This window comes from Blastocatellia bacterium, from assembly GCA_025054955.1.
Classification (GTDB): Bacteria; Acidobacteriota; Blastocatellia; order HR10; family J050; genus JANWZE01.
Map to the genome: position 1 here is coordinate 1 of JANWZE010000137.1, position 44,589 is coordinate 44,589.

Here is a 44,589-nt window from a genome sequence, read left to right on the forward strand (position 1 = left end):
ACCACATTGCCGCGCACCGTCTTGAGCACGCATGGCGGATTGTTCGGATCAGTCGTGCACTCATTGGTGAACAACCGAATCGCGCCAACCTGCGACCCAATGTCCAATCCGGTGAACCGCACCAGCATGAAGATCGAATCACCCGGCGCGATGGTGATCTCTGGCGCCGGCACTGCCGGATTCGGATTCAACGGGAACTCCAGCGGCGGAATGATGCCGTCCAGGTCCCAACCAAGCACCGTGAATGACAGGTTGGTGACATCGGGTCGGCGGCCACCTTCGTTGATGACCAGTGGCTGATCGCCCGAATTCAGCACTTGCACCAGACCGTTCTCAGTCGTCGTGCCACCGATGACGACATCCGGGAACGGTAGGTCGAAGTTGAAGTCAGGCGGCGTGCCCAGCGGCTGCACGAAGATGCACTGCGGCCCAACGATGCCGTTGCCGGTCAGAACCGCGCGGCAGGCTGCCGGGTTCCTGGCATTGGACTCAATCACGGCCACCGCGGTTTGCGGACCGAGCTCGCGCGCTTCGAATCGGAGCGTGACATTCGCACACTGACCAGGCGCAATCGGACCTGGCAGCGGGCCAACCACGGTGAACCGCGGATTGTCAATCCTGATCGCGGTAACGTTCAACGGACGGTCGCCATCGTTGCAGATGGTCAGCGTACGGTCAGCCGTGTTGCTGCCGCCCGTGATGCAATCGCGCGCCAGCACATCGCCGAAGTTGATGTTGGCTGTCGGCACGCGGCAGAGCGCGTCAACGAAGCATTCGCCACGCACGCCAATCTGGCCGCAGTTGACCGGGCCGCACACCGTGCTCGCCGTGATGCTGATGACACCGGTCTGAACACCGCTTGCGCCACCAGCGCAGGAGAACCGGATTGTCACGAGCAAGTCTTCGCCCGGAGCGACGGTCACCGGACCGACCGGCTGAACCACCGTGAAGGCCGGGTTGTTCGACGTGACCGCGCTGACTGTCAACGGCACATTGCCTGTGTTGCTGAGAATCACTGTCTGATCAGCCGCGCCTGGCGACAGCACTTCGCCAAAGTCAAGCGACCTGCCGCTCAACGCGCAACCACCTTCAGCGCAGAAGCCGGTCAGGCTAACTGATCCAAGCCCTGCGGCTGGGCCGCACTCACTGGTCGAATCAAACGTTAGTGTGCCTGTGACAGCGCCTCGCGTTGTGCAGCGGAACCGCACGGTCACAGTAACGCTTCCACCGACCGGCACAGGTGCTGGCAGCGTCGGGCTGACCACGGTGAACGCAGGATTGTTCGAGTTGATCGCTGTTAAGTTGAACGGCGTGTTGCCGGTGTTGGTCACCGTGAACGTCCGATCAGCGCTCTGGCCGACGCACACGGTGCCAAAGTCAATCGCGCGCGGCGCCACATCACCTGTCGTCTGCAAGCAGACGCCTGTGACGCTCACTGACGCGCAGACCACCGGACCGCATACCGTTGTGGTTGTGATGTTGATCGTGCCGCTTTGCGGGCCGGGCGCTGTACATCTGAAGCGCACCGTCACATCAGCGCTTTCACCTGCCGAGATCGTGATCGGCAGCGCCGGACCCACAATGACGAAGGCCGGGTTGGTCGAAGCCACGGCGGTGATCGTCAGATCGCGGCTGCCCGTGTTTCTAATCGTGAAGCTACGGTCGGCGCTCTGACCCACGCAGACATTGCCGAAGCTCAACGTGCTGGGCGCCACGGCGCAGGTGATGGCAACGCAGAAGCCCCTCAGGGTGACTGTTCCCAGACTCACAGGCCCGCAGGCGCTCGTGGTCTGGAAGCTCACCACGCCGCCTTGTGCGCCGCCCGTCGCGCAGGAGAAGCGCACGGTCACAGCCACGTTGCCACCCACCGGCACGTTAACCGGCAGCGCCGGACTGACTACGGCAAACGGACCTGTGACATTGATGGCGTTGATGGTGAATGGCGTGTTACCAAGGTTGCTCACCACAAACGTGCGATCCGCGCTCTGACCCACGCAGACATCGCCATAATCAAGGGTACGCGGAGCCACGTCACCGGCCACTTGCAAGCACGTGCCAGTCAAGCTGACGGAGCCGAGGCTGACTGAGGTGCAGACGCTAGTTGCATCGAACGCCAGCGTGCCCGTCTGCATGCCGGGGCTTGTGCAGGTCAACCGCACGGTCACGGTCGCGCTGCCGCCGACGGCAATGGTGATCGGCAATGCCGGGCTGACAATCGTGAACGCCGGATTGTTCGACACAATCGCGTTGACCCTGAACGGCGTGTTGCCAGTATTGCTAATGACGAACGTCCGCTCTGCGCTCTGACCCACGCACACAGCGCCGAAATCAATCGCTCGCGGAGTGATATCGCCTGTGGCCTGGATGCACGTGCCGGTCAATGCGACCGTGCCAAGCGCCACAGGACCGCATGCACTGCTGGTCGTGAAGCTGACCGTCGCATTCTGCACGCCGGCAGACGTGCAAGTCAATCGCACAGTGAAGTCTTGCGAGCCACCCGCCGGGATGGTCACCGGCAGCGCCGGACTCACCAACGAGTACGCGCCACCGATGCTGACAGCGGTAATGGTGAACGAACCATTGCCCGTGTTGGTTACCGTGAACGATCGGTCAGCGCTCGAGCCGACGCACACTTCGCCAAACGCGATGGTGCGCGGACTGACGTCACCGGTGATACTGATGCACGTTCCGCTCAGACTCACCGTGCCAAGCGCCACGGGACCACATGCGCTGGTTGCGCTGAAGCTCACCGTGCCGGACTGCGCACCGGCTGAGGTGCAATTCAGTCGAACGGTGATGGTCACGCTGCCGCCGACGGCGACATTGACCGGCAGCGCCGGACTCACCACGGCAAACGGACCGGTCACGCTCACTGAATTGATCGTGAATGGCGTCGTGCCCGTGTTGCTCACCACGAACGTGCGATCCGCGCTCTGGCCGACGCACACCGCGCCGAAGTCGAGCGCCCGCGGATTCACATCACCGGTAGCCACAACGCAGTTGCCCGTGAGACTGACCGGACTGAGCGCAACAGCGCCGCACGCGCTGGAAGCATCGAACGCGAGCGTCCCCGCTTGCACGCCGGGGCTTGTGCATCTGAGCCGCACGGTGACGGTCACGCTGCCACCCACCGGCACGGTCGCCGGCAACGTTGGGCTCACGATGCTGTACGATGGGTTATTGGAAGTAATCGAGTTGATGGTGAAGGCCAGATTGCCCGTGTTGGTCACGGTGAATGTACGATCGGCGCTTTGACCCACACACACATCGCCGAAGTTCAGCGTGGTCGGACTCACTGCGCCGCTGGCCACCTGGCACGTACCACTGACGCTGACCGGAGCAACAGCCACAGGACCGCACGGACCGGTCGCGCTGGTCGAGATTGTGCCGGTTTGCGCGCCCGCGGTAGTGCACGTGAACCGCACGGTCACCACTAGTCCAGTCGCGCCTTCGGGCACATCTGCCGGCAACGCCGGACTTACAATTGTGAACGCCGGGTTATTCGACGTGATGCTCGTGACCCTGAATGGCCGATTGCCAACACTGCGAATCGCGAACGTGCGGTCAGCGCTCTGTCCCACGCACACAGTGCCGAAGTCCAGACTGGTCGGAACGACCTCGCTGGCTGAGTTGATACAAACGGCCTTGGCTCTCACAGTGCCCACATCAACAGGCCCGCAGATACTGGAGACACCCAGCGAAATCGTCGCATCAATCACGCCCGGACTGGTGCAGGTGAGCCGTATGGTCACAGTCACGCTGCCGCCTGCCGGCACATTGATGGGCAGCGCCGGACCCACCACCGAAATTGCCGGGCTGTTGGATGTGATGGTGTTAATCGTGAATGGACGGTTACCTGTGTTATTGACCACGAACGTCCGGTCGGCCGTCTGACCCACGCAGACATCACCAATGTTAATCAGCGCCGGGTCCACATTACCGCTGACCGTCACACAGAAGCCAGTCAGGCTCACTGATGCCACAGACACAGGCCCGCACACACTGGAGGCCGACAGCGCCACTGTACCGCTTTGGGCGCCAGGCGACGTACATCTCATACGAACGGTGATCGTCGCGCTTGCGCCCGGCGCAATCGTCACCGGCAGCGCCGTGACAATTGTAAACGCACCACCAACAGTGCCACTGTCAATCGTGACCGGAGTATTGCCGGTATTGGTCACTGTGAAGGTCCGATCAGCGCTTTGACCCACGCAGACATCGCCAAAGTCGAGACTGGTCGGGGCCACTGTTACAGACGCTCGCAAGCATGTGCCAGAGACACTGACTGTGCCCAGATCAAGCGGGCAGTTCGCTGCGTTGCTCGTGGTGAACCTGATCGTGCCCGATTGCGGGCCAGGCGCCGTGCAATTGAACGTAACTGTGAAATTCACCGCACGCCCCACCTCGACGGTAACCGGACCAGACGGTGTGACGGTGAATGCCGGATTATTCGATGTCACCGTGTTGATGGTGAAGTCGCGCGCGCCCGGATTCGGCACATTACGCACGCGGAATACGCGCGTCGCGCTCTGACCCACGCAGACATCACCAAAATCGAGACTGGTCGGCGCCACCGACGGCGTGATATTCACACAGAAGCCGCTGACAGCAACCGGCGCACACAGCGGCGTAGCCGTACAACTGCTGGCCGGGTCAGTCACAATGTTAATCACGCCGCTTTGCGGTCCGCCATCGGCGCAGTTGAATCGCACTCTGGCAGTCATGCTCTGACCAGGCGCCAGCGTTCGCGGCAGCGGGACACTGGTCGAGACAACGGTGAACGCCGGATTATTGGAAACCAGTTGGGTGACGGTGAATGAACCGTTCCCTGTACTGCGAATAGTAATCGTGCGTTCAGCATTCTGTCCGACGCACACATCGCCGAAGTCTATGGAGGCAGGACTCACTTCGCAGACTGGTCGGACGCACTCAACACGTGATGGTATCCTGGCGCGAATAATTTCATCCAGAATGACCTTGGTCTCAAATCGGCAGACGCCCGGCGCCGATGGACATGGACAGCACCAGGTGACGTTGAACACAAAGGTCCCACCCGTCAACGGATTGACGAACTGCACGGGCGGATCAATCATGAACGTCGCTGGGCTGCAATCGCGATCCACTTCCAATGTTAACGGCACAGGCAGATCAAACCCGCGAACCGCGCGCAGGATGACATCCTTCAGCGCGACGTTACCGCTGGGCGGGCACACAATGGGCGCGCCGGTTGGAATATCAATCGTGCCGTTGCCATCGCAATCAATCGGCCCTTTGGCGCGCGTGTTGGTCGCTTCGGCGATCCGACGCAGCGCCGCAGTGACCTGAGCTGGTGGCGTAGAACCGCCATCCACCGCAATACCGACCACTTTAATGCCGCGCTGATTCAATGCGGCCATCGTGTCGGCAAAGCTTGGCCCCGGATAGGGGCAGGTGCCCGGGTCGCCAGCTTCGTGGAAAGTAGCGTCGGTGATCAATACAATGATCTTCTCCACATCCACGTCGCGCATGAAATTGGCCTGCTGGTCCGGATCAATGTTGGCGCGACGTCGGCCGCACGGCTCAAATTGGCCAGCGCCCGTCGCTGCCTGGAATAATGCTGGCAATTGTGATTCGGGCAAGTCACCGCCGCCACGCGGTCTGACGTTTCTGAAAGCATTGATCAAGCGTGTCCGTGTGGATGTGTCCACAGGCGTCAGATCAATCTCACGACGATAGGCATAATCGAGTAATTCGCCGAATGGCTGAATTGGATAATCAATGAATGTGCCCAGACCGAGACGAATGTTGCCGCTCCGCAAGGCTAATAAATCATCAACGAATCGGTCGCTTGATTGGAGGAACTGAGTCAAATTATTGCTGAAGCTGTTGCTAGAATCTACCAGCAGATAAATATCGAGCGGACGGAACACCGTCGGGACAATCGTAATTCTGATTGGCACGGTCCGGCATTCACCTTCCGGAACCTGGATGTCGTATTCCAGCGGATCAATCGCCGTAATGGGACTGTCGGCGCTGGGCGAATCTTCTGGGCCAGTTAAGAGCAAGGAGAGGCCTTCTTGCTTCAGGACCACCACATCCATGCGATTGTCCTTATCCAGATAACCGGCCACGGCGTAGACGGGTTGGCCATCAATTGGGTTAACAACCTCGTTCATCGAGCCCTGACGAGCGCCATGATAGATAGCCACTTGCTCAGCGGCTGTGCGCACGGCGATCAGGTCAGCAACTCGGTCATTGTCAATATCGGCGACGGCCAGTCGGTTAGCCGCTGCGTTGAGCCGTTCACGCACGCCCCACTGACCGGCTTCATTGGCACTATATATAAGGACATGGCGCGTGGCGCTATCGAGCACGGCCACATCAGTTCGCGCATCGCCGTTAAAGTCACCGACGACGCTGTCGAGCAACTCGGTCTCCAGTGGCAGAGTCTTGGCTCGCTCAAACGGCGCTGAGCTATTGCCAAACAACACCGCCATCTGCTCCTGGCCAGCGACAAAAATATCCACGTATGAGTCTGCATCAAAGTAGCCGACCTCCAACCGTGAAACGGCTTCTTGGAAAGGCACGGCCAGTTGGTTGGGCGAGAGTTCCAGTGTGCGCCCCTGACCAAGATCGCTCCAGATGAGCAACTGCGTTCCGCCTTGGTTACTGACGGCAGTCACCACTTCGACGCCCACGTCGCCCATGAAATCCTTCACCACCACTTGGCTCGGTATGCCACTTAGAACGACGCGCTGAGCTTGTGGCAATCCGCCTTTGCCATCACCCACTAAAATGAGCAATGAAGGAGATTGAGCATCGGCTATGACAATATCAACATGGCCATCCCCAGTCACGTCACCAGCCGCTAACGCGCTGGGCCGGGCCTCCAGGCTAAACGACGTCGGAGCGCCAAATGTGCCTCTTGCTTGGCCGGCACGAACACTGAGCACGCTGTTGGCATGAGCTACAATCAGCTCCGAGCGACCATCTGCATTGAGGTCGGCTAGCACAGCGGCTACCGGTTCGCTAGTCAGCGCTCCCGTCGGTGTTGCCACGTCAACAGTTCTTTTTATGGTTTGTTGTTGTGGAAGCGATTTCGCCTCTGGTGAACCGGTCCAGACACGGCTCAAAGCCAAACCGGTACGATGAAAGAGGCGATGCACCCAGTCAGCACGTACCACCTGCAACCCGGCCAAACTGAGTGCGGCAATCATTGATACTACACCTAACAATGCATACTTACTGCGCAGACGTTTCATGACGCCCTCCTTACGTATTTTCCTGCTTTACGGCTGGTGCAACTGCTCAAACAATAAGACAGAGATAATGGGAAACACTCTGTTCCTTCTGCATACACATGGGAAGAGATACAACACGGCAATTCAGAGGCAACATCTGGATTGAAGCTGTGGCCTGACAGCTTCACAATTGATTTCCCCCTCAGCAAAATGAGGTCTACCTCCTTGTAGCTTTTTAGCGATACCCCCTAACCACGGAAGCCGCATTCTAACATAAGTGATTTTTTTTGTAAATCAATTTTTACGGCCACGTTAAAACTAAAGAACCGGTTAGACTGTCTTGCAAATAATCAGTGTACCTACCACGCATTGATCGCTACTTGGATTGATCAAATATGGTGCCGAAGGGGGGACTCGAACCCCCACGGGTTGCCCCACACGCCCCTCAAACGTGCGTGTCTACCAGTTCCACCACTTCGGCACTCTTTCTTGCCTCCTCAGTGGAGCCAGCAGCGAACATCAAGTGCTGGCCGTCACAGTTTCGCCATCCGCAATTACTGCTTGGGAGCGGATGATGCCGGCGGGGTAGATGGAGCCGGCGCCGACTCCGGCTTCGCAGTCTCAGGCGGAGCCGCTGGTTTCGATTCTGTCGGTGCCGTCTGCTGCGCGTCCGGAGTTGCTGCTGGCGATGGCGTTGTCGGCGGTGTAGCTGATGTCGGCGCTGATTGTTCAACAGGCACGGTGGCTCCACCCTGAATTACCGATTGTGGACCAAACACGCCTGGCAAGGAGAGGATCAAGGCCAATAAGATCATGATGCCTGCCGTCACCCAGGTCGTCCAGCCCAATACATTTTGCGCGCCGCGTGGCCCGAAGGCTGTCTGAGTAGCGCCGCCGCCGAACAGCGCCGCTGCGTCAGCTTTCCCCGGTTGAAGCAGCACCGCTGTGATTAACACGAGGCATGTCAAAACATAAACAATCAATATCGCATAAATCCACCACATGCTCTTTATGACTCCATGTAATGTACAATCTGGGCAAAACTGGAGGCCTCCAAACTGGCGCCGCCCACGAGCGCACCATCAATGTCAGGTTGTTGCATCAATGCCCTAATGTTATCCGGCTTCACGCTGCCTCCATACAGAATGCATACTTGCTCAGCCACCGTCTCACTGCCCTGTTCGCTCAAGCGTCGTCGAATGAATCTGTGCATAGCTTGTGCGATTTCCGGCGTGGCTGTTTTACCTGTTCCGATAGCCCAAACTGGCTCATAGGCCAGTATCATACGGGAGAGGTCATGGGCTGTCAACCCGCTCAACCCTTCACTGAGTTGTGTCTGTACGACGGTGTGCTCCTGACCCGCTTCGCGTTGTTGCAATGTTTCACCCACACAGAGAATCGGGCGTAGACCGGCATCAAGCGCAGCCCGAATTTTATCGCGAATTAGCCCGTTTGTATCGCCGTAATACTGTCGCCGCTCGGAGTGGCCGATGATCACGTACCGGCAACCGACATCACGAAGCATGATGGCGCTGATTTCACCCGTGCGCGCAGCGAATCCGGGTTGATCGCATACGTCCTGCGCAGCGACGCCGATGTTGGACCCTTCCAGCCGGTCGGCTACAGCCTTCAGCGCAGTGAACGGCGGCGCCACAGCGATGTCACAATGCTGAACTTGCGCAACCAGCGGCTTGAGCGCCAAGACCGTTTCAACAGCCTCATGCACCAGCTTGTACATTTTCCAATTGCCGACGATGATCGGTTTTCGCATCGGTGTGAACCTCCCTGCTGATGATTAAGGCGTCTTGGCGGGCTTGTGGGGATCGCTGAAGCGCGGATCGCGAATGAATTCCCAATCAGTCAGGCTATGGAGAAAACTGAGAACGTCAGCGCGTTCTTCCGGCGTCAGTTCAAAGCCCCGGACGAAGCCGCTCTTATAGGGATTCTCACTGCCTACGCCTGCATAAGGGCCGTCGTGAATCGTGCGTCCGCCGGCGGCATAGTGATCGAGCACTTCATCGAGCGTGGCAATACTGCCATCGTGCATGTAGGGCGCTGTGAGTGCAATGTTGCGGAGCGTTGGCGCTTTGAATCGGCCCATGTCTTGGGGTCGGCCCGTGAATTCATAGAGGCCAGTATTGTCGGGCGGATAGGCGCCTTGTCCGTCAATGTTATAGAGGCCGTTGTTGTGATACTCGATCTGACGAGAGAACAAGCCCGAATAATCCAACACGCTGCTGAAGTTCAAACCGTTGTGACAATGAAAACATTCAAGCCGTTCGCTGAAGAATAACGCTTCGCCGCGCTTGACCGATTCCGATACGGCCGATGGATCGCCGCCATAACGATAACGATCATAGGGGGAACGTCCCGAAATCAACGTGCGTTGAAACGCCGCTAGTGCTTTGGTGATGTTGCTTACAGTAAAGGGATCGGCATCGGCAGGAAAGGCGGCAGGAAAAAGCCGCTGGTAGCGGGCATCCGCGCGAAGTCGCGCGAGCACCTCAGCCTCGCGGCCTGCCAATCCCAACTCGATAGGATTTTCGTTGAACATGGGCACCAGCGCCTGCCGCTCCAGTGTGCGCAAGTTGGGATTGGCCCAGGTGAGCACGGGGCTATACGCGACGTTGACCAAGCTCATGCTGTTGCGCGGATGGCGTTGACCGGTGGCGCCGATGGCCACCGGTTGCCCATCGGTGAAGGCTAGCTCCTGCTGGTGACAAGAGGCGCACGAAAACGCGCCAGTGACCGACAGCCGTCGCTCATAAAACAGATGACGGCCCAGCTCAACTTTCTCTTGCGTCATCGGGTTATCAGCAGGAACGCGCGGCAGGGGAAATCCTGGAGGCAGGTTCCACTGATACGGTGTCCCACCTGACTGAGCCGCCGGATAAGCGCGGCCACCGGTGACGGTCACACTGAGACACGCAACAGCCAATAATACAAGAAGCGTCAATTTGAGTCTTGGACGGTTCATAACATCCTCACGAACGCGGCACCGGTTCAACGCGGAAGAGCGTTTGACCAGACGAGGCGACGCCGCGGAATGGCAATCCTAGATTATGAAAGATTCGCGCGCAATCCGTATCGTTAGGTGATGATTCGCACAAGGCGGCGCCCGATTGATTGACGTCCACATTAACACCGTCCAGCAACGCCTTCAAATCAGCCACGATTAGGTGACTGTCTGGATCGAAATCGAGCAGCGTAATTTCCGGCCGATTCGGATTGGCGCAGCGGGTGGGGACGGTCAATGCTGTATCATTGGGCGTGCAGTTGGTGCTGCCGAGATGCACAGCAGCGCCACGCGGCAAGCCGGTTGTGCGCATATCCAAGCGTAGGAATTTGTAACCAACATTCCACACCCAGAACATCGAGCTGATATTGAGCGGCGAAGGCTGCGTCAGTGGGTCTCGATGATTGCGCTCGAACGGCACGCCAACGGTGAACTGAATGCCGCGATAGTGGCCAGCCGGCACGTGTCCGGTCACGATGTCACGAAGCTCCGGCGTTCCATTCAGGCAAGGTCCTGCGCCGTTCTCGAAATCCAACAACGCTAGATGCTCCAGTTGCCACATCTCATCCTGATCTAACTGCACAGGCACAGCGTTGTTCATGCCATCAAGCAGGCGGATGTTATGCACGTAAAAACGGAAATCGCTCGGCGTAATTGTGGACCGGGTTATGCCGATATTCGAGTAACTTGCACCACAGGCAAAGGGTTCGTTGCCGACGACAACTCGAAACCGAATCGTCACGGGTCTGATTTCCTGTGACTGGCTGGAAATCGGCAGCAATGCCGCCGCTGAGGTGAGCACGAGCACCCATACGAGCAATCTGACTTGCATGTGCCACATAATACCTCCACACACTACAACTGTGACTTAAACTGCTCAACGCGGATGAGCGACGCCTGCGTGATAATCTCAAACGAAGCTGTCACGTCACCGTCTTCATTGAGCACTTCGATCTGTCCTTGGCCGCTGTATTTGGTGCCGGTAATGTCGAGCGTGATGATCTCGCGTATCTTCAGAATGCCTTGAAACCTGCCTTTCCCATTCGACAGCAGTTTGAAGTAAGTCAGCGCAAATTGGTTATAGGAAATAGGCGTCCATTCGCCGTGTGCCGGCGTCGCCGTCTGCGGCAAACCAGGCGGCATAATATCGGATTGGACTAAACTGCCCTCGTTGGTCATGGTTATCAACGCATAAAACAGAGGCGGTAGCTCCGTGCCCGGTGGGCCGCTGGTCGGCAAAATAGAGACAATCCAGGAACCATCTGGCAAACCGCCATGCGCCGGCCGGCTGCTGGAACGAGACCACACCACAGAGATGAAAGCGATCAGCAGGGCCGTCACAGTCATCCCCCAATGAAACCATTTCCTCTTCGTGTTCATAAGACTTCCTTGCCAACTACTGAACGACACAACGAGATGGCGGCGCCACTGATGCAGCGTAGGTCCCGTGTCGTATTGGCTGTTACTTCTCTGTCAATGCAGCGACGCCGGGCAACTGATCACCTGCCAGAAATTCCAGGGTCGCGCCGCCGCCAGTGGAAATATGACTCATCCGATGGGCTACACCAGCCTGATGCACAGCAGCGACAGAATCACCGCCGCCAATGATGCTGATAGCCGAACAATCAGCCACAGCATGGGCAATCGCCACGGTCCCACGATCAAAGGGCGGGCGCTCAAAAATGCCCATCGGCCCATTCCAGACAATCATGGCAGCCTGGGCGATGTGAGTTTTGTATCGCTCCACCGTCTGCGGGCCAATGTCCACGCCAGCCAATCCAGCAGGAATGCGATCGGTCACCACCTGTGGTTGACTGGACTGATCATTCAAATCAACGACTACGTGATCGCTGGGCAATTCCAATGCCACATGGAGAGCGGCTGCCTCGTCCATGAGTTGTTGGGTGAATGTCAGCTTGTCATCTTCGACCCGCGAAGCGCCAACATCCATACCTTTTTGCTTGAGAAATGTGTAGGCCATGGCTCCACCGATCAAAATCGCATCGGCTCGTTTGAGCAAATTCCTAATGACAGGGATCTTGTCGGAGACTTTCGCGCCGCCCAAGATGACGACGAATGGATGTGGCGGATTCAGCGTTTGAGTCAGATAGTCCAATTCTCTTTGCATGAGCAAGCCGGCAGCCGACTTGGCGACGAATCGGGTGATGCCCACCGTCGAGGCGTGGGCGCGGTGAGCTGTGCCGAACGCATCGTTGACGTAGATGTCAGCCAATGCGGCCAGTTGCCGGGAGAAAGCTTCGTCGTTGGCTTCTTCTTCTGGGTAGAATCGCAAGTTTTCCAGCAAGAGCACCTCGCCCGCCTTCAGCGAGTTGACCAACGCTTGGACATCCTCACCGATGCAATCAGGCACAAACCTCACCGTTTGACCGAGCAGCTCTGAAAGCGCGCGGGCGACCGGCTCCAGCGAATAGGCCATATTGCGTTGGCCTTTGGGTCGGCCTAGATGCGATGCCAGAATCAATCGCGCGCCCTCTGCCAGCGCATACCGGATGGTGGGCAAGGCTGCTTCGATCCGTGAGGCGTCCGTCACCTGGCCGTCTTTGATTGGCACGTTGAAATCAACGCGCATGAACACACGTTGATTGCGGAGATGGAGGTCCTTAATTGATAACTTAGCCATACGTGGTACTCCGTGGTGCACCGTGGTCAGATCAGTGGTCAGGTATAGTGGTCAGTGGGCAGCATGGAGGATCATTCCAATCTCATGCACCTGTTGGCTGTCCACTGCTGCTACAGGCCCTTAGCAGCAATGTACTTGATCAAATCGCGCACGCGACAACTATAGCCCCACTCATTGTCGTACCACGCCAGTACCTTGACCATATTCCCGCCGATCACTTTGGTGTACTCGGCATCCACGATAGACGAATGTGAATTGCGACGAAAATCGCTCGAGACAAGCGGCGCTTCTTCAAACGCCAGGATGCCGCGCAGCTCTTCATTGGCCGCGTTCTTGAGTGCGCGATTGACTTCTTCGGTGGTCGTCTCTTTTTCCAACTCGCAGACGACGTCCACCAGCGAGACGTTCGGCGTCGGGACGCGCACAGCGATACCGTCAAACTTGCCTTTCAATTCGGGCAGCACAAGGGCGACCGCTTTGGCTGCGCCCGTTGACGTAGGAATCATGGAGAGCGCCGCCGCGCGGGCGCGTCGCAGGTCTTTGTGCGGGAAGTCGAGGATCACTTGATCGTTGGTGTATGAGTGAATGGTCGTCATCTGGGCTTTGCGGATACCGAAATGTTGGTGCAGCACCTTGGCCACCGGCGCCAGGCAATTCGTTGTGCACGAAGCATTGGAGATGACGTGATGGATAGCCGGATCATAAGCGTGTTCATTGACGCCGAGCACAATGGTGATGTCTTCGTTCTTCGCCGGCGCGCTGATGATGACTTTCTTGACCGGACCGCGCAGATGAGCGGCGGCTTTTTCTTTATCAGTGAACCGACCTGTAGATTCAACGACAATCTCGGCGCCAACCTCTTCCCAGGGAATCTTGGCCGGGTCTTTTTCGGAAAAGACGCGGAACTCATCGCCGTTGACTTTGATGGTCGTATCGGTGGCGGAAATCTCGTGTTCCAGATTGCCTAGAATCGAATCGTACTTGAGCAAATGGGCCAGTGTTTTGGTATCGGTTAAATCATTGACGGCGACGAAATCGAAGTCGCTGTCGCCGAGCGCCGCGCGAAAGACATTGCGTCCAATGCGACCAAATCCGTTAATGCCGACCTTTATTGCCATTGGATGAGTCCTCCTTGTCGAGAATATTTGGGAGCGGGCATTATACTCACACTAGGTCTTGAATGTCTACCAAACCGACCACACGACCAAGCTCGTTCAACACCGGTAACGCGTTGACGTGCCGCTCAGCCATCAGCGCCGTGGCGTCGCGCACGAGCGTGCCGCAACTGACCCAGAGCCCGCCCCGCGTCATCACCTGTTGAACGGGTCGCTCGCCGATGAACGGGTCTTTGGCCCAACACCGACGGAAGTCGCCGTCGGTAAACACGCCCAACAATCGTCCCTCAGCATCCACGACGCAAGCCAGTCCACCGCGCGCGCGACTGAGCTGTGCCACGACCTCCCGCACCGGTGTAGAGGGCTCCACACAAGGACATCGTTCACCCGTGCGCATGACATCCTCAACGCGACTCAGTTGACGACCCAACGAGCCGGCCGGATGGAGTCGTCCGAAATCTTCTTCGGTAAAGCCTCGCGCTTTCAACACGGTCAGCGCCAGCGCATCGCCCATTGCCAACAGCGCCGTTGTCGAACTGGATGGCGCCAGCCGCAATGGACACGCTTCTTCGACAACGCCGATGTCCAACACAACATCACTGGCTCTGGCCAGATTGGAATCACGGCGCCCAGTGATAGCAATGCGGATGACTTCTCGTTGCCGAAGATGAGGAACCAGCCGGATCAACTCTTCTGTCTCACCAGTGTTGGAAAAGAGCAAGGCAACATCGCCTGGCGAAACCATGCCCAGGTCACCGTGCATCGCTTCAGCCGGATGAAGAAAGATGCTGGGCGTTCCCGTTGAAGCAAACGTCGCGGCGATTTTCTGCGCAATCAGCCCTGCTTTTCCCATGCCCGATGTGACGATGCGTCCCCGGCAGGCCAGAATCCGTTCAACGGCGACGTTGAATGAATGGTCGAGCCGTTGGGCCAGTTGTGTCAGGGCCTGCGCCTCCAGTTGAATGACCTGGCGTCCCCACGAGAGCACGTCAGCCTCGTTTTGTGATTTGATAGGAATTTGCATTTGCGATCTCACTTCAGCCGTCACCTGCGTCATGGGCTGCCATGTTAGCATTTTGGCGCGCGCATCGTCAAAGATGGGAAAACCGGTTACAATGCCAGACCGCACGGATATTGACGGATATTGCTTGGAGGAGTATGACTCAGATGGAGCGAATTGCGATTATCGGTGGCACCGGCGATCAGGGATTTGGTTTAGCCTTGCGGTGGGCGCGCGCCGGCTATCCCATTATCATTGGCTCGCGCGACCATGGGCGGGCGCAAGCGGCGGCTCAGCAGGTGACATCCATACTCGGACCGGAAGTCTGCGTCGAAGGCATGATGAACGCTGAAGCTGTGAAAGCGACGTCGTTGATCGTGCTGACTGTGCCGTTTGCCGCGCAGCTTGGGATTCTGAAAAGCATCAAGGAGAGCTTCAAACCCGGTGATGTGCTCATTGATGTGACCGTGCCGTTGGAAGCGGCTGTTGGTGGCCGCGCCACTCGTTTGCTTGGCGTGTGGGCTGGTTCGGCAGCCGAGCAGGCAGCTCAAGCCGTTCCCCAGGGCGTTGATGTCGTTTCGGCCTTCCATCATGTCGCTGCTCAGACGTTGCAGGCATTAGACCGGCCGATTGAGTGCGACGTGATCGTTTGCGGCAACAGCGCGGCGGCCAAGGAGCGGGTCCGCCCACTGGTCGAAGTGATCAAAGAGTGTCGCTATGTGGACGGCGGGCGGCTGGAGAACTCACGCATCGTCGAAGCGATCACGGCCCTGTTGGTGGGCATGAACATTCGCTACAAAACGCATCATGCAGGCATCCGTGTGACAGGCCTCTGATACCAGGCCGAGTGAAGATCGCACATTCCCTGCTCAGTCAGTTCAAGTTCGCCATGCTTTTTGGCTCGATGAACGTGGTCTTGTGATCCGCAGTTGGTATGAGCGTCACGCCGCTGCCTCACGTAATGCTCACGTTGCTCAACACTGCGCTCATTGCCGAACGCTGTGATCGCCCGTATAATGAAGGTCTGATGTAACCAAATTCTTAGGAACCGGGCGTCGAAGCCGCGCGTGCACGCGATGGCGCGGCATGCTGCCATAATCAGGGATGAGTGAAACCAAGATGATGACGCGACGACACATTCTGCTGCTCATGCTCATAGTGGTTGTCGGCTCATGGCCGACTGCGGTTGGTTCCGGCCAACATGGTGATGATCCGGGTCAAACAGAAATCGCCAGCATCAGCGCGCCAGAACTGCTCAATGGGCCAGACGCTCTGGAACCGACGCTGGCCATCGTCGGAGGCTGGCTCATTGATGGAACGGGGCGTATTCCCTATGCGGACGCGGTGGTGCTGATTGCCGGTGACAAAATCGTTGCCGTCGGACCACGCGCGCGCCTGAGCATTCCCCCACAGGTTGAGATCATTGATGCGCGTGGCAAAACGATTTTGCCGGGCATCATTGACGCACACAATCATCTGGAAGGCATCGGACTGGGAGATGATGACCGTGAACTGGTCAATACGCCAGAGAAACTCAAGCAAGCGATCCTGCAAAATGCTCAGTTGGATTTACAGTCAGGCGTGACCACCATCCGCGATATGGGATCGAGTAATCTGGTGCTGCAAATGCGCCAGCAGATTGAAGCGGTTGGTCCACGCTTATTTGCTGCCGGCCAACAACTGATCAAAAAGAGCAGTGATGCGCCAGCGTTAGCCAATTGCGTGGAGTTTGACGGCGTTCGGGAGGCCCGAAGCCGCACGCGCGAGTTGATCGCCAAAGGCGTGGACCTGATCAAAGTTCGGCTGGTAGCCCAGCGTCCGTTGCCAACGCTCGAAGAATTGAAAGCGATCATTAGAACGGCGCGCGAGGCCAACCTGAAAGTGGCTGTTCACACGGATGTGCCGCACGAGCAGGCCGTGCGACTCGCCATTGACGCAGGAGCCGATTCATTGGAGCACAGCGCCGTGCTGCGCGCTAACAATGATCTGCTGCTGCGGCAGATGGCGCGCCAAAACATGATCCTTGTGCCAACCCTGTTCCAACTTCAAGCGCAGCAGCTTGACCCGTTGATGCGCAGCGATGACGAGCTGATCGAGTCGCCGTTGGCGGAACTGTTGCCCGCTGAGTGGTTGTCGGCGCTCAAACAGCGCGCTGCCGTGTGGCGCAAGAATATGGAAGATTGGCGCACAATCAGGCAGTATGACCCGCAGCGGGCATTACGCGACGCATTCAATGCCGTGGTGCGCGCTCACTCCATTGGCGTGAAGATGGCATTGGGTCCTGATACTGGCTCTGATTTGGTGCCACACGGGCGCATCTATCGTGACATTGAGTTTTACATCAGCGCAGGATTGCCGGTCATGGATGTCATTCAAATGTATACCAAGAACGGCGCGGAGGTGTTAGGGAAAGAGAAAATCCTAGGAACCATTGAACCGGGAAAACTGGCTGACATTATCCTGCTCGATAGCGATGCAACCAGCCTGCACAGTGATCCGGCGTTTGATCGTCGCGCGTTTCGTCGCGTCAGCGTCGTCATCAAAAATGGAAAAGTGGTCAAAAATCTCAGCGCCTCCACCACTGAGCTTGGCACACGCTAGGGAGCGGACGCGATGAAACATAAGGTTACGCTCATCCCCGGCGAAGGCATCGGGCCGGAAGTGGCGGCGGCGATGGTCAGGGTGGTCGAAGCCACCGGCGTGCAGATCGAATGGGAGGAATTCATCGCCGGCGTCGAAGCGGCCAATCGGTTCGGCGACCCGCTGCCCAGTCACATTGTTCAATCCATCAAACTCAATCGCGTGGCTATCAAAGGGCCGGTCACAACGCCTGTGGCCGGCGGCTACACCAGCGTGAATGTGCGGCTGCGCAAAGAGCTTGACCTCTATGCCAGCGTTCGTCCCATTCGTAACCTGCCGGGCGTCCAGACGAAGTTTGAAAACGTAGACCTCATCGTCATTCGTGAAAACACCGAGGACCTTTATTCCGGCTTGGAGCACATCGTCGTGCCGGGCGTGGTCGAATCGTTGAAAATCATCACCGAAAAGGCTTCCACGCGCATCGCCCGTTATGCCTTCGAGTTGGCTCGGCGTGAAGGGCGCAAGAAAGTCACCGCTGTTCACAAAGCCAACATCATGAAACTCTCCGACGGCCTCTTCCTCGATTGTTTTCATCGCGTCTCGCGTGAATTTCCTGACATTGACGCCGATGACAAGATCGTTGATAACGCCTGCATGCAACTGGTGATGAATCCCCAACAGTTTGATGTGCTGCTGCTGGAGAATCTTTATGGCGACATCATCTCGGACTTGGCGGCGGGACTGGTTGGCGGTCTTGGCGTGACGCCTGGGGCCAACATCGGCACAGACGTGGCTGTGTTTGAAGCCGTACACGGCACGGCGCCGGATATTGCCGGCAAGAACCTAGCCAATCCCACGGCGCTCATTCTCTCAGCCATTATGATGCTCCAGCACCTGAATGAACGCGAGGCGGCTGACCGCATCCGACAAGCGCTCGAACGGGTGCTCTCGCGCGGCGAGGTCCGCACACGCGATCTCGGCGGTCACGCCACAACCACCGAATACACCAACGCAATCATCAACGAACTGTGATGACAGAGCCGGCCTACACCGCAGAGCACGCGCAGCTCTATCCGTCCGAATACTTGCGAGGCATTGAGCTGTTTAACGCCGGTCACTACTACGAATGCCATGAGGTGCTGGAAGACATCTGGGTAACCGCCTGCGGTCAGGAGAAACTCTTTTATCAAGGACTGATCATGGCAGCCGTCGCCTTGTATGATTACGAAGTTGAACGATTCGGCGCCGCCCGCACCATGCACCGCAAAGCCAAAGAGCGCCTGGCTCAACTGCCTGATCAATTCATGTCGTTGGACGTGAAAGCGTTCATTGAACAACTGGACGCGTTTTTCGCCTTCACCGTCGAAGAAGCCCGCGCTGGTCGGCATCGCCCGCCCCGGCAGCCGAGGATTCAGTTATGCCAGCTTTAGAAAAAAAGCGCCGGCTGGCCAATCACTGGCTCATACCTGCGCTGGGAGTCTGTCTGCTGGTAGGATGGCTGCCGCGCTTGCCTGCTATCTCCCGGACGATGCAAACAACGTTCACCGATGTTACAGCCGAAACTGGCCTGGCCGACAACGGGAACGTCGAAGGCGCTGCCTGGGGTGACTTCGATCATGACGGCGATCTTGACCTGTTCACCTGCCATCACCTGACCGTCCCGCCGGCAGGCGACAGCGTGCTCTATCAAAACAATGGCAATGGCAGATTCAACTTGCTGTTTCGCATGCAGAGCCTGATGGGGCGCGCGGCGCAACGCAATAATTCAACGGGCAAAAACGACGATCATTCGCCGGCGTGGGGCGATTTTGATAACGACGGCGATCTGGACCTCTACATCTCTCGCGGCAACGGTCAGCCGGATAGCCTTCTGCGTAACGATGGGCCACGCGGATTCATTGATGTTGCCGAAACGGCTGGTGTCGCCGATCCGGGCGGGCGTGGTCGAACGGCGACATGGGTAGACGTAGACAATGACGGCTTTCTCGACTTGTTTATCACCAACCATGCAACATCGAATCGGCTTTACCGCAATCGTGGCGACGGTACGTTTGTTGACATGACCGCGCATGCTGGACTCAGCGGGTCACGCTCGGACCGAAAAGCGACTGTGTGGGCTGATTACAATCAAGATGGCTGGATGGATGTATTCATCACCGAAACGCGCGACCCACGTGATAGGAATTTTGATCCGCCGCTCAACCGCCTGTATCGCAATGAGGGTGGTTTCACGTTCACCGATGTCACCGCAGCGGTAAAGCTGCCTCTGACCGGTTATAGTCAGGGCGCCGCCTGGGGCGATTATGACAATGATGGCGATCTTGATCTGTTTGTCGTCAATGAACAATCCCCGCATTCACTCTACGAAAACAATGGCGATGGCACATTCACCGACGTCGCCCTCCGCGCCGGCGTCGCTGAGCAGCGAGCCGCGCGCGCCGCTCTCTGGGGCGATTATGATAACGACGGCGACCTGGATCTCTACCTCAGCTTGTCTTCACACGCTCCACGGCTCTACCGCAACAATGGCGATGGCACATTCACTGATGTTGCAGCGTTGGCCGGGCTGTCAATGGAAAACTCCAGCATACAATGGGGCGCCGCCTGGGGCGATTACAACAATGACGGTTTCCTCGACCTGTTCCTGACCGATCAGCGCATCAGCGGTGGCCGCTACAGTCATCTGCTCTACCGCAACAACGGAAACCAGAACCACTGGCTGACGCTCAAACTGGTTGGCACGCGCAGCAACCGCGATGGCGTCGGCGCGACCGTCACACTGATGGCCGGCGGCCTGACGCAATTCCGCGAACAAAATGGCGGCTCGCACCTACTCTCGCAAAACAGCTCGATCATTCATTTCGGACTTGGTTCAACACACACAGTTGATTGGCTGATCATCCGCTGGCCGAGTGGACTCAGGCAACACCTGAGGGCAGTAGCTGCCGACCAAATACTGACGATCACAGAACCAGCCAATTAGTCCGAACGAGCGCAGGTCTACTCACCTGCTACGTGGCGGTTCGACCTTCAATCACCGAACCGGTCAACTAGAACGATTTTCAGTTTGCGTTTAGCTGGGGCCCCACATCTTGCAGACTAATGCATGCTGGAACCGTGCGTTCCCAGGGTAAACTCATTCGCAAACCGCTCTAAGCTTGTGGAGTTTGGATAGAACGCGGATGCGGCGGCTGCGGCGGATTTTCGCCGATTGATCCGCGTTGATCAGCCCAATCCGTGTCATCCGTGTTCCATGAATGGCATTCACTCAGTGGAGTTGGATAGAACGCGGATGCGGCGGCTGCGGCGGATTTTCGCCGATTGATCCGCGTTGATCAGCCCAATCCGTGTCATCCGTGTTCCATCAGCTTGCGATTTTCAATTGCATTTAGCCTGGTTGCCCCGCATCTTGTTGCGAGCCGATGCACGCTGCAAGCGCGCCCTAGGGTAAACTCATTCACAAATCGCTCATGAGGGAAAGACCACGTTCTTCATATCTTCATCAAGTGCCTCCGACTCAATTCACGCGTGAGCGATTTGTCACTTCAAGGGCACATAAAACGCCCCATCTTCTCGTCTTTGCAGTAGGCATGCCCGATCAATGCTGATGAGAGTTTTGACTTGAGCCATTCTACCTCTCTTTTCCGGCCTCAGTAGTCACACCATCTGTTGTGATCTCCCCAAACTCCTACCTGACACCCATCACAGGCGTTTGCGGTAATGATAAAACGCCGTGACGCCTAACTGACGCACGCCCGGCGTCCTCTCCAGGACTGGCTCGACGAGACGATTGAGCACAAAGAGCTGGTCAGGCACAAACGAGAAGAGAAAAATCCTCACCGTCTCAGCGACGCGCTCGAACCCACGCGCCTGAAGTGCCCGCGCCATCTCGCGTCTGCCGATGAACCGCTCATACGGATCGCCAGGGGTTTTGTACCGCGCGAAGACCCTATCCAGCCCGCGCATCCGAACCCACGCACGTTTGAGCCAACTGTGAAACCCCGCGCGTGTCGGCGTGGAAAGAACAAGATGACCACCGGGCCGCAGCACGCGATGGGCTTCTTGTAAGAACTCAGGCCAGTTTGGCAAATGCTCCACCATCTCAAGCGATGTGACGACATCGAACGAGCTTGCCGGAAACGGAAGCGTGCAGGCCTCAGCTTGAAGGAATCGCGTTGGTGCGTCATTGGCGCTGGCCAGGTGCTCACCGAAGCTGACGAACTCCCACCCAATGTCAATGGCGACGACACGCGCCCGCTTACTAAAATGGTGCTGAAGATAGATCGCCGACTCGCCCGGCCCGCAACCGACATCGAGTACGTCGCGCGCCGTCACGTCCCTCAGTAGCTCCAACACGGTCTCAATTCGCCGACGTCGAATGTGGCGAATCGCCGCGCGGCGAAATCCGAACTCGTCAGTAAAATAGTAGCGGTAGGCGAGATTCTCTTTGACTTCCTCAGGCGGAGGTAACCGTAATTCGGACAGGACGGCGAGCGGGATCGAGCCTCCTGTGCCCTGGGCAGGCTTGCTACCGCTTGCGCTCTTGATCTGGTCTGCCAAGTTGACCTCACTATCAGACGACAGTTTCCATCGCCGCATCCCATAAGACAGGACGTCCCAAGCGATGCGACAGATTGGCCATGTGCACGGCCACCGCGATGAGTTTTTCCACCCGGCTTTCCGTCAGCCACTTGAACCCCGGCTTTTCCCAGGACAACAGTGTACCGAAGTCAACGGTAACGCCAGTCAGCAGCCCTTCCGGCATCTGCGAGTCTTCAATTAGCGACAGGGAAAATGCTAACAACTCTTCCCCCCGGCGCTCCGCGTCTCTGATATTGTTGATCTCCGCATACCGAGTGACTGCTGAAACAAGTAATGGCTCGGCTTCCAACGACCATGCGTATACGTAGAAGTTTTTTCCTACATGGTATCTCGTGAGCCCGGTCACTTCTGTCACGCCGGTGCTCTCATCCTCTCTCGGATCACGCGCACGCACCCTGTCCAAAAAGAAAATCTGTGGCTCGTTCAGTGCGATCTTCGGATAGAGCCCATCAGGCCACGCCTCGCCTTGGTTGCTTGCTGCATGCATTCTATCAAAGCTCGAGGGAGGCACGTCTCTAGCCTCTTCGCCTCTTGCGCATCCTCCACCCTGTGGAAACACCAACGCTTCAACGATGGAGCCGGGCACGACCAACCCTTTTCCTTTCAGCACTGAGGCTATCCGAATCGTCATAATTCGGGAGTGGTCTGTGCGATACATAAGCGGCGAGCTTCTGACTTTAATCCCAGCCGCTTCCCGTGTGGCGACCACCTCACCGATGGCAACAACCGGCACATCAATGACCATAGAGTTCGCCGTGTCATGAACCCACCAGGCCCAATTTCTTAAACGGTACTCTCTCTCTCGGGCTGACAGATTCACGGTGAGTAACAGAATCACGCCAGTACAAAATGCACATCTGAGCTTGATATGACCCATACTGTTGTTCGTAATCATAGGGCACTCTTCTTCTTATTCGGTGCCAGCAGAGGTGATTGTCGCAGACGCTCCCACACCTGTCGGTCCGCCTCAGTCTTCGGTTCTGTAGCTAATATCGCCCTGAACCCATTCCGCACTTCTGCTACATTTAGGTCTTCCAGCAATTCAATGACGTGTAGACGCAGATCAAAACTTTCACGATCGTCCTGAACCATTCTTAGGAACGGCGCTAGCGAAATCGGTCTCCTCTTGTTCTCCTTTATATAGTCAAAAAAGCCGAGCAAAATTTGTGCTCGAACACCGCCGTCACGATCGGGATCGGTCACTATCTCGATTAATTCCCCGACTTCATTGTGCCTCAGCCAATTGATGACACTCTCCTTTTTGCCCGTTTTCGAGTTATGGCGATCAGCGGTGAAGAATAAAGCCGCATCAAACGCCAACGCAAATTGTGTGGATTTATCACGAACTATTCCAAAGCTAAACTTAAGTGCTCTTGATCTCGACGATAAGGGTCCCTGATATGGCTGATCTCAATGCACCGTTTAACAGCTCTTATCTCGGAGCCATCGGCGTTGATGGGTAGGGAAGCAGCATAGCCCCAAAGGCTCCTTTCTCCATAGTGTTCCTTTAATCCTGCCCACTCGACCCAGGTGTCATCATAGTTAATACTAAACAGGAAAAAAATCGTTGCCCTATTAAGGGGGACCTCTGGATACCTCTCCTTGCGCTCAAAGGGAAATCGCGGGAGTTCGCCTGTTTCGCGATATTTTTCGAAAAGTTGCCGGTTAGTTACACCGGGAGGGAGGTTCCCGTAATCAATGATAGATGGAATCACTATGGCCTCCAACTCAGTTCCAGGTGGTACCCAACTCGTGCCCTTCAGCGTTTCTTCAACACGGATGCGTAAGAATCGGATGCCACTGACACGTGAAGTATTCTGAGAATAAATCTGAACCCATTGCGCTGCACAAAAATCAACTGCCTGGCCAATTATGATAACCGGCATCGTGTTGCACAAATACAGCCCAACCCTGTTTGTTTTCCATTGATACCAATCTTGTTGTGCACCAAATTCCGGCGGCGTCAGGATTAGGCTCAGTGCTACAATGACAGACGTTCTTAGGTTCTTTTGTGTCATATCTCGATAGCCTCCTCCTCTCCTCTTAAAATAACCACTTTGATGGTCTGTGGCGAGCGTAAGCTCACGGGCGATTCCTGCAGAATCCCAGCTGCGTAATGATTTTGATCTGGTGTTATTCACGAGACCGCTTCTACTCACTTCTGGGAAATCTCAGGGGAAATATTCTGGTCTACAAGCGGAGACTACATCCCTGCTCTGCTCAGATGGATGGTCTTCAATTGCGTGAAAAATTCTTTGGCTGCCTGTCCCTGCTCACGGGAATAAGAACTGGACTCCTTCATCCCACCGAACGGAGCTTGCGGTTCGACTCCGGCCGTTTCCCCGTTCACCCGAACCAAGCCGGCTTCGACACGCTCGGCAAACTCCAGGGCTGCATTCAGGTCCTTGGTGAACAGGGCTGCGCTCAAGCCGTACCGAACCGAGTTGGCTACAGCCAAAGCTTCCTCAAATGTCTGCACTGAGATGAGGGAAAGTACAGGACCAAAGATCTCCTCTTGAGCGATCTGCATCTCCGGTCGTACATCCACAAAGACGGTCGGCTCAACGTAGTATCCATGCCGATAGCGTTCTCCCTGGGGAATCCGGCCACCTAGCGCCAACTTCGCTCCCTCTTTTTTCCCTAGCTCCACATAGCCCAAGACCTTCTCCCGCTGCGCTTCTGAAATCAACGGCCCTATGTCAGTAGATGGATCTGTCCCTGGGCCAATCACCAACCGCGCGCACCGATCAAGAATGCGCTCGCGGAGTTCGTCGTAAACGGATTCCATCACGATCGCCCGACTGGTGGAGGTACAGCGTTCTCCGGCTCCCCGCATCGCGCCGCTGACAATCAGTTCAGTGGCCTGGGCCAGGTCAGCATCGTCCAGAACAATGGCGGGGTTTTTCCCACCCATTTCGAGTTGATACTTGACGTTCCGGTCCAGAGCAAGCCGGGCAATCATCTTTCCGGTGCTGACCGAGCCCGTGAAGGTAATGGCGTTGATCCCACCGTGCTCAACCAGAGCTTGCCCGGCCACCGATCCCAGGCCCTGAACTAGGTTCAAGACCCCCGCCGGAACGCCCGCCTGGGCCAAGAGCTCTACAATCAACGCCGCCGTCAACGGTGACAATTCTGAGGGTTTAAACACCACTGTGTTTCCATAGATGAGGGCAGGAGCAATCTTCCAGCACGGAATCGCCACCGGGAAATTCCACGGCGTGATGACCGCGACGACTCCCAAGGGAACGCGCGTCGTATACATGAGCGATCGTGCATTCGCCGATGGAATCACTTCACCTATATCCAACAGTCCTGCTCCGGCATAGTAACGCAGGATTAACACTCCGCGCGCGACTTCGGCCCGCGACTCAGCAAGCGCCTTCCCCTCTTCGCGGGTCAGCGCTCTGGCAACCTCCTCCAGGCGTGACTCCAGCAGGTTGGCAGCTCTGCTTAGTATGGCTGCGCGCTCGATCGAGGAAAGCGAACGCCACGCTGGGAAGGCCTGGCGAGCGGTGTTGACAGCTTCGTCCACGTCCTCTCTATCGGAGCTGGGAAACTCGCCGATAAGATCGCCCGTGTCCGCCGGATTGACGTTTTGAAATCGAGATCGAGAGTGGGATGGCTTCCAGGTCCCACCGATGAAGTTCTCCTTTAAATATTCGCGTTCCATCGAATCCCTCCACCAAACATTGCTCGGAATGCCTTTAGAGTAGCGGAAAAAGATGGTCTACGGCTGGGAGTGCAGGCCCTTAACCAGTCTATGTCGGTACCAAACTGGCCTTTGTCAGCAATCACTCCCAGGGACGCTAAACACATACGCTACATGTTTCATCCCTCTATCTTCATCCCGGCTGTCAACCCCCCATCAATGACAAAAATGGCACCCGTGACGAAATCAGACTCGGGCGAAGCGAGATAAAGAGCGCAGTAGGCGACATCGTCGGGGCGACCAAGCCGTTTCAGTGGCAATGCCTGTTGGAGCCGCTCCCGCAACTTTGGCCGCTCTTCAAAGGCCGTCCTGGTTGTTTCCGTCTCGATTGTCCCCGGACAGATCACATTGGCGCGAATCCCCTGACCACCGTATTGCACAGCCATTAACCGCGTCAATGCGATAACGCCACCTTTAGCAGCCGTGTAAGCTGCCAGATGCACGCCAAAGAGGGCGTTGACCGAAGCGATATTCACGATTGATCCCCATCCACCTGCCGCCATAGGAGGAATGGCGTATTTCGAGCAAAGATAGACGCTGCGAAGACAGGCATCGAGCGTGTCGTCCCAAATCGCCTCACTAACCTCCAGGAGAACACCATCTCCTGCCCAGCGCGCTGCATTATTGACTAAAATATCCAGTCTTCCGTACCGGGAAACAGTGGTCCGAACAAGAGCTTCGACCTCATCAGCCTGGCTCACATCACAGCGGACGAACGATGCCTCGCCGCCTGCTGATCTAATACGGGTAGCGACTTCCTCTCCCAACTCAGCACGAATATCGCAGAGGGCAACCCTCGCTCCTTCTCCAGCAAAAAGTTCGGCGATGGCGCGACCAATGCCAGCGGCGGCTCCGGTCACAATCGCGACTTTATCCTTCAGTCTCATGTTGGGCATCTCCGTCTCTTTCAGAGCACCGATGGCGGAGGCACTTTTAGCCCTCAATTCCGAGAATCGTCAATGCATCACGTTGAACGATCCCTTGCAGGGCTTCCTCCGGCACTCTCGGTAAACTAGTCCCTTCGACAAGACGATTTATCGAAAGCAATCCATCAATTGTCTCCTGTGGCGTGGCAAAAGGAAAATCGGATCCAAACAGCAGTTTGTCGAGGACACAATATTCGTTAGCCAAAACGAGCGCATTGTAAAACTGCCAAGGGCGATAGCAGAGCGCTGAGATGTCGGCGAAGATGTTCGGCTGCTTCCGGATGAGCACCGTCGTTTCCTCGATCCATGGATGTCCCAAATGAGCGATGACGATCTTCAAATCTGGATACTCAAGGGCTACATCTTCGAGCAGCACGGGAGAGGCAATCTTTAAGGGGGCGACGCGCAAGAAGGTTGTCCCTTGATGAATCATGAGGGGCAGGTGCTTCCTCTGGCAGTATTCGTAGATTGGCTGCATCCGCTTATCCATCGGGTGGACGTTCTGATAAATCGGCCCCAGCTTCACCCCACGCAGGTTCAGCTCTTCCACGCTGTGTTGTAGGATATCAAGATACCCTGGTTCGCTGGGGTCAACTGAAGCAAAGCCAATAAGCTTTTCTGGATGTTCCCGCACATAGGCCGCAACGAACTCGTTTGGAACTAGGATGCCCGAATGTTTGGCCCTCAAGCCAAAGACGATAGCTTTATCCACAGGTCCCATCGCGGTCCAGTGATCTTCGGGCCTGATGTCAAAATTCACGGGCGAGGTTTTCGCCCTCGAAGAATCGGCTATGAACTCATCCGACAGGTGCTCACGTAACCACACGTGGCTGTGGCAATCAACAATCATGGTGCGCCTCCTCTAAGAGTAACCATTCTCATCCTTGGTGGCGTGCGCGGAGCACATAGGCGATTCCCAAGGAAATAAGCGACAGATGAACTGATCATCTGAATGGCTCATCAGTGAATCAGTTGATCTGCCCAGACTCCCCATCGTTCATCATGGTCGCAAGCATAAACTCCGCATTATTCGCCACAGATTCTTTCTAAAAGGTCCACGCGTTCAATAAAATACCTCAACCTTCAACCGATCTCCAGTACCTGGTAGAAAGACCTCATCCTGACTGAATTTTGTCCACTCTCGTCCATTGACCTCCACGCGCCGGATCGCTGTGCGGCCAGGATGTGGAAGGCGAATGACGATCTCGGCTGCCGCAGATCTTTGCGGGGGGATGACCTCGACAGCGATATGATCTCGTTCGACCTGCGAATGGATCGAAAAGCTTACACTACCAAAATAGGTAGGGGCATCCCTCACCTCAATGCGCTTGCCCTCATCAAGCCATCGCCGCGGGATCAACGGAGCCAGTATCAACCGGCCCGTTGGCTTTTGGTCCTGATCTCTCTCTTCGGAGATAAGCATCTTACGAAGCAGTTGCAGCACTATCCCTGCTCCCGCCGAAAGAGGCTCAGAAGCAGTGGTAGCTGCATCGGCATGCAAATAGGAACCGCCGTATATCCCCCAGCGCCATTGCTTATCCAGATAGGTGTTCTCTAGAAACAGATTACTCACCCTCAGGGGGAAGACCCCGGCAACCTCCGGCGAGGAGAAAGTGTCTCTGGACATCCCATGGGCCAGCATCCCATAAAACGCCGCCAGAAATTTCTCTCGCTGCTGCGCTTCCAGCAATGTCAAAGCGTAGCCAAATCCATAGATGTGATCTAGGCCGCGATAAAACCGCGCCAGCCCGTTCATCACTCCGCCTCTCTGTTCTAAATAGTCGGTGATCCACCGTGCCCTTTCTTCCCCGCTTGGGAAAATCCCGGTCTCCAAAAAGAGCGGAGCGAATAAGCTCCAATAATTCCCCAAGTCGTCTTCGAGCAAAAACGGATAGGATGTCTCGCGCGCTTTATAGCCTGGCTTGTTCGCATCACCAATTTCTAAAGCCATCGGGAGAAATGGCGGGTGAATACTGCGATCCAGAATCCGATCGCACACAGCCAAGATTGTTGCCCGATACTCGGCAGCATCATCCAAATATTTTTTTGCTAGCTCTTCCATCCCGACTTCTTGGAACACCAATCCCGTCTCCTGAAGACCGCGCCAACACGTGGCGTTTGAGTAAATGCTATAAGCTGGTGTCCTGATATCACCGCCATAGGCATGCTTTGGCAAAAGCCCGGTAGTAAGCTCATTCCGCCCTTCGTTCTCGCGCCTCGCCCTCATCGTCCATTCGGCACTCTCCTTCAATTGGGGCGTGATCTTCCACAACCACTGTCGGTCACCGGAGAAACGAAACACCTCAAGAGCATACCAGGGAGCAAGCCCGTTTCGATATTGGTGGTGATAGTTCGACTTGTCCATGAGGTCGGCGCTCAGCATGATCTCCGCATAACGCTTGCTCTCCTCTTGGAAGCCGTACTGCGCCAGTGCTACCAGTGGCCAGCCTTCTTCGATGCCGAAATAATCCTCATACCAATAAGCACCATACTTGAGCTTCTCACCATCAAGAAGGATGATGAGGGCTTGGGCTAGCAGGTTCTTGTAGAGCTGGTTCAACCTGCCTTCCGGTAGGTGCAGCTTCATCCCCTTAGCCAGCTCACTCTCCCAGTAAGCGGTGAACTTGGCGAACGACCGATCGAAATTCATACCTATAAGCTTTCGGGAATCACGCTCAGGGGCTGTCACAGAAGGCAGAAAGAGGTGGAACTTAATCCTACCCTTCGCGGCAACTTGTAGCGGGAAGGAAAGCACATTCTCCCACCGAGTGCCCTTCCACTGTCCGGACCGATCAGTATAGAGCACAATGTGCCCCTGTGCATTGCGCACCGTGTTGGTCGCTGGATCAAAGGAGTAGCCTGTCTCCATCGGATCGAAATTAAGAGGATGGGCTGGGACGTCGCCGTGACGCCTGGTCCCATTTCTGGCGCTCATCCGCCGTCCAAGGATCACCGAGACTTCGCTCATGACTTGTCGCCGATGATCATTGATAACTTCTATCTGCACCATAGTCCCATAGGCATCGTCATCTGGGATGGTGACGAACGCCCGCGCAATAAATTGCAGCCCTCCCTTCCGGTAACTGGTGATGACGCCGGGAAGATACCCATTCACATATTCCTTATGGATGGCCGCTGGTCTGCTGCCAAAGAGTTCTCCATCGGGGCCGCAGGCTAATGCGAACCATCGGTCAATGAGGAGGTCTACACCTTGACCCGATCCAATCCCCCTCGCTGAAGTCCCATGAATCCAGCCGGCTTTGTCTTGATTCTCTACCATCACTAGCGTTCCGTTCCACAACACTATAGTCTCTACTTCATCGCCCTTTCTGCCTATAGCCGTCTTATGAAAGTTCAGCGGAAGTAACAAGCTGGCCGTCGTCTCGAAGCTCGGCTCATCTTCTTCCCCGAGCAATCGCTTGAACAGTTCATCTTCAGGTGATCCATACACCCGTTGAAAGTATGTCTTGGCTTCGTCGTCGAGGTAAACCTCTACCCCATGGGCGTTCCCAACACGCACCCTCACACCTGTTGTGGACAAGGGAGTAAATTTGTAGGCAAGTTTACGGCCGAGGCGCTCAACACTGAACTTCTTGATCGGTCTCCACGCCTGACCGTCCCACCATTCAGGTGGAGTCCAACGGCTGAGTTCCTCTTGAACTGAGAGCGACGGGGCGACGGGAGTTGATGAGTGTCGGTCAATCACGATCCTGTTGAGCATCACTGAATGTGGCCAGTTGAGTATGACGTTGTCCCTTGTAGAAACCTCAGCACGAAACCGCGTGGAAGCTAAATTCACCGTCGGTTCCTCAGCCGTGCTCTCCGGGTGAACCTGTCGGCCAATTTTGACGATGGCCTGACTGGAACTTTGACTGGCCAGCGGGGGCGATTTCGATGCTTCATGCCAGGCTTCAAGCTCCCTCACAATGCACCACCGTTCCCAGTTCCCGGTTGACTCCACGGCTTTCACTAACACCCTTAGCTTCGAAGTCACGACGACGGGGAAACGATAGCTCCAGACAACATACCCGCTTTGTTGGTAATGGGCAAACGCCCGCTCGAAAGAGTAATCAACCGTAATATGACTGTGAAGAGGCAGCCAATTCTTGCCATCCCAATATTGAAGTTGCTGACCATCATCGGTTGGTTGATACCTCCTCCCATGAAGCGAGGCATACATCACGCGAGCCCGATTTACCTGAACAGGAGAGTCCCACTCGAGCCCGAAGTCCACCGGTGAACCGAAACTGGGTTGACCAATGACAGCGAATGATTTCTGGTCACCATTGGCCAAAGCCGGTGGAAGGTCTCGTGTTGCTGGCATCCAACTTCTGGGCCGGGGAGTAGTGGGTTGCTGGTAATGGCTCTTTGAGTGAACGGCTGAAAGCCGATAACCAGTGATCTCCGCGCTGGCCCCAAGACTGATGGCGAAGCCCAGAAGTCCGACCAAACAGAGCCAAGCTCTCCTGATTGCGTTGAGCACTATTGACCTCCTTGGTTTCTCACGCGATGAATAAACTCAGCCAGGACCCGAAGCACATCCGGTCGATCATCGAGAAACTTGTGACGAAGCGGCTTGGTCAGCGGATAAGTCCTGGACTTCCCTGGTCGAAGCTGCTGCCATTCCTCCAGCGTGACACGCCAGTCTCCAATGCGATAACCGTAGTAATCAATATGACGAATTCCTAGTTTCATAGCTTCCTCTGTCACGCGTATGATCTCTTGGCCCGTTGGGCGCGTAAGGGGCTCGCGCTTAGCCACATCCACATCAGAAGCCCAAAACGTGTAAACGATCTTCTTGTGTGGGCCAACCTGACGGCGGGTCTCGCTGAGTAGGTTTTCTGTCACCGCCAGCGCTTGCTCTAAGGCCTGGGGTTTATCCCAGGCAAAAGCGGGATAGACGCCAACGGCATCGAAAGGTTGAACAACGCGCCCGAAATGAACGCCGACGACATCGCGCAGACTAATTGGTCGAGTGGCATCCGAAGACGGCCAACTGAATGTTCCGAGCGCCCGCTGTTCATCCTCAATGTAGACCTCATGAGCTGGATCCGGATCAACTTCTCGTATGAACCGCATGGTCTCGCTGGCCCATTCAGTCAACCATTGCGTCCGGGCTTCAACCCAGTCATCCCAGATGCGCTCATTGAGGATTTTCCTGGGAGGCTCAATCTCATTCCACTTGCGGTAATCTTCGGGATGTCCGTCGGAACGCGTATGGCCCCAAGCTCGATTAAGGTTGTGCAAGCTCCCGTACTTTTGCTTGAGCCACCGTCTGAACTCCGCTTTGTCGTAGTCAGAGTAGCTGACAAAGTCGCCGGCCACGGCTTCTCCGCTCCTGATTGGACCAACCTCAGACACCGGACCTATCCCAAATGAATCGTCAAAGACATAGCCGCCCAATCCCTTCATGTCCTTATAGGTACGGGTAATCTGGTGAAGGTAACCCCGCCACTGGGTGCGCCGCCACTGGCGATGGAAGAGGTTCAATGAGAATCGGAGGTTGCCCCGATTATCCACCTGCCGGTGCTCTCTCTTGGCTTCTAGGACAAGCGTGTTGTGGCTGGGATGCCAGATGACCAGATAAGCTTTAAGCCCATACTTTTCGCAAAGCGCCAGGGCATACCGGCTTTCTGCTTGGCGGTACCGGAAGGCAGATAGGTCGAGTCCCCAGCAAAGGACCACGTGGGAAAATCCACTCTCGGCAATGGTGCGAAAATCTTTGTCCCATTCAGCTTGGGGCGCTGAATTAAGCCAGTACCAGGTGCTGAACCACATTGCTTGGGCTTGCTTTGGTTCTGGTTGCCGGTGACCATCCCTGGCAACACGGCTTTGATTTGGTAATGATGCAAGAAGGATAAAACCAAGTAGACTCAAAACCAATTTCACACCTCTCATTATCGTCCTCCCACAACCCAGCGCCGGCCAATTCTTCCCAGCGACTGGGCGAAGATTCGATTTAATCCTTGTTCCCATCCGCGAGGGCCACTTTGATCCATCCGAAGTCTGTCTCCCGGATTAGTCCGTAGTTGTAAAACGAGAATCCCGTAGCCCCAGCTCGGCGACCGTACGCGACTTTCTGCTTCAGTTCCTCGACCGAACTGCCGTCGGGAAAAGATGGCCGTAGGGCGATATATAACTCTGTCTGCCGGGGCAGGACGTCTCGCACAGCGGAAATTGTCGAGACCATTTCTGCCGTTGCCTTGCGGTAGTAGGCCACTTCAACTGCTGACACGAGATGGCCTAGGCGGGGTAGCTCTATCCCCATTGTCCAGTTGATGACATCAGGCAATGTGAATAAGATGAGTCGGGTTCGAGCGCCCTGAGCGATCTCCCACAGTTGCCTGAGAAAATGCTCCACCGTTTCATGTCGCACGCGGAGATAATCACTCAAGCCTGGAATGCCATCTATGGTTTCCCTCAGGCTTCCAAGTGGGTCACTCGACGTCGCCAGGAACCGGTCGAGGCGGGTTCGTATGTCTCGTTGTAGGCGGTTGCCGTTAACTCCCCGTTCTAGGCTTCGCTTTTTACACGCTTCACAGAAGCACAGTGACAGCAAAAACTCCGCCCCCTCATCAAGCGGCAGGCCTTCAGCCTCGTGATGGAATCCATACCTGAACCCCATGAACCCCAATGATTCTAGCTCAACAGCATCGAGCGGCTGTCCCTGGAGGAGTTCGCTCAGGACGATGCAAACATACCGTCGCACAGCATCGTGGCTTGGGCAAAGAGAAAAGAAATAACGGTCCCCATAGACGTTTTGCGCGGCATACTGCGGATAAAGAGACCCCAGGTAGCTATTGTGCAAGCAGACCATCCAGCCGGTGATCCTGATTCCCAACCTTTGAGCTTTTTCGATCACCACAGGCAACAGGTTTTTCTCGGTCACTAAACTAGCTACACGCGGTTTAATCTCGCTCTGGGCGAACGCCCTCGCGCGCGGTCGAAAATACAAAACCCCGTCTTCTGGGAAATAGACTCTTCGCCGGGGATTATGCGGCAGCAGAAACTTCCCGGCGTGATAGGTTACCGCTATACTGATCGAAGACACTCCAATCTTTTCCTTGACTGTTCGCAGGACGTGTTCCTCACCTTCATCTGCGACATCCCAAGGATACACGAAGATCGAACTGTAGGTCATAGACTCCTCCCTGCGGCAGGCGCGTGGGCGGCCACTGAGTGCTCGATAGAAAGCGCAACCCAATCCCAACCGCAACAACTCTCTTCGACTAAGTCCGCTCCAGCCACGGGTTACCACGACTGGAACTCCTCGATGAATTCGCCTAGAGCGGCCACAATGCCGTTAAACAACCGTTCTCCCTTCTCTTTGGAAGCCTTTGTCGGATCACCATACACGCCCGAAGGACTTAACTCATCATGATCCACGGCCACGTAAACGCGACTGGCCTCATAGATATCACGCCCCAGGTACTTCGATTCACGGAACTGCCCGCCACTTGTAGCTTTCTCCAGATTCACCAGCCCGGGAGCTAAAAAGAGCAGCAGCGACGTCTCTAACTCGCAGGCATGGCCAATGCCGCCGGGCCTAGATTCTCGAATGGCTTGAATCACCGCTTCGGCCAGCTCCCAATAAGACGCGAGCACAACTATGACTTCAGGATGCGCATCCTTGATCATTCGAAGCGCGACTTTGGCCGGGTCAATGTTCCCCCCATGACCATTCAGCAGAAGGATTTTTCTGAAACCATCACGGATAAAGCTTTGGCAAAGATCGCGTAGGTACTGCGCATACGATACAGCGTCGAGACTGACCGCGCCCGCGAAGCGACGATGCGACGAAGAGCTTCCTACCCAGACAGTGGGGACAAGCGCGATCTGGGTCGGGAAACGTTGTTCCACAGCTTCAGCTATGCGGGTGACGATGATCGTATCGGACAAGACTGGCAAGTGCCGTCCATGCTGTTCGCAAGATCCTAGGGGCAGCATTAACACGGTTGCTCGCTTATCGAGTCCCCTGATTTCGTCCGCTGTCAATTCAGCGTATCTCATAAACCCTCATTCGATTTCCGGAATTCCGCCCCGGATCCCATCCGTGGGCGAAGCTTTGGCTTCTGGATAATAGTGCGCTAAGAGCTCAAGGCCGATCTTGGCTCGACGCACCCGTTCTCGCGCTTGTTCGATGGCAGGCTGCAGCAAATGTTCACCGATAGGATCAGTAGATACCTCATTGTACAAACCAAACTTAAGGTAGACGGGAGCCGCCATCTTAACGATTTCTGGTAGCTCATGGTAGCGCATGGTGCCGCCGTAGGCGACAGGAACTTCAATGTAGATGTCAATCGGAATCGTTAGGGCCTGTCGGATCGAGCTAATCACTGACAGCGGTAGATCAGCCGCCACATTAAAACTGTTCACCCCTAAAGTCTCAAGGACCTTAGAGGAAGCCGGATTGGAATAGGTCAGCAGGACCGATGTTTTGATCTTGAGTGTTTCTGGCAGAAGCTTTTCCTGTCTCATGGCATTGAGAACAAAGACCAAGCCTTCATCAGCGACCAACACCCCTCGAATGCCTAAGCGGCATGCCCTCTTGACATCCTCAACCGCATAAACTAATTGGTCAGCACCATACAGCCTCTTGGGAGCCAGCCCGTGTGCGCCTAGAGAGGTCTTTGTACGAGGATTGACAAACAAAAAAACCTCAATACGTTCTCTGGCGCCAATCTCGGCCATGGCGCGGATTTCGGCGTCCGTGAGTAGGCTGATACCGGTCCCTTGTGAGACTCGGTGTATCGGCACACCAAGGTCTCTCGCCATTTTGATAACGACCTCGAAAACGGCTGGTGTTTCCACTTCGGGAATTTCAATCCGATACTGTCCACCATCAGGGAATCGCTTCTCTGATACCACTGTCCCGTCGTCCCGCGAAGGCAGGTTCAACGTTTCCAGAAAGCGTCTCGTTGCTTCCATTTCATTCCCCCAGTACCCCATCAGTTACATGGCCTTTTGCTCAAGGTTCCTGAATCATCGCTCTGCTATCCCTATCCAAGGCCGCATCCACCTGAGCCTTGGCGAAGGCCCCGGCTCGCGTCGCACCCTGGAAAAATAAGTAACCCGTTATCAGCGAGAGCAACCAAGAGAAACAGCCCATGCTGATACGCCCTCCGCTCAGGCTGAAGAATCCAATGACCAAAGAGAAACAAAACGCGATCCCCCAGAAACAAGCCCATAAGTCCTTGTTGGGGTCGCTTGTCATCGCGCTCCGGGGCTTCTGCTCTGCGTAGTTGGCGATCGGCCCCCACCATCCTAATGGACGAACCTTCAGGTAGAAGGCTCGCAATACATCCGGGTTCTCTGGTCGGGTAAGCAGTGTCACGGCCAGGATGATGATCCACCCCGATACGAACAGGATGCTGAATCCATACCAGAAGGGATAGCGACTCATATCACCAAAGGCAGGCACCAATCCGTCGAGGTTCCAGCCAAGTGTCTGCTGGATCCAGGTGCGCCAGCTTTCAGGTAAGACGGTGTCAGAGCCAAACCAGACGACGAAGGCTAGCGGAAAGGCTCCCAGCATGCCCACTGCATCTCCAAACACATTCATGCGCCACCAGAACCACTTGAGCCATGCCAATGGCAGCGAGAAAACGATGAGCGCGGAGTTAATAAACAGCGCCCAGGATTCTAGCCTCTGCGGATCAATGGCGAGCCCCAAGGCATACGCTATGATTAACGTCACCACCGTCAGAAGGCGACCGATCCAAACATATTCTCGAGCACCGGCCCGAGGTCTCAGGTGACGGCGATAAATGTCATTGACAAGGTACGAGCTCCCCCAGTTGATCGTTGCGCTCACTCCCGACATGAATGCTGCTAGCGCGCTGGCCAAGAGCAATCCCCGAATCCACACTGGCGCATAATCTCGTACCATCTGAGCCCAAAGGGTGGCTGGCGTCTCCACTGAGGCCTCGTGGTAGAGAGCCACTGCCGCCATGCCGATGAAAACGGCCGGGATCAGCCGCACAACCAGTGATAATACACAGTTGAACATCTGCCCGATAATCGCATGCCACTCGTTGCGCGCGGCCATCGCTCTTTGTGCCGTCCATCCCTCACCCGCAAAGGGTGATCCAGCAAAGAAGAGGCCCTGAAGGATGAGGGCCAGGAGTGTCATAGGCGTGATTTGCTGACCTATGGGCAGCGGTTGAAGGAAATCCTCTCCTCGAACGGCTTCGATCTTGGCGTATATGGCCTCTAGGCCACCCGCCCGGTCAACGACCACAACCATGAGGATGAAGCCACTGGCCATGATGAGGAAAAATTGGATCAGCTCCGTATATACCACGCCAAAAAATCCTGAGAGCAACGTGTAGAGCACAGTGACGCCGCCGAAAATGAGCAAAACCTTCACCGGACTCCAGCCTAAAATGGGCGAGATCGTTTGGGTGAACCAAACCGACATATAGGCTAGGAGCACGACAGCCCAAACCATATAGGCATGGATGGCATAGGCCGCGCGATAAAAGCTGGCAGCCGACCCACTGTAGCGGTGCTCAATGAATTCGCCAGTGGTAACCACGCCTAGTCGCCGCCACATCTTCGCCCAGACTACTGCCACTATTGGCATCCAGATACACCAGGAAACCCAAGCCACCAACCAGTACTCAACGAAACCACCGATGAAAAACAGCATCACCCAAGGCGCACTAGCCGCGCCATAGGACGATACGTCAGAAAACCCGATGAGCCACCAGGGCATCTTGCGCCCGCCAATGAAGAAATGTTCAGGACTCTGGCTCGCCGTCCTAGTGAAAGCCAGGCCGATGGCCACCATCGCCAGGCAGTAAATGACTACAACTATCCAATCGAAAGAGGTCATGAGTGAGAGGTCCGCTACAGCTATGCTCTAATACTTCCTTCAGGGGACCGAGCACGAGCCCCAGGGTCAGTACTCAGTCCCCGATACTCGAGGCTGAAGCCCGCCGTCAATCAAAACTCAAACCGCAGACCAAATTGGATGATCCGCGGATCCGTAGCTGAGAGAACTCGGCCAGCCGTTGGCACATTGATAGCTGTGACCGGGAGCCCGAAGTTTGGATGGTTAAACAGGTTAAAGAACTCAGCTCGGAACTGAATGCGGCTGTTCTCCCGAATGGCAAAGTTCTTGTGCAGCGCAAAGTCCACATTGGAGAACCGATCGCCCCTCAAGATATTTCTGCCCGAATTGCCGAAACTAAAGAACGGCGGGACGGTAAAATCGGCGGGGTTAAACCATCGCTCCAACGTCGGCTTAGAAACACGGCCAGAACCAATGCGATTGGGTCGCCGGGTTCCGACGCCGATATTGGCCGTATCAACGGTGACAGTCGGCGAAAAGGGAAGCCCAGATTGGACCACAACAATCCCAGCAATTTGCCAGCCGCCTAGCAGGTGGTTGGCCAGCCCGCTTAGGGTATTAAGAAACGGTCGGCCACGACCGAATGGAAGTTCGTAGAGGTAGCTGAAGACGAACCGGTGGGGAACATCAAAGTCGGCAACCGCTCGTCCGGCCGCTTTGTTAAATGGATTATCGAAACAGGCCACGTTACCATCGTTGCTGCAATTATCAATCACTTTTGACCAGTTGTAAGACAGCAAGAAAGTGAGCCCTTGAGAAAACCTCTTCTCCACTTTCGCCTGGAGGGCATGATAGTTTGATGCCGCGCCATCCTCGCGAATAACACCCAATCCGAATTGAGGGAAGGGGCGGCGTGGTTGAATTGGTCCCGGCCCCGGTGGTGGGATATTGAAGACATTATCGTCCTCCAAGCGAGTCCCTTTATTGCCGACGTAGCCGAGCTCGACAGCCAGATCCCGGGTGATCTCCTGCTGCAGGACGAGATTCCACTGGGAAAGGTATGCCGTTCGCTGTCTCGGATTGAGTGAGAAGATCAGCGGCGGCGTGAAGGCTACTCCAACCGGTGAACGGAAGAAGTCGACCAAATCGCGCGTGGGCGTGGGGACATCATTAGCCAAGGACTCATCGACGATGAAGGGAGGGTTGATGATGAATTGGCTTACCTGCGTGTTGCCGTTGCGCTCCAAGTAAAATATCCCACCGGCCAGTCGGATCACCGTCCGCCTTCCCAGCGGCTGCCAGGCCAGTCCGAAGCGAGGAGCAAAATCGTTCCAGTCAGTGAACCGCAATCGGGTAGGAAGCGACGTCTGCGTCGAGGGGATGATCCACCGTCCGAATTGCCGGAATGCGGCTGGTGCTACCTGCTGGGAAGTCAGGTTGATGCTGCCATCCCGGCTGGAGACAACCACCACGCCAAGGCTCTGATCGAAGTGCCCACCAGCTAGGTGCAGTGGCACCGCTGGCAGATTCACTTCGTAGCGAAGACCCAGGTTGAGCGTCAGGTTTGGCCTGATGCGCCAGTCGTCTTGGACGTACTGATGGAAGTTTGAGAAGGACATGCCGAACGTGTTGCGCGGAAACGAACGGGACGCACCCGAGGGCAAACCAAGCAAGTAATCGGCAAAAGCATTGCCCGTATAGACACCACTGAAGGTAAAAACCCCACGAGCGAAAGCGGCATTGGACCCAATATCGGTGAACCGCCGCCAATCGAGTCCGGCTTTGATTGTGTGTTTACCCCTCACAATGGTCACATTGTCAATCCACTGAAAGCTTTCCGGGATGTTGCGCAGAGGTGAGAACGCCTGGCCGTTGAGAGAAGTCAAGCCGGCTATGTTCAACGTAGGGAACCCAGGCGACTCCTTGGCAGTCTCCTCAAAGCCTCGGATGCCACTCTGACTCGTGAAATCTGTCCCCAAACCCTGGGGCGAGCTATCTCGCGCCAGGCGTGAGTAGCCAAAGCGAAATTCATGCAGAATGCTTGGAGAAAACGTGCGCGTCCACACCAGAACGGCATTCTGATGCCGAACAAAAACGCTGTTGCCACCGACCTCGGGAAATGGTCCGGGATCAAAGGTCCGTATGTCGTTGAAGGAGTAGCGCGCATAGAAATGATCCTTGGCCGACAGTCTCTTATCCACGCGGATGTTGAACTGATCCACCGTGAGCGCTCGACTGGGGGCAGTGACGAACGTTCCGGCTGGGGTGTTCGGGAGCGGAAAGAACTTGAGGAAGAACACGGCGGGAGGAGAGAATCGAGTTGTAGGAATCCGGTTGTTGGCAAACGGCTGGCCAGTCCGCGGATCCTGCAACGTTCGCGTGGGCAGCAGCGACGAGAAATCGCCTTGTCGGAAGGCTGCCGAGGGGACAACCGCATTGAACACAGTGCCCCGTCGTTCCCGCGTCCCTTCGTAATTGCCGAAGTAAAAGAAGTCGTTTCTGATCAGCGGCCCACCCAGGGCAAAGCCGAATTGATTGCGCTTCAGTGGCGGCACCGTCGGCGTGAAGAAGTTACGGGCATCGAGCTTGTCATTTCGGAGGAACTCGAAGACGGCGCCGTGAATTTCATTGGTGCCGGATTTGATCGCCGTATTGATCTCAGCCGCCCCGCGACCGAATTCGGCGGCGAAGCCACTAGATTGAACCTTAAATTCCTGAATCGCATCCACGCTGGGCGAAAGTGACAGACCGCCGAAGATGAGCTCCGAGTTCGTGATACCATCAAGAAGGAATTCCGTCTTCGTTGCTCGTGCTCCGTTGACCGAGATGAGTGGAGAGTTGAAAAAGCCGGAGGTGCCTGTTTGAATCGCTCCTGGAGTGAGCGTCGCCAACTGGGCAAATCCTCGGCCGTTGAGAGGAAGTTCGAGTATCTTCCGGTTATCAATCACACTGCCGATGGCTGCGCTTTCCGTCTGAAGTAATGGAGCCTCGTCGGTCACAACCACCTGCTCTTCGATCTGTCCCACCTCGAGCGTGATGTCCACCCGAGCCCTTTGGTCAACCCGCAGGGTGATTGATTCGATAACCTTCGTTTTGAAGCCGGTACGTTCAGCTTTCACCGAGTATCTACCAACACTTAAGCCGGTGACAACGAATTCGCCAGCGTCGTTCGTGACCACTTGGCGAGTTTGATTGGTCTCCACGTTGATCACAGTGATCGCGACCCCGGGAACCACAGCCTCAGCCCGATCCGTCACCGTGCCAACGAGGGAGGCCGTAGTGGCTTGTCCAAAGGTAGGTGCTACCAGAACTAGCGAAAACAGTGCCCCTGCTAATGCCAATAAGATCATTGGTCTCATACCCGTCTCCTTTCAATTTCGTTGATCTGTCAACGCTTGGCGGACACCCGGCGGAGTGGCGCTCTCTCTGGCCCTTAGCTCCGCCAATTTGTCCTCGGCAACATCAATTCCTAGACCAGGTCCGTCACCCACTTCGGCGAAACCATTTTCAATCCGGAGTGGGTTTTTGACTGGTCGCTCGACGTGATAAAGCGGGCCAATGATATCGCCAGGGAACTTCTCGCTGGCGATGGCCGCCGTCGAAACGGCGAGATGACACATCGCACTGGCACCCAGGTCCCACTCCAAGTTGCTGCCTATGTGGCATGCCAACCCAGCCGCTTCGGCCATCTTGCAGATCGAACGAGCCTTCAAAATCCCACCATTCTTTCCGGGGTAGATGCTGATGACATCAGCCGCTCCCAGGCGAATGACCTCGAGTGCTTCCCGCTCGGTGAAGACTGCTTCATCAGCCATAATGGGAATCGCGACAGCCTTCCTAACCTCGGCCATACTTACAAGGTCGCAGCGATCAACGGGCTGCTCAACCAAGGCGACACGGTAGGGCTCAAGCTCACGGATCATGTGGATAGCTTCTTTCACACTCCATCCGCCATTGGCATCCACAGTCAGCATCACATCAGACCCAATGGCTTCGCGTACCGCCTTGACCCGAGCCAGATCCTGCTGGGTGTCCAGTCCGACTTTGACTTTGATGGCGCGAAATCCGCATCTGACCATTCTGCTGGCCAAGGCCGCCGCTTGATCGGCGGCCACCGCCCCGATGGTAAATTTGATGGGTAACTTCGCGTCTCGACAGCGGCCGCCAAGGAGCCTATACAGTGGGACCTTCAGAGCCTTGCCGATAATGTCTAGCAACGCCATCTCGATAGCTGACTTGGTGAAGAGATTGCCTTCGCAGACACGATCGAGCTCGGCCATCAGAGACTCTAGATCAAACGGGTCGCGGTGGAGTAGTTTGGAGGCGAATTCGTCTTCTATTAAAGCGCAAGCGCCGCGTTGAGTCTCGCCACTCCAGGCCGGCATAACTGCAGCCTCTCCCCAGCCGGTGATCTCTGCATCTGTGTGGATCGCTACCAAAGCATACCGGGAAACACGATGCTCACCGCCCGCACTTATGATCATCATCTCAGGCTTGACCGCAATACTGACGGGAATCGCTCTGACCTCGATTATCTTCATTGACCACCCTCAAACCTATAACCCGAAGACCTCTCGTGCGCTGCGGTTGAAAATCCAGTCCTTCTCTTCGTTGGATATCTCCATATCCTCGACGTAGTAAACAAGAGCTCTGAACGCCGTACTTGGACCATCAGTCCCGAACAAAATCCGCCTTGCTCCGAATTCCCGGACGGCCTGCTCGACAGTAACCAGAACCTCATGACCGCTGATTTCGAGATAGATGTTTTCGGACAGCCTGATTGCTGGGAAAACGTCCAGATGTAGTTCGTGCTTGCCCATATGGCCCATGATGACCGGAACGTCAGGAAATTTCCTAGCGATGTCGGCGATAAGCAGCGGTGTGCAGTAAGGAGCTGTTCCTGAATGGATGAGAACAGGAAGCCGGAACTCAGCCGCCTTCTCGAACACCGGATATACGAGCTCATCATTCGCTGGAAAGCCTTGGACCCAAGGATGGATCTTGATACCTCGACAGCCATACTTCTCTACGGCTTCGGTTATTTTCTCCTTCACGGCTGCCGCTCCCTCGTACACGTTGGGTACGTACTGACCGAGAACACGATCCGGACGAATCTTCATCAGCTCAAATACTTCTTCGTTGCCACCATGGCGACTCTTCCAGCAACGAAAGATCATTGGCGTCAAGCTCGACGCGGCTGCCTGATGTACTTCAAACCGGTCTAGCCAGTCCAGATAGCCGTCAATGGTCCTCTTGACAAGGGCCTTATAGTCGGCGCTTCGTGGCCTCAGTGTGTAAAGGTCAATGGTGTAAAGATGAGTATGAGCATCAATGATGAACCGTTGGCCCGACATTGCTGCGGCATCCTCTTCACACCGGTCAAGCCGGTAGAGCCCGATGAGGTGAATCCCCCGGTGACTCGCCCAAGTTCAACAAGCGACGGAGGTTCCCTCCTAAAACACACCTCTTCTCCTCCTCAGTTAAGTCTGCATCCTGAATCTTTGCCAGTTGACAGCGCATGCTGGTAGCTGGCCACTCTGAGCCGAAGACAACACGGTCTTTACCTAATTCCTTTACTGCCCAGACCGCCGGCCCGATTGAACTTTCAATCAACACATTTCCCACCTTACCTGCTGAAGCAATCGCGTGCTGATAAAGATTATTTAATCCCACATGCCCCATAATGAATGAGATTTCCGGGAAGCATCGTGCCAAGTCTAAAACCTGCCCGGGCATCGACCATGGCTCATTCCCAGAGTGAATATAAACGGGGACGCCATACTGAGCGGCTTTCTCAAGAATCGGGTCTAGATTCGGCTCAAGCAGTAAACAATAGCCGTCTGCCATCGGATGAAGGCGAATGCCCTTGAATCCTTTCTCTCCGATGTAGAAATCGAGCTGCTCAACTGCATCGTCATCCCAAGGATTGATCCGGACAAAGCCAATGAGCCTATCTGGATATCTGGCTACGGCCTGCAAAACTTCCATATTCATTTGATGAATCATGTGGGGAAAACCATCACCTGAGACACAAGCTTGAGTAATGCCGCAGGCATCCATGACCCGCATTAAATCCTCGGCTCCATAATGCCGCTCGGTCAGATAGCAGATGAGGCTACTGCTGCCGAGGTGACAGTTGGCATCAAGAATCAGCGAGGGATGATTGAAAACTTTATTGTCCATAAATATGGACTGGCTTCCTTTATTCTAGCCGTACCATTATAGGAGAAGCACGGATGTAGTCAAGAATTGATTGACATGTCTATCATTTTTTGTTCATAATTCTGGACGGGTTTTTATTTTTTTGAACTCAAGTTATGGCGACCCGGAGCCGAAAACCTATGGTCGAAAAAAAGACGCCAATAGTGTCCTCCGTCAAACGAGCGTTAAGCATCATTGAAATGCTCGCCCATTCAAAGCGAGGGATGAGCATCTCTGATGTGAGCCGTAGGCTTCGCATACCAAAGAGCACAACTCATTGCATTGTAGTCACGTTGGAGAAGACAGGGTATCTCGAAAAGAATGAGCGCACGGGAAAGTACTCCCTTGGTCTGAAACTCTTCGGACTGGGGAGCCTTGTTCTGAGCCAACTGGAACTCCGCGAACAGGCATTACCTTATTTGAGACAGCTGATGGAGCAAACCAAATTGACGACGCACCTGGCCATCCTGGAGCAGGGAGAGGCTGTCTATGTTGAGAAAGTAGAAGCTCCTGGTCTGGTGAAGATTGATACGTGGGTGGGTCGGCGAATGGACATCAATTGTACAGGAGTCGGTAAGGCGCTCATCGCTTATCTGCCGGAAGAGCAGCTCCACGAGTTGATCAAGCACAGGGGTCTCCCCCGCCACAACCATAAGACCATCACCTCTCCAGATAAACTCATCCAGGACCTCCAAAAAGTTCGTGCTCGCGGTTACTCGCTCGATGATGAAGAGGATGAGCTGGGAGTGAGATGCATTGGCGCGCCCGTCTTCAATCATCAAGG

Annotated in this window: 32 protein-coding genes and 1 tRNA gene; 6 read left to right on the forward strand and 27 right to left on the reverse strand. The window is 55.7% G+C overall.

The genetic code is table 11. The features are described from left to right. From NZ823_16860 to NZ823_16905, 10 genes are all read right to left on the reverse strand, one after another. A partial coding sequence (locus NZ823_16860) for a choice-of-anchor D domain-containing protein (protein MCS6806799.1) occupies positions 1-7,241 on the reverse strand: 7,241 nt, incomplete at its 3' end. A gap of 375 nt (positions 7,242-7,616) precedes the next feature. Beyond that, positions 7,617-7,701, reverse strand: a tRNA-Leu gene (locus NZ823_16865). 73 nt (positions 7,702-7,774) lie between these two features. Then, complete coding sequence (gene secG, locus NZ823_16870; protein MCS6806800.1) at positions 7,775-8,224, reverse strand: preprotein translocase subunit SecG; 450 nt, start codon at positions 8,222-8,224, stop codon at positions 7,775-7,777. Between the two features lie 5 nt (positions 8,225-8,229). Beyond that, positions 8,230-8,991, reverse strand: coding sequence for a triose-phosphate isomerase (tpiA, locus tag NZ823_16875; GenBank protein MCS6806801.1), 762 nt, complete (start codon positions 8,989-8,991; stop codon positions 8,230-8,232). Between the two features lie 24 nt (positions 8,992-9,015). Beyond that, complete coding sequence (locus tag NZ823_16880) at positions 9,016-10,197, reverse strand: di-heme enzyme (GenBank protein MCS6806802.1); 1,182 nt, start codon at positions 10,195-10,197, stop codon at positions 9,016-9,018. A 7-nt stretch (positions 10,198-10,204) separates the two neighbouring features. After that, a complete protein-coding gene (locus NZ823_16885) occupies positions 10,205-11,077 on the reverse strand; it encodes a metallo-mystery pair system four-Cys motif protein (GenBank protein ID MCS6806803.1) in 873 nt (290 codons plus the stop codon). 14 nt (positions 11,078-11,091) lie between these two features. Beyond that, entirely contained in the window at positions 11,092-11,616 is a 525-nt protein-coding gene (locus NZ823_16890; GenBank protein MCS6806804.1) for a hypothetical protein, read from the reverse strand. An 82-nt stretch (positions 11,617-11,698) separates the two neighbouring features. Then, the gene (locus NZ823_16895) at positions 11,699-12,877 is read right to left on the reverse strand and encodes a phosphoglycerate kinase (GenBank protein MCS6806805.1); all 1,179 of its coding nucleotides are present in this window, start codon (positions 12,875-12,877) and stop codon (positions 11,699-11,701) included. 110 nt (positions 12,878-12,987) lie between these two features. Beyond that, a complete protein-coding gene (gap, locus tag NZ823_16900; GenBank protein ID MCS6806806.1) occupies positions 12,988-13,995 on the reverse strand; it encodes a type I glyceraldehyde-3-phosphate dehydrogenase in 1,008 nt (335 codons plus the stop codon). Positions 13,996-14,041: 46 nt separating this feature from the next. Continuing rightward, positions 14,042-15,016: a KpsF/GutQ family sugar-phosphate isomerase gene (locus tag NZ823_16905; GenBank protein MCS6806807.1), complete on the reverse strand. Its 975-nt coding sequence runs from the start codon at positions 15,014-15,016 to the stop codon at positions 14,042-14,044. 143 nt (positions 15,017-15,159) lie between these two features. On the opposite strand from NZ823_16905, the gene npdG reads away from it, so the two are divergent. From npdG to NZ823_16930, 5 genes are all read left to right on the forward strand, one after another. Continuing rightward, positions 15,160-15,828, forward strand: a complete 669-nt coding sequence (npdG, locus tag NZ823_16910) for an NADPH-dependent F420 reductase (protein ID MCS6806808.1) — start codon at positions 15,160-15,162, stop codon at positions 15,826-15,828. 283 nt (positions 15,829-16,111) lie between these two features. Next, positions 16,112-17,593 (forward strand): amidohydrolase family protein, encoded by a 1,482-nt coding sequence (locus NZ823_16915; protein ID MCS6806809.1) that lies wholly within the window; start codon positions 16,112-16,114, stop codon positions 17,591-17,593. Between the two features lie 12 nt (positions 17,594-17,605). Continuing rightward, positions 17,606-18,604 carry an isocitrate dehydrogenase (NAD(+)) gene (locus tag NZ823_16920; GenBank protein ID MCS6806810.1) on the forward strand — a complete coding sequence of 333 codons (999 nt, stop codon included), beginning with the start codon at positions 17,606-17,608 and terminating at the stop codon, positions 18,602-18,604. Next, a complete protein-coding gene (locus tag NZ823_16925; protein ID MCS6806811.1) occupies positions 18,604-19,002 on the forward strand; it encodes a DUF309 domain-containing protein in 399 nt (132 codons plus the stop codon). Before NZ823_16920 ends, NZ823_16925 begins: the two co-directional genes overlap by 1 nt. Next, positions 18,990-20,555, forward strand: a complete 1,566-nt coding sequence (locus tag NZ823_16930; protein ID MCS6806812.1) for a CRTAC1 family protein — start codon at positions 18,990-18,992, stop codon at positions 20,553-20,555. Before NZ823_16925 ends, NZ823_16930 begins: the two co-directional genes overlap by 13 nt. A gap of 719 nt (positions 20,556-21,274) precedes the next feature. Here the strand turns inward: NZ823_16930 and NZ823_16935 are convergent. The 17 genes from NZ823_16935 to NZ823_17015 all read right to left on the reverse strand — a co-directional run bounded on the left by NZ823_16935 (position 21,275) and on the right by NZ823_17015 (position 43,787). Further along, complete coding sequence (locus NZ823_16935) at positions 21,275-22,132, reverse strand: class I SAM-dependent methyltransferase (protein MCS6806813.1); 858 nt, start codon at positions 22,130-22,132, stop codon at positions 21,275-21,277. Between the two features lie 13 nt (positions 22,133-22,145). Then, a complete protein-coding gene (locus NZ823_16940; protein MCS6806814.1) occupies positions 22,146-22,919 on the reverse strand; it encodes a hypothetical protein in 774 nt (257 codons plus the stop codon). A gap of 146 nt (positions 22,920-23,065) precedes the next feature. Continuing rightward, complete coding sequence (locus tag NZ823_16945; protein ID MCS6806815.1) at positions 23,066-23,494, reverse strand: hypothetical protein; 429 nt, start codon at positions 23,492-23,494, stop codon at positions 23,066-23,068. A 26-nt stretch (positions 23,495-23,520) separates the two neighbouring features. Beyond that, the gene (locus NZ823_16950) at positions 23,521-24,192 is read right to left on the reverse strand and encodes a hypothetical protein (protein MCS6806816.1); all 672 of its coding nucleotides are present in this window, start codon (positions 24,190-24,192) and stop codon (positions 23,521-23,523) included. Positions 24,193-24,377: 185 nt separating this feature from the next. Beyond that, complete coding sequence (locus tag NZ823_16955) at positions 24,378-25,844, reverse strand: aldehyde dehydrogenase family protein (GenBank protein MCS6806817.1); 1,467 nt, start codon at positions 25,842-25,844, stop codon at positions 24,378-24,380. Positions 25,845-26,002: 158 nt separating this feature from the next. Next, on the reverse strand, positions 26,003-26,770 hold the full coding sequence (locus NZ823_16960) for an SDR family oxidoreductase (GenBank protein ID MCS6806818.1): 768 nt from the start codon (positions 26,768-26,770) through the stop codon (positions 26,003-26,005). 46 nt (positions 26,771-26,816) lie between these two features. Further along, positions 26,817-27,659 carry an amidohydrolase family protein gene (locus tag NZ823_16965; protein ID MCS6806819.1) on the reverse strand — a complete coding sequence of 281 codons (843 nt, stop codon included), beginning with the start codon at positions 27,657-27,659 and terminating at the stop codon, positions 26,817-26,819. A gap of 213 nt (positions 27,660-27,872) precedes the next feature. Beyond that, complete coding sequence (locus NZ823_16970) at positions 27,873-30,608, reverse strand: hypothetical protein (GenBank protein MCS6806820.1); 2,736 nt, start codon at positions 30,606-30,608, stop codon at positions 27,873-27,875. A gap of 683 nt (positions 30,609-31,291) precedes the next feature. Then, on the reverse strand, positions 31,292-32,587 hold the full coding sequence (locus tag NZ823_16975) for a beta-galactosidase (GenBank protein MCS6806821.1): 1,296 nt from the start codon (positions 32,585-32,587) through the stop codon (positions 31,292-31,294). Positions 32,588-32,768: 181 nt separating this feature from the next. Further along, positions 32,769-33,950, reverse strand: a complete 1,182-nt coding sequence (locus NZ823_16980) for a hypothetical protein (protein ID MCS6806822.1) — start codon at positions 33,948-33,950, stop codon at positions 32,769-32,771. Between the two features lie 110 nt (positions 33,951-34,060). Next, on the reverse strand, positions 34,061-34,819 hold the full coding sequence (locus tag NZ823_16985; protein MCS6806823.1) for a creatininase family protein: 759 nt from the start codon (positions 34,817-34,819) through the stop codon (positions 34,061-34,063). A 6-nt stretch (positions 34,820-34,825) separates the two neighbouring features. Then, positions 34,826-35,737 carry a U32 family peptidase gene (locus tag NZ823_16990; protein MCS6806824.1) on the reverse strand — a complete coding sequence of 304 codons (912 nt, stop codon included), beginning with the start codon at positions 35,735-35,737 and terminating at the stop codon, positions 34,826-34,828. A 40-nt stretch (positions 35,738-35,777) separates the two neighbouring features. Continuing rightward, positions 35,778-37,646 carry a sodium:solute symporter gene (locus tag NZ823_16995; GenBank protein ID MCS6806825.1) on the reverse strand — a complete coding sequence of 623 codons (1,869 nt, stop codon included), beginning with the start codon at positions 37,644-37,646 and terminating at the stop codon, positions 35,778-35,780. 110 nt (positions 37,647-37,756) lie between these two features. Continuing rightward, entirely contained in the window at positions 37,757-40,963 is a 3,207-nt protein-coding gene (locus NZ823_17000) for a carboxypeptidase regulatory-like domain-containing protein (protein MCS6806826.1), read from the reverse strand. A 12-nt stretch (positions 40,964-40,975) separates the two neighbouring features. Next, entirely contained in the window at positions 40,976-42,145 is a 1,170-nt protein-coding gene (locus NZ823_17005) for a hypothetical protein (protein MCS6806827.1), read from the reverse strand. A 15-nt stretch (positions 42,146-42,160) separates the two neighbouring features. After that, positions 42,161-42,958: an amidohydrolase family protein gene (locus tag NZ823_17010; GenBank protein ID MCS6806828.1), complete on the reverse strand. Its 798-nt coding sequence runs from the start codon at positions 42,956-42,958 to the stop codon at positions 42,161-42,163. Between the two features lie 25 nt (positions 42,959-42,983). Then, positions 42,984-43,787 (reverse strand): amidohydrolase family protein, encoded by an 804-nt coding sequence (locus NZ823_17015; protein ID MCS6806829.1) that lies wholly within the window; start codon positions 43,785-43,787, stop codon positions 42,984-42,986. Positions 43,788-44,236: 449 nt separating this feature from the next. On the opposite strand from NZ823_17015, the gene NZ823_17020 reads away from it, so the two are divergent. Then, the coding region (locus NZ823_17020; GenBank protein ID MCS6806830.1) for an IclR family transcriptional regulator at positions 44,237-44,589 on the forward strand (353 nt) is incomplete at its 3' end.

Bases quoted from the DNA above. Each gene is read 5' to 3' on its own strand.
- secG (MCS6806800.1), bottom strand. From the start codon at position 8,224: ATGTGGTGGATTTATGCGATATTGATTGTTTATGTTTTGACATGCCTC.
- NZ823_16880 (MCS6806802.1), bottom strand. From the start codon at position 10,197: ATGAACCGTCCAAGACTCAAATTGACGCTTCTTGTATTATTGGCTGTT.
- NZ823_16975 (MCS6806821.1), bottom strand. From the start codon at position 32,587: ATGTGGTTCAGCACCTGGTACTGGCTTAATTCAGCGCCCCAAGCTGAA.
- NZ823_17005 (MCS6806827.1), bottom strand. From the start codon at position 42,145: ATGAAGATAATCGAGGTCAGAGCGATTCCCGTCAGTATTGCGGTCAAG.
- NZ823_16955 (MCS6806817.1), bottom strand. From the start codon at position 25,844: ATGGAACGCGAATATTTAAAGGAGAACTTCATCGGTGGGACCTGGAAG.
- npdG (MCS6806808.1), top strand. From the start codon at position 15,160: ATGGAGCGAATTGCGATTATCGGTGGCACCGGCGATCAGGGATTTGGT.
- NZ823_16980 (MCS6806822.1), bottom strand. From the start codon at position 33,950: ATGACCTACAGTTCGATCTTCGTGTATCCTTGGGATGTCGCAGATGAA.
- NZ823_16885 (MCS6806803.1), bottom strand. From the start codon at position 11,077: ATGTGGCACATGCAAGTCAGATTGCTCGTATGGGTGCTCGTGCTCACC.
- tpiA (MCS6806801.1), bottom strand. From the start codon at position 8,991: ATGCGAAAACCGATCATCGTCGGCAATTGGAAAATGTACAAGCTGGTG.
- NZ823_16930 (MCS6806812.1), top strand. From the start codon at position 18,990: ATGCCAGCTTTAGAAAAAAAGCGCCGGCTGGCCAATCACTGGCTCATA.
- NZ823_16920 (MCS6806810.1), top strand. From the start codon at position 17,606: ATGAAACATAAGGTTACGCTCATCCCCGGCGAAGGCATCGGGCCGGAA.
- NZ823_16940 (MCS6806814.1), bottom strand. From the start codon at position 22,919: ATGGTCATTGATGTGCCGGTTGTTGCCATCGGTGAGGTGGTCGCCACA.
- gap (MCS6806806.1), bottom strand. From the start codon at position 13,995: ATGGCAATAAAGGTCGGCATTAACGGATTTGGTCGCATTGGACGCAAT.
- NZ823_16950 (MCS6806816.1), bottom strand. From the start codon at position 24,192: ATGACACAAAAGAACCTAAGAACGTCTGTCATTGTAGCACTGAGCCTA.
- NZ823_16915 (MCS6806809.1), top strand. From the start codon at position 16,112: ATGATGACGCGACGACACATTCTGCTGCTCATGCTCATAGTGGTTGTC.
- NZ823_16990 (MCS6806824.1), bottom strand. From the start codon at position 35,737: ATGGAAGCAACGAGACGCTTTCTGGAAACGTTGAACCTGCCTTCGCGG.
- NZ823_17000 (MCS6806826.1), bottom strand. From the start codon at position 40,963: ATGAGACCAATGATCTTATTGGCATTAGCAGGGGCACTGTTTTCGCTA.
- NZ823_16905 (MCS6806807.1), bottom strand. From the start codon at position 15,016: ATGCAAATTCCTATCAAATCACAAAACGAGGCTGACGTGCTCTCGTGG.
- NZ823_16985 (MCS6806823.1), bottom strand. From the start codon at position 34,819: ATGAGATACGCTGAATTGACAGCGGACGAAATCAGGGGACTCGATAAG.
- NZ823_16890 (MCS6806804.1), bottom strand. From the start codon at position 11,616: ATGAACACGAAGAGGAAATGGTTTCATTGGGGGATGACTGTGACGGCC.
- NZ823_16925 (MCS6806811.1), top strand. From the start codon at position 18,604: ATGACAGAGCCGGCCTACACCGCAGAGCACGCGCAGCTCTATCCGTCC.
- NZ823_17010 (MCS6806828.1), bottom strand. From the start codon at position 42,958: ATGTCGGGCCAACGGTTCATCATTGATGCTCATACTCATCTTTACACC.
- NZ823_16895 (MCS6806805.1), bottom strand. From the start codon at position 12,877: ATGGCTAAGTTATCAATTAAGGACCTCCATCTCCGCAATCAACGTGTG.
- NZ823_16965 (MCS6806819.1), bottom strand. From the start codon at position 27,659: ATGATTGTTGATTGCCACAGCCACGTGTGGTTACGTGAGCACCTGTCG.
- NZ823_16960 (MCS6806818.1), bottom strand. From the start codon at position 26,770: ATGAGACTGAAGGATAAAGTCGCGATTGTGACCGGAGCCGCCGCTGGC.
- NZ823_16995 (MCS6806825.1), bottom strand. From the start codon at position 37,646: ATGACCTCTTTCGATTGGATAGTTGTAGTCATTTACTGCCTGGCGATG.
- NZ823_17015 (MCS6806829.1), bottom strand. From the start codon at position 43,787: ATGGACAATAAAGTTTTCAATCATCCCTCGCTGATTCTTGATGCCAAC.